Source organism: Helicobacter pylori, assembly GCF_003636935.1.
In the GTDB taxonomy this organism is placed as follows: domain Bacteria; phylum Campylobacterota; class Campylobacteria; order Campylobacterales; family Helicobacteraceae; genus Helicobacter; species Helicobacter pylori_CH.
Window position 1 is genome coordinate 1 of the sequence record NZ_MVVH01000003.1, and the last position, 57,671, is coordinate 57,671.

General features: G+C 39.4%; 56 protein-coding genes, 1 tRNA gene and 3 pseudogenes (1 of these 60 running past the window's edge). 30 read left to right on the forward strand and 30 right to left on the reverse strand.

Annotated features, from left to right (window positions below; all coding sequences use genetic code 11):
• The coding region (locus EAL87_RS02725; protein ID WP_120912884.1) for an anaerobic C4-dicarboxylate transporter at positions 1 to 1,265 on the forward strand (1,265 nt) is incomplete at its 5' end.
• 70 nt (positions 1,266 to 1,335) lie between these two features.
• On the opposite strand, the pseudogene sabA reads toward EAL87_RS02725, so the two are convergent.
• The 11 genes and pseudogenes from sabA to EAL87_RS02780 form a co-directional block, all read right to left on the reverse strand.
• A pseudogene (sabA, locus tag EAL87_RS02730) lies at positions 1,336 to 3,299 on the reverse strand (Hop family adhesin SabA/HopD).
• 219 nt (positions 3,300 to 3,518) lie between these two features.
• Complete coding sequence (locus tag EAL87_RS02735; RefSeq protein ID WP_120912886.1) at positions 3,519 to 4,436, reverse strand: outer membrane beta-barrel protein; 918 nt, start codon at positions 4,434 to 4,436, stop codon at positions 3,519 to 3,521.
• The gene (locus EAL87_RS02740; protein WP_120912887.1) at positions 4,406 to 5,392 is read right to left on the reverse strand and encodes a tRNA dihydrouridine synthase; all 987 of its coding nucleotides are present in this window, start codon (positions 5,390 to 5,392) and stop codon (positions 4,406 to 4,408) included. The genes EAL87_RS02735 and EAL87_RS02740 overlap by 31 nt, the downstream gene beginning before the upstream one ends.
• 89 nt (positions 5,393 to 5,481) lie before the next feature.
• Positions 5,482 to 6,498 carry a tRNA lysidine(34) synthetase TilS gene (gene tilS, locus EAL87_RS02745; RefSeq protein ID WP_120912888.1) on the reverse strand — a complete coding sequence of 339 codons (1,017 nt, stop codon included), beginning with the start codon at positions 6,496 to 6,498 and terminating at the stop codon, positions 5,482 to 5,484.
• Positions 6,499 to 6,533: 35 nt separating this feature from the next.
• Positions 6,534 to 7,602: pseudogene (locus tag EAL87_RS02750) on the reverse strand (HP0729 family protein).
• Positions 7,603 to 7,610: 8 nt separating this feature from the next.
• Positions 7,611 to 7,916, reverse strand: coding sequence for a hypothetical protein (locus EAL87_RS02755; protein ID WP_120912889.1), 306 nt, complete (start codon positions 7,914 to 7,916; stop codon positions 7,611 to 7,613).
• Between the two features lie 98 nt (positions 7,917 to 8,014).
• Positions 8,015 to 8,350: pseudogene (locus EAL87_RS02760) on the reverse strand (LeoA/HP0731 family dynamin-like GTPase); the annotation flags it as partial.
• Between the two features lie 147 nt (positions 8,351 to 8,497).
• Entirely contained in the window at positions 8,498 to 8,848 is a 351-nt protein-coding gene (locus EAL87_RS02765) for a hypothetical protein (protein ID WP_120912890.1), read from the reverse strand.
• Between the two features lie 99 nt (positions 8,849 to 8,947).
• Positions 8,948 to 10,267 carry a 30S ribosomal protein S12 methylthiotransferase RimO gene (rimO, locus tag EAL87_RS02770; protein ID WP_120912891.1) on the reverse strand — a complete coding sequence of 440 codons (1,320 nt, stop codon included), beginning with the start codon at positions 10,265 to 10,267 and terminating at the stop codon, positions 8,948 to 8,950.
• Between the two features lies 1 nt (position 10,268).
• Positions 10,269 to 10,730 (reverse strand): phosphoribosyltransferase, encoded by a 462-nt coding sequence (locus EAL87_RS02775; RefSeq protein ID WP_120912892.1) that lies wholly within the window; start codon positions 10,728 to 10,730, stop codon positions 10,269 to 10,271.
• 8 nt (positions 10,731 to 10,738) lie between these two features.
• Positions 10,739 to 11,848, reverse strand: coding sequence for a pyridoxal-phosphate-dependent aminotransferase family protein (locus tag EAL87_RS02780; protein ID WP_120912893.1), 1,110 nt, complete (start codon positions 11,846 to 11,848; stop codon positions 10,739 to 10,741).
• A 149-nt stretch (positions 11,849 to 11,997) separates the two neighbouring features.
• Here EAL87_RS02780 and EAL87_RS02785 point away from each other — a divergent pair, with 149 nt between their 5' ends.
• From EAL87_RS02785 to EAL87_RS02810, 6 genes are all read left to right on the forward strand, one after another.
• The gene (locus EAL87_RS02785; RefSeq protein WP_120912894.1) at positions 11,998 to 12,474 is read left to right on the forward strand and encodes a phosphatidylglycerophosphatase A family protein; all 477 of its coding nucleotides are present in this window, start codon (positions 11,998 to 12,000) and stop codon (positions 12,472 to 12,474) included.
• A 78-nt stretch (positions 12,475 to 12,552) separates the two neighbouring features.
• Complete coding sequence (locus EAL87_RS02790) at positions 12,553 to 13,596, forward strand: D-alanine--D-alanine ligase (RefSeq protein ID WP_120912895.1); 1,044 nt, start codon at positions 12,553 to 12,555, stop codon at positions 13,594 to 13,596.
• On the forward strand, positions 13,597 to 14,322 hold the full coding sequence (gene estV / locus EAL87_RS02795) for a lipase EstV (protein ID WP_120912896.1): 726 nt from the start codon (positions 13,597 to 13,599) through the stop codon (positions 14,320 to 14,322).
• Positions 14,309 to 15,790, forward strand: a complete 1,482-nt coding sequence (locus tag EAL87_RS02800; RefSeq protein ID WP_120912897.1) for a Mur ligase family protein — start codon at positions 14,309 to 14,311, stop codon at positions 15,788 to 15,790. The genes estV and EAL87_RS02800 overlap by 14 nt, the downstream gene beginning before the upstream one ends.
• 9 nt (positions 15,791 to 15,799) lie before the next feature.
• The gene (locus tag EAL87_RS02805; protein ID WP_120912898.1) at positions 15,800 to 16,285 is read left to right on the forward strand and encodes an HIT family protein; all 486 of its coding nucleotides are present in this window, start codon (positions 15,800 to 15,802) and stop codon (positions 16,283 to 16,285) included.
• A 64-nt stretch (positions 16,286 to 16,349) separates the two neighbouring features.
• Positions 16,350 to 17,306 (forward strand): ribose-phosphate pyrophosphokinase, encoded by a 957-nt coding sequence (locus tag EAL87_RS02810; protein ID WP_120912899.1) that lies wholly within the window; start codon positions 16,350 to 16,352, stop codon positions 17,304 to 17,306.
• 24 nt (positions 17,307 to 17,330) lie between these two features.
• Here EAL87_RS02810 and EAL87_RS02815 read toward each other — a convergent pair.
• From EAL87_RS02815 to EAL87_RS02830, 4 genes are all read right to left on the reverse strand, one after another.
• Positions 17,331 to 17,407, reverse strand: a tRNA-Ile gene (locus EAL87_RS02815).
• The gene (locus EAL87_RS02820; RefSeq protein WP_014658452.1) at positions 17,369 to 18,514 is read right to left on the reverse strand and encodes an FtsW/RodA/SpoVE family cell cycle protein; all 1,146 of its coding nucleotides are present in this window, start codon (positions 18,512 to 18,514) and stop codon (positions 17,369 to 17,371) included. Before EAL87_RS02820 ends, EAL87_RS02815 begins: the two co-directional genes overlap by 39 nt.
• Before the next feature lie 22 nt (positions 18,515 to 18,536).
• Positions 18,537 to 19,166: a hypothetical protein gene (locus EAL87_RS02825; protein WP_240444225.1), complete on the reverse strand. Its 630-nt coding sequence runs from the start codon at positions 19,164 to 19,166 to the stop codon at positions 18,537 to 18,539.
• 138 nt (positions 19,167 to 19,304) lie between these two features.
• Positions 19,305 to 19,757: a GTPase gene (locus EAL87_RS02830; protein WP_120912900.1), complete on the reverse strand. Its 453-nt coding sequence runs from the start codon at positions 19,755 to 19,757 to the stop codon at positions 19,305 to 19,307.
• 134 nt (positions 19,758 to 19,891) lie between these two features.
• Between EAL87_RS02830 and EAL87_RS02835 the strand changes: the two genes are divergently transcribed.
• The 15 genes from EAL87_RS02835 (at position 19,892) to EAL87_RS02905 (ending at position 33,617) form a co-directional block, all read left to right on the forward strand.
• The gene (locus EAL87_RS02835) at positions 19,892 to 20,875 is read left to right on the forward strand and encodes an RluA family pseudouridine synthase (protein WP_120912901.1); all 984 of its coding nucleotides are present in this window, start codon (positions 19,892 to 19,894) and stop codon (positions 20,873 to 20,875) included.
• On the forward strand, positions 20,838 to 22,085 hold the full coding sequence (locus EAL87_RS02840) for a fibronectin type III domain-containing protein (protein WP_162972574.1): 1,248 nt from the start codon (positions 20,838 to 20,840) through the stop codon (positions 22,083 to 22,085). Before EAL87_RS02835 ends, EAL87_RS02840 begins: the two co-directional genes overlap by 38 nt.
• A 10-nt stretch (positions 22,086 to 22,095) precedes the next feature.
• Complete coding sequence (trmB, locus tag EAL87_RS02845) at positions 22,096 to 23,271, forward strand: tRNA (guanosine(46)-N7)-methyltransferase TrmB (protein WP_120912903.1); 1,176 nt, start codon at positions 22,096 to 22,098, stop codon at positions 23,269 to 23,271.
• Positions 23,268 to 23,939, forward strand: coding sequence for an ABC transporter ATP-binding protein (locus EAL87_RS02850; RefSeq protein ID WP_079307166.1), 672 nt, complete (start codon positions 23,268 to 23,270; stop codon positions 23,937 to 23,939). Before trmB ends, EAL87_RS02850 begins: the two co-directional genes overlap by 4 nt.
• Complete coding sequence (locus EAL87_RS02855) at positions 23,926 to 24,732, forward strand: FtsX-like permease family protein (protein ID WP_120912904.1); 807 nt, start codon at positions 23,926 to 23,928, stop codon at positions 24,730 to 24,732. Before EAL87_RS02850 ends, EAL87_RS02855 begins: the two co-directional genes overlap by 14 nt.
• Positions 24,725 to 25,927, forward strand: a complete 1,203-nt coding sequence (locus EAL87_RS02860; RefSeq protein ID WP_120912905.1) for a murein hydrolase activator EnvC family protein — start codon at positions 24,725 to 24,727, stop codon at positions 25,925 to 25,927. Before EAL87_RS02855 ends, EAL87_RS02860 begins: the two co-directional genes overlap by 8 nt.
• 85 nt (positions 25,928 to 26,012) lie before the next feature.
• Positions 26,013 to 26,369, forward strand: coding sequence for a flagella length regulator FlaG (flaG, locus tag EAL87_RS02865; RefSeq protein WP_120912906.1), 357 nt, complete (start codon positions 26,013 to 26,015; stop codon positions 26,367 to 26,369).
• A 16-nt stretch (positions 26,370 to 26,385) separates the two neighbouring features.
• Positions 26,386 to 28,443 carry a flagellar filament capping protein FliD gene (gene fliD / locus EAL87_RS02870; RefSeq protein ID WP_162972561.1) on the forward strand — a complete coding sequence of 686 codons (2,058 nt, stop codon included), beginning with the start codon at positions 26,386 to 26,388 and terminating at the stop codon, positions 28,441 to 28,443.
• 44 nt (positions 28,444 to 28,487) lie between these two features.
• Positions 28,488 to 28,868 carry a flagellar export chaperone FliS gene (fliS, locus tag EAL87_RS02875; RefSeq protein WP_001199081.1) on the forward strand — a complete coding sequence of 127 codons (381 nt, stop codon included), beginning with the start codon at positions 28,488 to 28,490 and terminating at the stop codon, positions 28,866 to 28,868.
• Positions 28,855 to 29,094, forward strand: a complete 240-nt coding sequence (locus tag EAL87_RS02880) for a hypothetical protein (protein WP_120912907.1) — start codon at positions 28,855 to 28,857, stop codon at positions 29,092 to 29,094. Before fliS ends, EAL87_RS02880 begins: the two co-directional genes overlap by 14 nt.
• Positions 29,095 to 29,146: 52 nt before the next feature.
• Positions 29,147 to 29,806, forward strand: a complete 660-nt coding sequence (locus EAL87_RS02885) for a tRNA threonylcarbamoyladenosine dehydratase (protein ID WP_162972563.1) — start codon at positions 29,147 to 29,149, stop codon at positions 29,804 to 29,806.
• A 25-nt stretch (positions 29,807 to 29,831) separates the two neighbouring features.
• Positions 29,832 to 29,978 (forward strand): hypothetical protein, encoded by a 147-nt coding sequence (locus EAL87_RS02890; protein ID WP_000656201.1) that lies wholly within the window; start codon positions 29,832 to 29,834, stop codon positions 29,976 to 29,978.
• A 3-nt stretch (positions 29,979 to 29,981) separates the two neighbouring features.
• Positions 29,982 to 30,860 carry a carbon-nitrogen hydrolase gene (locus EAL87_RS02895; RefSeq protein WP_120912908.1) on the forward strand — a complete coding sequence of 293 codons (879 nt, stop codon included), beginning with the start codon at positions 29,982 to 29,984 and terminating at the stop codon, positions 30,858 to 30,860.
• 127 nt (positions 30,861 to 30,987) lie between these two features.
• The gene (locus EAL87_RS02900) at positions 30,988 to 32,301 is read left to right on the forward strand and encodes a Na+/H+ antiporter family protein (RefSeq protein ID WP_120912909.1); all 1,314 of its coding nucleotides are present in this window, start codon (positions 30,988 to 30,990) and stop codon (positions 32,299 to 32,301) included.
• Positions 32,301 to 33,617: an MATE family efflux transporter gene (locus EAL87_RS02905; RefSeq protein ID WP_240444228.1), complete on the forward strand. Its 1,317-nt coding sequence runs from the start codon at positions 32,301 to 32,303 to the stop codon at positions 33,615 to 33,617. Before EAL87_RS02900 ends, EAL87_RS02905 begins: the two co-directional genes overlap by 1 nt.
• A gap of 6 nt (positions 33,618 to 33,623) precedes the next feature.
• Here EAL87_RS02905 and rny read toward each other — a convergent pair whose 3' ends face one another.
• A complete protein-coding gene (gene rny, locus EAL87_RS02910; protein WP_240444229.1) occupies positions 33,624 to 35,135 on the reverse strand; it encodes a ribonuclease Y in 1,512 nt (503 codons plus the stop codon).
• Positions 35,113 to 35,781, reverse strand: coding sequence for a 5-formyltetrahydrofolate cyclo-ligase (locus EAL87_RS02915; protein ID WP_120912912.1), 669 nt, complete (start codon positions 35,779 to 35,781; stop codon positions 35,113 to 35,115). Before EAL87_RS02915 ends, rny begins: the two co-directional genes overlap by 23 nt.
• Positions 35,782 to 35,878: 97 nt before the next feature.
• Here EAL87_RS02915 and EAL87_RS02920 point away from each other — a divergent pair, with 97 nt between their 5' ends.
• Positions 35,879 to 36,436, forward strand: coding sequence for a hypothetical protein (locus tag EAL87_RS02920; RefSeq protein WP_120912913.1), 558 nt, complete (start codon positions 35,879 to 35,881; stop codon positions 36,434 to 36,436).
• A 5-nt stretch (positions 36,437 to 36,441) separates the two neighbouring features.
• Positions 36,442 to 37,323 carry a signal recognition particle-docking protein FtsY gene (gene ftsY, locus EAL87_RS02925; protein WP_120912914.1) on the forward strand — a complete coding sequence of 294 codons (882 nt, stop codon included), beginning with the start codon at positions 36,442 to 36,444 and terminating at the stop codon, positions 37,321 to 37,323.
• Positions 37,324 to 37,602: 279 nt separating this feature from the next.
• Here ftsY and EAL87_RS02930 read toward each other — a convergent pair whose 3' ends face one another.
• From EAL87_RS02930 to moaA, 5 genes are all read right to left on the reverse strand, one after another.
• Positions 37,603 to 37,917: a YkgJ family cysteine cluster protein gene (locus EAL87_RS02930; RefSeq protein WP_120912915.1), complete on the reverse strand. Its 315-nt coding sequence runs from the start codon at positions 37,915 to 37,917 to the stop codon at positions 37,603 to 37,605.
• 42 nt (positions 37,918 to 37,959) lie between these two features.
• Positions 37,960 to 38,931, reverse strand: a complete 972-nt coding sequence (locus EAL87_RS02935; RefSeq protein ID WP_120912916.1) for a sortase — start codon at positions 38,929 to 38,931, stop codon at positions 37,960 to 37,962.
• Positions 38,932 to 38,941: 10 nt separating this feature from the next.
• Positions 38,942 to 39,250: a hypothetical protein gene (locus EAL87_RS02940; RefSeq protein WP_120912917.1), complete on the reverse strand. Its 309-nt coding sequence runs from the start codon at positions 39,248 to 39,250 to the stop codon at positions 38,942 to 38,944.
• 10 nt (positions 39,251 to 39,260) lie between these two features.
• A complete protein-coding gene (locus tag EAL87_RS02945) occupies positions 39,261 to 40,805 on the reverse strand; it encodes a hypothetical protein (protein WP_120912918.1) in 1,545 nt (514 codons plus the stop codon).
• 250 nt (positions 40,806 to 41,055) lie between these two features.
• A complete protein-coding gene (gene moaA / locus EAL87_RS02955) occupies positions 41,056 to 42,021 on the reverse strand; it encodes a GTP 3',8-cyclase MoaA (RefSeq protein WP_120912919.1) in 966 nt (321 codons plus the stop codon).
• A gap of 86 nt (positions 42,022 to 42,107) precedes the next feature.
• Here moaA and mobA point away from each other — a divergent pair, with 86 nt between their 5' ends.
• Both mobA and flhB read left to right on the forward strand, forming a co-directional pair.
• Complete coding sequence (gene mobA / locus EAL87_RS02960; RefSeq protein WP_120912920.1) at positions 42,108 to 42,713, forward strand: molybdenum cofactor guanylyltransferase MobA; 606 nt, start codon at positions 42,108 to 42,110, stop codon at positions 42,711 to 42,713.
• Positions 42,706 to 43,782: a flagellar biosynthesis protein FlhB gene (flhB, locus tag EAL87_RS02965; RefSeq protein WP_120912921.1), complete on the forward strand. Its 1,077-nt coding sequence runs from the start codon at positions 42,706 to 42,708 to the stop codon at positions 43,780 to 43,782. Before mobA ends, flhB begins: the two co-directional genes overlap by 8 nt.
• A gap of 93 nt (positions 43,783 to 43,875) precedes the next feature.
• Here flhB and EAL87_RS02970 read toward each other — a convergent pair whose 3' ends face one another.
• From EAL87_RS02970 to EAL87_RS03005, 8 genes are all read right to left on the reverse strand, one after another.
• Positions 43,876 to 44,613 carry a hypothetical protein gene (locus tag EAL87_RS02970; RefSeq protein WP_120912922.1) on the reverse strand — a complete coding sequence of 246 codons (738 nt, stop codon included), beginning with the start codon at positions 44,611 to 44,613 and terminating at the stop codon, positions 43,876 to 43,878.
• Positions 44,614 to 44,631: 18 nt separating this feature from the next.
• Positions 44,632 to 45,993 (reverse strand): N-acetylmuramoyl-L-alanine amidase family protein, encoded by a 1,362-nt coding sequence (locus EAL87_RS02975; protein ID WP_120912923.1) that lies wholly within the window; start codon positions 45,991 to 45,993, stop codon positions 44,632 to 44,634.
• A 6-nt stretch (positions 45,994 to 45,999) separates the two neighbouring features.
• Positions 46,000 to 47,091, reverse strand: coding sequence for a decanoate oxidase/trans-2-decenoyl-[acyl-carrier protein] isomerase FabX (gene fabX, locus EAL87_RS02980; RefSeq protein WP_120886388.1), 1,092 nt, complete (start codon positions 47,089 to 47,091; stop codon positions 46,000 to 46,002).
• A gap of 16 nt (positions 47,092 to 47,107) precedes the next feature.
• Positions 47,108 to 48,316, reverse strand: coding sequence for a tyrosine--tRNA ligase (tyrS, locus tag EAL87_RS02985; RefSeq protein WP_120912924.1), 1,209 nt, complete (start codon positions 48,314 to 48,316; stop codon positions 47,108 to 47,110).
• A gap of 11 nt (positions 48,317 to 48,327) precedes the next feature.
• Complete coding sequence (locus tag EAL87_RS02990; protein ID WP_120912925.1) at positions 48,328 to 50,655, reverse strand: RelA/SpoT family protein; 2,328 nt, start codon at positions 50,653 to 50,655, stop codon at positions 48,328 to 48,330.
• Positions 50,642 to 50,866, reverse strand: coding sequence for a DNA-directed RNA polymerase subunit omega (locus EAL87_RS02995; RefSeq protein ID WP_000712202.1), 225 nt, complete (start codon positions 50,864 to 50,866; stop codon positions 50,642 to 50,644). The genes EAL87_RS02990 and EAL87_RS02995 overlap by 14 nt, the downstream gene beginning before the upstream one ends.
• Positions 50,867 to 50,908: 42 nt before the next feature.
• Entirely contained in the window at positions 50,909 to 51,631 is a 723-nt protein-coding gene (gene pyrH / locus EAL87_RS03000; protein WP_001148061.1) for a UMP kinase, read from the reverse strand.
• Positions 51,632 to 51,739: 108 nt separating this feature from the next.
• Positions 51,740 to 52,423: an MqnA/MqnD/SBP family protein gene (locus EAL87_RS03005; protein ID WP_120912926.1), complete on the reverse strand. Its 684-nt coding sequence runs from the start codon at positions 52,421 to 52,423 to the stop codon at positions 51,740 to 51,742.
• Positions 52,424 to 52,552: 129 nt separating this feature from the next.
• Here EAL87_RS03005 and acnB point away from each other — a divergent pair, with 129 nt between their 5' ends.
• The 4 genes from acnB to hofE all read left to right on the forward strand — a co-directional run.
• Entirely contained in the window at positions 52,553 to 55,111 is a 2,559-nt protein-coding gene (gene acnB / locus EAL87_RS03010) for a bifunctional aconitate hydratase 2/2-methylisocitrate dehydratase (RefSeq protein WP_162972564.1), read from the forward strand.
• A 79-nt stretch (positions 55,112 to 55,190) separates the two neighbouring features.
• A complete protein-coding gene (locus EAL87_RS03015) occupies positions 55,191 to 55,457 on the forward strand; it encodes a hypothetical protein (RefSeq protein ID WP_162972566.1) in 267 nt (88 codons plus the stop codon).
• Positions 55,458 to 55,719: 262 nt separating this feature from the next.
• Positions 55,720 to 57,018: an IS701 family transposase gene (locus EAL87_RS03025; protein WP_120912930.1), complete on the forward strand. Its 1,299-nt coding sequence runs from the start codon at positions 55,720 to 55,722 to the stop codon at positions 57,016 to 57,018.
• A gap of 93 nt (positions 57,019 to 57,111) precedes the next feature.
• Positions 57,112 to 57,671: the 5' portion of an outer membrane beta-barrel protein HofE gene (gene hofE / locus EAL87_RS03030; RefSeq protein WP_120912931.1), read on the forward strand. It continues 808 nt past the right edge of the window; 560 of the gene's 1,368 nt are visible here — the first part of the coding sequence; it begins with the start codon at positions 57,112 to 57,114; its stop codon lies beyond the right edge, outside the window.

The window sequence follows — 57,671 nt, forward strand, 5'->3', positions numbered from 1 at the left end:
GCTTGGGGGTGGGCTATGCGGGGGGCTTGGGCGTGCTTGTTTTGTGCTTGTTTTTAGGGCTAAATCCGGGCAAAATCCCTTTTGATGTGATTTTAATCATCATGGCAGTCATTAGCGCTATTAGCGCCATGCAAAAGGCTGGGGGCTTAGATTACTTGGTCAAAATCGCTGAAAGGATTTTAAGGAAACACCCCAAGCAAATCAATTACCTCGCGCCAAGCGTGGCGTATTTTTTAACGATACTAGCCGGCACCGGGCATACGGTTTTTTCTTTAATTCCGGTGATTGTGGAAGTGAGCCAGAGCCAAAACATCAAACCCAAAGCGCCCTTAAGCTTAGCGGTCGTCTCCAGCCAAGTCGCTATTACTGCAAGCCCGGTGAGTGCGGCGGTGGTGTTTATGAGCGGTATTTTAGAGCCTTTAGGAGCAAATTACCTCACCCTTTTAATGGTTTGGATCCCTACAACTTTTTTAGCATGCATGCTCACGGCGTTTATGATGGGTTTTACTGATTTAAAGTTAGATAGTGATCCGCATTATTTAGAGCGTTTGAAAGTGGGCAAAATCTCACCCCCTAAAATCAAAGAAGAAAAAGAAATCTCAAAAAGCGCGAAATTATCGTTATGGATTTTTATCGGTGGGGTTGTAGCGATCGTTTTTTATGCGAGCGCGATTTCTAAAAATATCGCTTTGATTAGCCCGGTGGTTTTAGGCAGAGATTATGCGATTGTGTCTTTCATGTTGAGCGTGGCGACTCTCATTGTGATTTTTTGCAAAATCAACGCTAATGAAATCGCGCATTCAAGCGTGTTTAAATCCGGCATGCAAGCGTGCGTGTGCGTGTTAGGCGTGGCGTGGCTAGGCGATACTTTTGTGAGCAATCATATAGATGAAATCAAGCGATACGCTTCTTTTTTGATCGCTGATTACCCGTTTTTATTAGCCGTAGCGCTTTTTTTGGCTTCCATGCTTTTGTATTCGCAAGCTGCCACCTCTAAAGCGCTCATCCCAAGCGTGATCACAGCCTTAGGCATTAGTGCTCATCACACCGAGCATTTGTATATTATCGTGGCTTCTTTTGCGAGCGTTTCGGCGTTGTTTGTGTTACCCACTTACCCTACTTTACTAGGAGCGATCGCTATGGATAACACCGGCACCACTAAAATGGGCCGTTATGTGTTTGATCATGCGTTTTTGATCCCTGGAGTTTTAGTCGTGTTTTTGAGCGTAGCGTTAGGGTTTGTTGTCGCGCCGTTGGTTTTGTAGATTTTATCACCAACGATAAAAAGCTTGACGATTTTTCTAAACCCCCCTTAAAAAAGAGGGTTTAAAGCATTCAGTAAGCGAACACATAATTGAGGTACACGCTATAGAGCCTTCGGTATTTTAGTTGAGTGCCTAAAAAAGAATAGTAATTGGTGTTAATGGTGGGGATTTTAACGCCTAATTCCATGCCATGTTGCGCGGAATGTTCGCTGTCTTTTTTCTTTTTCATAGCGAGATTGGTTCTCAAGCCGAGATTGAACAAGAATTGGAAATTGGAAGCATTGACTTTCGTGCTGTAAGGGTTATTGAACGCTGTTAAATTCACGTATTGGGAATTAAGCCATGTAGTCCCTGCCAGTTGGATGCCTCCAAAAAGACCCACAGAGAGCTTGTTGTTCTTTTTAGTGGCTTTATCGTTGAGAAAGTTAAACAACAAATCGCTCCCACCGCCATAAGTCCATACATCAGAAGACGAATTGAAAAAGCTAGATTTGATATAGCCGTGGTTGTAATCAAAAAAGCCATAATACCTTAACCCCCATCTTTTCTTTTCCCCAAAGAATTGCTTATAGCCCACTTGCACGCCAAGCCCATTCATTGCGCCGTTGTTGTTTTGAGAACTGATCATGCCCACTTTTTTAAAGGGGTTATTGCTCATCGCCGCTAAAGCTTGAGAGAGTTGGGATTGCTGCTCTGGGTTGATTTGGTAGTTGTATTGGCCTGCTGCTGGGGCGTTTTTATCGTAAGGTAGCGTAACGATGTCGTTTGTATTGACTTGATTGTGCGGGAGTTTAGAAATCTCTTGGCTCAAATTCCTAGCGTTGTTATAAGTGGTTACGATTTCTGCTTCATTGGATTTTAGGTTATAAACATCTCTAGCCACGCTTAAAGCCGCATCCACCCGATTGCCGTAATAACTCACGTTGTTTTGGATCGTCTGAACTTCTTGGTTCAAATTCACCTCCTGTCTGTAAGGGTTAGTGGGCGTTGAACCCGCATTGGGTATTTTCAAGTAGGCTTTCTCTAGATACTTATACTGCTCTGCAGGGATAGAACTAAAGAGGTTGAAAATGTCTTGAGCGTAAGAGATGATTTGCTTTTGGTTTTGAGCGAAAGCGTAGATGTCTTTAGCGAAATTAGGGTTTGTTTGAGATCCTGTAGCTTGAGCCTGCAACTGAGTGGATAGGGTGTGGTTGCTTTGAGAAAGCGTAACCGCTTGTTGCAAGATAGGTATCATCGCCTTAATGTTGTTAAACACCGCGTATTGCGTGGGGTAATTAGTGGATGTGATAGCACCGGATACGTTTGAAACGCCACTGATGACGATATTTTTCCATATCATAGCCGTCTTGGTTTCTGCGATCAAATTCATAAGCTTTTGCGCGGTTTCAAGAGCGCTGCTTACGGTTGAGTTTGGTGTGTTTGATGAGTTTGATGCTGAGTCTGTTGCAGCACACCCGGATAAAGCGCAAAGATTGTTGCCTTTAGTGGTAGCGTTTTGTTGGGCTGCTTGGAGGCTTTCAGCGAGTTTTTTCATCTCGTCGTAAGTGGTTTGATTCATCGCGCAGTTTTCAAGTCCTGAGCAGTTTTTTACAATCGTTTCAAAAGGAGGGTTACCCTGGACATTAGCGGGTTTTTGATTATTCTTATTGCCCACAAAAAAAGTGAGGTAATTCCCCGCATAAAGACTCCAAAAACCCAATACCGAAGTGATAACGGCTTGCACGGCGTTAAAGATGGGTGATTGGGTGGTGCTGTTGTAGTTGTTGTTGGTAAAGCTTTTTAAAAAGTTTAAAGAGCTATTGACCAGCTCAATGTTGTTGGCGTTTTGAATGCTTTGCTTCAATGAAGCCACTTGGTTTAAATACTGGCTTAATTGCTCGTATTTTTCGTTCAAGTTTTTCAATTCACCGGTGTTTTTGACCATTTGCACCGCTTCGCCGATTTGATAGCCCGCGCCCACAAAAAAGCCGTTGTCTTCAGCGTGGAGCGATGAAGCGAGAGAGAGAGAGAGAGTAAAAATCGTTTTTTCATAAAAGTGTTCCTTAAAGTAATTTTTTGTTGCAAAAATATTCTAAAATGGTAATAGATTTACAATGAATTTAATTTTACAATAAATTTATTGGATTTCAAAAAAAAAAAAAAAAAGGATTTGGGGTATTTTAACTTTTTTATCTTTGAAGCGTTGATTTTTGTAACGATAAAATCATCTTTTGAATCTTATCATCAGTATTTAATAAGAACGAAGCCAATCTAAAACAAAAACGCGTAGCTCACAAAAACTTCTTTATTCCTAAAAACGCTGAAGTTTTGTCGGATCGTTTGTTGCTGCCACACATTGCTAACGCCAAAGTTTTTCCAACTTTGCGCGCTCAAGCTGTAATAAGGGATTTTTAGCCCCACATTGAAGCGGTTGTGTTTGCCTATATACAAAGAGCCTCCAAAATTCACAAAAAACCCCCCACCTGCGGCAAAAAATTTATTCTCTTGATTGGTGTTTTGATTTTTATATTGAGAACTCCACAATATGGCGTATTCCACCCCACCCCCACCAAACACGCCTATTTTAAAAAACAGCATTTTTTCCGTTTTTAAAGCGAGTTTTAAAAGGGTGTCTATAGGGAGATTAACAAACACATTCACATTCAAACCAAACGCCATGAAATGCCCGTTATCAAAAAGGAAGTTTTGGGGGTTTGGGGTTTTTTGCAAATTTAAAGAGCCTTGAGCGTTTGAAGCAGGATCGTAGGTTTTAATCGCGCTTGGGTTATAATTCGCTTGGGATAAAAGGGTATTACCCCCCACTTTTTGACCTAATTGCGCTTTAGCGTATTCTACATCCCCCCACACCCTTAAGCCTAAAATATGGTATTTATCAAAAGCTATTTCATCGCCTATTTGCCCGGTATAAGATAAGTTTTTACCTCCCTTATAATAGGCTTCTAATTTCTCGCCATAACACACGCTATTAGGGCAAGTGGGGTTGTCTTTATAGGCTTGTTGCCACATGCTTGTGCGCATATTAGCCCCTGTGCCTAGCCTAAAACCCAAATAAATGTGGTTTTTCGTTTTAAAAAAAGGCGTTTTTTCAGCGGCATTGCCCCACAAAACCCCCAAACTCGCTAAAAAAATGAACGCTTTCAAACGCTTTTTTGATTCAATTCTACCCATAATGGCACTTCACTTTGTAACATCTCTTGATTAAAAAATTCCTCTATGCCCTCTCGCATGCTCTTTATTTCTGTAAGGGTATTGACGCAATTACGAAACGCGCTCGCTTGCATTTCGCCCTTAGCGTAAGCATGCAAATTTTTCCTGAACATGATTACCCCCCTATCCCCATAAAACTCCACCATTTTATCAAAATGTTCTAAAACCAAATCTTTTTTCACGACTGCGGGCAATTCGGTGGTGTTGTTTCTGATTTGCCAAAATATCCATGGGGCTCTTAAGGCCGCTCGCCCTATCATTAGCCCATCCGCTTGCGTGATTTGCAAGACTTCAAAGGCTTTTTTCACGCTGTCAATTTCGCCATTGGCTATCACAGGCTTTTTTAAAATCTTTTTCATTAAAGCGATGCTTTCATAATCTATTTTGTCTTTTTGGTATTTGTCGCTTCGTGTCCTCCCATGCACCACCACATAATCCACCGGCGCATCATTTAGGGCATGAGCGATTTCTTTAGGGATTTTCTTTTCAAAGCCTAAACGCACTTTCACGCTTGTGATCTTTTTATTGGTGTTTTCTCTAATCACTTTTAAAAGCTTCACTAAGTGGTTTAAATCATTCAATAGCCCGCTCCCGTTACCATGATTAGCCACTTTAGGGGCAGGACAACCGCAATTAAAATCAATCCCACTCACATGATCTAAAGCGTTGATTTTTTCAACCGCTTCTTTGACTACGCTTTCTTTAGAGCCTGAAATTTGCACCATGAAATGATCTTCTAAAGGGGATTTTTCCAACATTTTAGAAGTTTTATCAAACGCATACACTAACGAATGCGAGCTCACCATTTCGCTTATGGTAACATCCACGCCAAATTTTTTCACCACGCTTCTAAAAGGCAAATCCGTATAGCCTGCTAGAGGAGCTAGAAAAAGCCATTTTTTATTCTTAAAGTCCATCCGCTCTCATATCAAAGTTTTTTGCTGTATTTTGACACAATCAAGGTTAAAAAGCGCTTTAAAACTTATCGCTTGATTAAAATTAACTTTTACAGATCCATTAAACTCTGTTTAAAACGGGTTAAAAAATCATGCGTTGGCTGTTTTAAAAATTCTGCGTATAAAACAGGTCGTAAGCGTTTAGGGATATTCAACCGCCTAGCCTTGTCTTTAAAATCCTTTGGCATGCTTAAAGTTTTTGGGGGTTTAAGAGCGATAAACGCATGCTCTTTGTCGCTTTCAATGATGAATTTTTGAGCGATTTCTAGGCTAAAAAGATTGCGTTTGATTTCTTCTTTTTGAGAAAAGCTCAACACATACCCCTTTTGCTTTAAGATTTTATCCACCATAAACAGCGCGTTTTGCGAATACTTAAAAAAAGTGATCCCATGCCTTTGTGAAACGGGCGTCAAAGAATAAAGCCGCTCTTTTTCTTGATCCAAAAATTTAAAACTTTGGATAATGCCCTTAGAATAGTGTTGCATCAAGGAATTAGCGTAATGTTTCCTGAAAAAATTGCGTTTGAATTTTAAAGAAGAATTAGAATCGTCTTCAAAAAATTTCCGATCTTTAGCGAGCGTTTTAAGGGTGTCTTTAGGGGTGTAGAGCAAGGGGCGCACAATCGCATAAAACCCTCTTTTTTCATAGGCTTGAAAGCCTAAAAGCGTGTTTAGTCCGGCACCTTTACTTAATTGCATCAAAAACCATTCCAGCCTGTCATTCAAATGGTGCGCTAAAATCAAATGCTTGTAAGAATGCTCTTTGATTAGGGTTTCAAAAAAATCATAACGGATCTTTCTCGCTTGCATTTCAAAATTGCACACGATTTTTTGAGCGTAATGGATGTAGCATTTTTTATGGTGTGTTTTTGCGAGTTTTTGAGCGTGTTGGATGATTTCAAGGCGTTGTTTTTGCGTGTTATAATCCACTAAAGCGATGTCAAAAGCGATATTTTCTCCAACTAAAAGATGAAACAAGCAAGTGGAATCCAACCCACCTGAAAAACCCAATAAATTTTTCCCCTCCCTTAAAGGCTCTAAATAGGGTTTAAAATCTCGTGCTGTCAAATCGGTATTAAACGCATGCTGAATGGGTTGCGCTTTTATGAAGTTTCCTTGTGGGTTAAAACGCCTTTGAGTAAGCTTGCGCCTTCTATGCCTAAAATTTCATTCCTGAGTTTTTCCACTTCATTCAAACCTGGAGCTTTTTGATGAACGGCTTCGTTGCGGATGTTTTGAATAAGGCTTAGGCTTCTTGAAAAAGGATAATTGATGAATCTTTTTAAGTTTTCTTCTAAATGGCATTGGATTTTTTCGTGTCTGAGTAAAAATTTAACGCTCCCAAGATTAGGCTTTTGAGTGAAAAAATCTTCAAGTGTAAAAGATTTTCCTTGGACTTTATAAACTAAATCATAAAGGTTGGGATCTTTTTTGCAAGCCTTTAAAAGAACTTGTTTAGCAAAAGTATAAATTTCGTATTCTAAGGTTTTGGAGTATTTGATGATGATGCTGGTAAAATCATTCAAAAGATCGTTTTCGCTTTCTAAAAGCTCTAATTCGGCATGGATGATGTTATTGATGCTGTCAGGGTGTAAGAGATAAAAAAGCCTTTTGCCAAAAACAAAACGCATGAAATTTTCTTGCATCATTAAATATTCTTTGCTTTTATACACGCTCAGATAATGCTTTTCATCGCCTAAAAAGTAAGAACGCTCTTCTTTTAACTTAAACCGGCAAAGGATAGACATAATTATTCCCATAAATAGCGTAAGTGTGGTTGTTTGGGGCGATAAAATTGGCTAAAAATCGATCCCTTAAAAGGCTAAAATCTTCCCTGACTAATTCCCTTAAATCGCTAATAACAAAAAAGTCTTCCACTTCCAGATTTTTTTCTTTATAATAGCTAGGGATCAAACTCTCATCAATCTCTTTAGAAACCTTTACCACCTTAGCGGCAAATAAATTAGCGTAATCGGTCAAAAAAAGCTGCAAAAAATTTTTTTCATTGGTGGCTTTGTAAATCTCTTCTAAGGAGTCTTGCTTTTCTTGATCATTAAGCTTTGATCGGATCTTACCAAAGCCCACTTGGGATTTTTCCTGCAAAACGCTTAAATGTTGTTGGATAACATCTTGTTGATAGTAAGGGTTATAAAGGATTAAAAGGTGGTTCATGCCCTATCTTATTTTAGGATTTCTTTGAGGTTTTGTTTGATCTCATCAGGATTTTGTTCGTATTCTTGGATGAGATCTTTTAAGATTTCAAACAATTCGTTAAAATCTTGCGGGTATTCTTTCTTAAAACCCACGATCAAATCCAAAGTCTTGCTCGCCTTGTTTGATGGATCGTTTTCGCCCTCAAGAGCGTTTTTTATATCCAAAACCATATTGGCAATGCGAGCGCTTTGCATGGGGCTTGAAATGCGTTTGAATAAAAAACCCTTAAGCGCATTGGCGAGCTTAAAAGATGAGCAAATTTTAGAAAACATCGCCTTTCCTTATTGAAATATTTAAAATACCGCTTACTAGCCAAAAACTAGTAAGCGTTCTAGCGTTGGTGCATTCGGTATTTTAACATAAATTCAGTTCATTCCTCTTCAGGCTCAACATCTATGAAATCTTCGCCCTTGATAAAATCTTCGCCAGCTTGAATCCATTTTTCAAGACCTCGAGCGCACTCTTGCGTTTTTTTAACATTTTCTTCGCATTCTTGAATGCATTTTTCTAGTTCAAACACGCTTGGGAAACATGTTTGTTTGAATCTGGTTTCATCGTTGATGAGGGCTAAGATTTCTTGTTTTTGTCCGTCAAAATTAGATTTCATTTCTTCTTTAGCTTTTTCAAGTTTTTCTATTTTTTGGCTTTCTTTCCAAGAATCCCACATTTCAAAAGCAAGACCGATAAGCGGTAAACCTTTTTTTTCGCTGCCTTCTATCCCTGGCACATCCAGCAAAGTAAAGTTTTGATGGTTGTATTGGAAAGGATAAGATCGTGTTTTTAAAGTGAAATCGCTCCTCCCATCGCCTATGATCGCTCCATCTTGCAATGAATGGAGTTCGTTTAAAATATTTTATTTTTTGCGTTCATCATTTTGATAGTTGTTTTGGTAATTGGAATAAAGCCGCTTGAATCGTTCTTGTTGAACTACTTTACTTTGTTCTTTAAAAAACAGCCTCAAACATTCAATAAGGGTTGATTTCCCCGCACCGGTTTCCCCATAAAAGGCAATGGTAAAATTTTCCCACTCTTCATTATTTTTCAAGCTTTCAAGCTCTTTTAAACTTTCACGCTCTAATTTTTGAAACACCTCCAACGCTTCTTGGTTGAATTTCTTTAGTCTTTCATTTTCATTATCAGTGTTCTTAAAAATATTTTGAAGATTTTCAATACTGGCTTTCACATCAAGATAAATGTTTTTCATTTTTGCCCTCATGTTCGGATTTTTCTGACGCATTTTAACAAAAAAAAAAAAACGCAAACCCCCACGCTCTAGCCGCACTTTTAGCCTTATGGCTAACCTTTAAAAAGGGCTTAAAACCTTAGCGAGTAAGATATTGTCTTTAAAGGCGCTAGGCACAATCGTGTAATGCCCGGGTTGTAAAGGGGTGGTTAAGGCGCTGTCATTGATTAAAATTTCCCCATCCACTTCAGGCGCCCATCTCAAATCCCTTGCTTTGTAAAAATACTCGCCCTCTTTATGTTCCACTAACGCCTTAATGGGCTTATTCAACAAAGCCTTAAAAGAATGGTTTTGGTGTTTTAAAGCGATTTTATTCAAGGCTTTAATGCGGGCGTTGATGGTTTTTTTAGGCACTTTCTCTAAAGAATAGGCATGCGTGTTTTCTTCCGCGCTGAAAGCAAAAATATTCAATCTGTCAAACCGGAACTCGTCTAAAAACGCGCTCAATTCTTCAAATTCGCCCTCATTTTCTTCCGGATGCCCTACAATGATCGTGCTTCTGATAAAGCTTTCTTTAACCTGCTTCATGGCATCTAAAAGCTTTAAATGGTGCGCTTGGCTGGAGTTGCGCCGCATCTTTTTGAGCATGGAGTCGCTGATATGCTGGATGGGCATGTCAAAATAATTTTGAAAAATGGGCGAGTTTTCAATCGCACCAATCAACTCTAAAGTGGTGCTAGAGGGGTAGAGGTATAAAATACGCGCGCTCTTTAAGGCTTGTTGCTTGTCAATCGCTCTAATGAGTTGGATCAAGCCGTCTTTTTGCCCCTTATCGTATAAAAATGAGCTAGAGTCTTGAGCGATAAAAGTCATATCCTTATAGCCTTTAAGAGCCAGATTTTCCACTTCTTTTAAAATGGAGTCCAATTCCCTGCTTTGTAATTTCCCCTTAAAGCTAGGGATAGCGCAAAAAGAGCATTTTTGGTTACAACCCTCAGAAATTTTAACATAAGCATGCACGCTCGATCCCGTGATGATGCGCGCGTTATAATGCTCGCTTAAAAACACTTGCTCGCTGAATTGGTTTTGTTTTTTAGCGATCAAAATATCAATTTTGTCATAATCCCCAACGCCGGTGAAAATATCCACTTCAGGGATCAGCTCTTTGATTTCATCTTTATAGCGCTCGCTCAAGCACCCGCTCGCAATTAAAATCGCTCCCTCTTTTTTGTCTTTAGCGGCGTTGAGAATGGTTTGGATACTCTCTTGTTTAGCGCTTTCAATAAACCCGCAAGTGTTAATAAGGATCACATCGGCTTTTTTAGCGTCATCAGTGAGCGTGTAGTTATAAAGCTTGCCTAGCATCACTTCTGAATCCACCAAATTTTTAGAGCAACCTAATGAGATTAGGCAAAGTTGTTTGTTCTCTTTAACCTGCATGTTAATGGCTTTTTAAGTTTTTCAAATCCACTTCCCAAAAGAAATCAATCCATTCAGGAGCGTCTTTTAAAAACGCATCGGCTTTGTATTTCGCGCTTGTTTTTTGGAACAAACTCGCGCTATAAAACTTTTTATCAGGGTGTTTGTCTTGCAACACTTTAAGCACCGCTTCTAAAGAATTGCCGCTATCTACGATTTCATCTACCACCAAAATGGTTTTTAAATGCTCTTTGATCGTGGGGATATTTTCAATTTTTAGGGCGTTTTGTCGGTGGGTGGTGTCATAAGAAATCGCATTGATGCTATAAACTTCCCTTAAATTCCAGTGCAAACTCAAAAAATGCGCTAAAGTCATGCCCCCTCGCATCACACACACAAGAGCTTCTGGGATACCGCAAAGGCGCTCCACTTGTTTCACTAATTCCAAGCTGTCTTTCAAAAAGGTTTCATAAGAATAATGCATTGTGATCCTTAAATTTCATGATATTGCTTCAAAAAGGTTGTATTCGCCGTGCCGTCAAACTCCCTTAAATCCAAATCGTTTAAGGCTAATTCTAGGGCGTTTAAAGCGTAGGCGCTTTTATAAACAGGAATGATCCCCATGTGGTTGATGCGAATGAGCGCGTCTTTATAAGGCTCTTGCCCGCCCGCAAATTGCACTTGGTATTTTTCTTTTAAAAGGTTTCGCAATTCTTTGGCATGCTCGCTGACAATCGTTGTCATGCTCAAGCTCGGGCTTTTAGGGAAAAGCTTCAAACCGAGCGCTAAAACGGCTTTTTGAGTGGCTAAAGCAACTCTTTTAGTCTCCTTATAGAGCGCTTCAAAGCCCCCTAAATTTTGCACCAATTCAAAATAGCGCTGCAACCCTAAAGTGTGTAAAATAGGAGCGGTGTAGCTTGTGGTGTTATTCCTTTGGTTTTTCAATTCGCTCTTCAAATTGAAATAAAACCCCACATTGCGTTCTTCTATGCGATCAATCGCTTTTTGGCTCAATGCGATTAAGCTCATCGCAGGAGGCAGCATGAACGCTTTTTGACTCCCTCCAATGAGCGCATCCACATGCGTTATTTCTAAAGGCTCAACCCCTAAAGCGGTGATCGCATCTACTATTACAAAAACATTGGGGTTAGTTTCTTTGATCGCTTGAGCGATTTTTTCTGCAGGGTGTCGTAACCCCCCACTAGACTCGCATGCTTGGATGCAAAACGCATCAATGTTAGGGTTGGCTTTAAGCGCGTTTAATATTTCATCTACTTTGGCGGGTGTGTCCCATTCATAAACTAATTCATGGGCTTTGATAAAATGGGCTTTAGCGATCTTGCCAAACCTTTCGCCAAACTTGCCCGCATTAACAAAAAGCAACTCTTTTTGACACAAGGAAATCACGCTCGCTTCCATAGCCCCCGTCCCGCTGCTGCTTAAAAGCAAAACTTCTTCTAAACCGGTCATTTTTTTTAAATTTTCTCGCACGCTTTGGAAAATCTTTTCAAAATCTTTGGTGCGGTGGTGGGGCATTGGCTGAGAAAAGCTTGTGCGCATCTCTTCATTAATGGCTACAGGGCCTGGAGTGAAAAGCAACATTTTAAAATTAACCTTTAATTTTTAAAGAGAATTTAAAAGTTATCATACTAAAACGCGCTTAAAATTAAGCCTTATTGTTTAAGAAAATCGCTTTTTAATGCAAATAAAATGCTAAAATGCCATGATTTAAAGAGAATTTAAGGCAATGATTGAACAAATTTAGTCTTCGTGCGTGTTTTTTAACCCTTTTTTTTAGCGGGTATTCTAAAAAAGCTCCAGGAACGATAGGGAGTTTAGTAGCGTTGTTACTGGGCTTACCCATTTTAATTTTTTCGGCTAACACTTTGTTTTTAGGGGCGGTTTTCATTGGGCTTATCGCTATCGCTCAAATAGATAAGGAAGAAGAAGAGACTAAGAGGCATGACAGCTCTTATATTGTGATAGACGAATTAGTGGGCATGTGGTTGGCGATGGCGGTTAGCGGGTTATCGTTAGCGGGTGTGGTTTTGAGTTTTATCTTTTTTAGGATCTATGATATTACTAAGCCCTCACTCATTGGCAAGATAGACAAAGAAGTTAAAGGGGGTTTAGGGGTGGTGGCTGATGACGCTTTAGCGGGTGTTTTAGCCGGATTGAGCGCGTTATTAGTCATCCATATTTTGGGATTTTTTAACATTAAACTTTGATTTTAAGAAAATTCAAAAGCCTTTTTTTAGGTAAATATAGATAGACTTTAATTGCAATCGTTTTTAGGGAGTTTGATCGTGGAGTTTTGCGTTTTATTTGGTGGGGCGAGTTTTGAGCATGAAATCAGCATTGTGAGCGCGATTGCGCTTAAAGGAGTGTTAAAGGATAGGATTAAATATTTTATTTTTTTAGATGAAAACCACCATTTTTATTTGATTGAAGAATCCAACATGCATTCAAAATACTTCGCTCAAATCAAAGAAAAAAAATTACCCCCCCTAACCCTCACACACAATGGCTTGCTTAAAAACTCATTCTTAGGCACTAAGATAATAGAATTGCCATTAGTGATCAATCTCGTGCATGGGGGCGATGGCGAAGACGGGAAATTAGCGAGCTTGTTGGAATTTTATCGCATCGCTTTTATAGGCCCTAGGGTTGAAGCGAGCGTGCTGAGTTATAACAAATATTTAACCAAGCTTTACGCTAAAGATTTAGGAATAAAGACTTTAGATCATATTCTTTTGAATGAAAAAAACCGCGCTAACGCCTTGGATTTGATCAATTTTAATTTCCCTTTCATAATCAAGCCTAATAGCGCCGGGAGCTCTTTAGGGGTGAATGTTGCGAAAGAAGAAAAAGAATTAATTTACGCTTTAGATAGCGCGTTTGAATATTCTAAAGAAGTCTTAATAGAACCTTTCATTCAGGGCGTGAAAGAATACAATTTAGCCGGTTGCAAGATCAAAAAGGATTTGTGTTTTTCCTATGTGGAAGAGCCTAACAAACAGGAATTTTTAGATTTCAAACAAAAATATTTGGATTTTTCACGCAATAAAGCCCCTAAAGCGAATCTTTCTAACGCCCTAGAAGAACAATTAAAAGAAAATTTTAAAAAACTCTATAACGATTTGTTTGATGGCGCGATCATCCGTTGCGATTTTTTTGTCATAGAAAATGAAGTGTATCTTAATGAGATCAACCCCATTCCTGGCAGTTTGGCCCATTATTTGTTTGATGATTTTAAAACAACGCTAGAAAATTTAGCGCAATCATTACCCAAACCCCCTAAAATCCAAATCAAAAACTCTTATTTGTTGCAAATCCAAAAGAATAAATAAATGGCCAAACGCAGTATCGTTTATTTGGATAGCGTTTTTGACATTTCCTACACTTTTATAGACCACCATAGCCCTTTAAACGCCTTGTTTTTGCATGGCTGGGGGAGTTCTAAAGAAGTGATGCAACAAGCGTTTCAGGGCTGTTTTTTAAATTACAATCATTTGTATGTGGATTTGCCCGGCTTCAATCAAAGCCCTAACGATGAAAAAGTCTTAGAGACTAAAGATTATGCTAATATCATCAATTTGTTCTTAAAAAGCGTGGGTAAAAAAGCGCATGTCGTTTTTGGGCATAGCTTTGGAGGGAAAGTAGCGATTTTGTGTGAAAACGAACGGATGGTTTTATTGAGCAGCGCAGGGATATTAGAGCCAAAACCCTTAAAAGTGCGTTGTAAAATCCTTTTAGCTAAAATCTTTAAAAAACTAGGCTTGAATTTAGGGTTTTTGAGGAGTAAGGACGCTATGGGACTTAATCAAGTCATGTATGAAACCTTTAAAAAAGTAATTAGCGAAGACTTTAGCGATCATTTCAAACGATGCGAGAAGGAAGTTTTATTATTTTGGGGTAAAGATGATAAAGCAACCCCCTTAAGCTCCGCTCAAAAAATGCAAACCTTATTGAAAAGAAGTGCGTTATTCGTTTTAGAAGGGGATCATTTCTTTTTTTTAAACCAAGCAAAAGAGATTGAAAAACTAGTGGAGAATCATTATCATGCAAAGTCTTAGTTGGCTGAATTTGGCGTTTCGTTGGCTCTTTATAACAGGGCTTGGCTATTACATAATGACTTTATTGCAGTGGTATCATTACAGCGTGTTTAGGATTTTAACTAAGCATCATAAAATGCGTTGGCATGGGATTTATTTTGTATTGCCTTTAGGGGTGTTTATTTTATCGTATGCTTTCAAAATGCCGTTTGTTTTTGATTTCTTTTGCGGCGTTGTTCAAATGCCCATGCTCATTATTTGGGCCAAACGCAACGACAAGCCTTTAGTTTTCACGCCAAGGGTGAAGCGCTTTTTCATTTTCTTATTACTCTTTTTAATCTTGCATGAAATCTTAAATATAGAATTAGTCCCTTTGAACGGGATTTCGCTCGCGCTTGGCTATTTGTGTTTATTTATATTCGTTTTAAGCGCTTCTTTAATCTTTGAAAAAGTCCTATCCAAGCGGTATTTGCAAACCGCTAAAGACAAAATCGCCTCTTTAAAAAATCTAAAAGTCATCGCCATTACCGGAAGCTTTGGGAAAACCAGCACCAAAAATTTCTTGCTTCAAATCTTACAAACCACATTCAACGCGCATGCAAGCCCCAAAAGCGTCAACACCCTTTTAGGCATTGCGAACGATATTAACCAGAATTTAGATGATAGGAGTGAAATCTATATCGCTGAAGCTGGGGCAAGGAATAAGGGCGATATTAAAGAAATCACCCATCTCATTGAACCGCACCTTGCCGTGGTCGCAGAAGTGGGCGAACAGCATTTAGAATATTTTAAAACTTTAGAAAATATTTGCGAGACTAAAGCGGAATTATTGGATTCCAAACGCTTAGAAAAAGCCTTTTGTTATTCTGTAGAAAAAATCAAACCTTATGCCCCTAAAGATAGCCCTTTAATAGATGTTTCTAGCCTGGTTAAAAACATCCAATCCACTTTAAAAGGCACTTCTTTTGAAATGCTTTTAGATAGCGTTTGGGAAAGCTTTGAAACAAAGGTTTTAGGCACATTTAACGCTTATAATATCGCTTCAGCGATTTTAATCGCTAAGCATTTAGGATTAGAGACAGAAAGGATCAAACGGCTTGTTTTGGAACTCAACCCTATCGCCCATCGTTTGCAACTTTTGGAAGTGAATCAAAAAATCATTATAGACGATAGCTTTAATGGGAATTTAAAGGGCATGATAGAGGGCATTCGTTTAGCGAGTTTGCACAAAGGGCGTAAAGTCATCGTAACACCGGGCTTAGTGGAAAGCAATACAGAAAGTAATGAGGCTTTAGCGCAAAAAATAGACGGGGTTTTTGATGTCGCTATCATCACAGGGGAGTTGAATTCCAAAACGATTGCCTCCAAATTAAAAACCCCCCAAAAAATCTTACTCAAGGATAAGGCGCAATTGGAAAATATCTTACAAGCCACCACGATTCAAGGCGATTTGATTTTATTCGCTAATGACGCCCCTAATTACATTTAGGAAATGAACATGCAACATTTATACGCTCCTTGGCGCGAAAATTATTTGAAAGAAAAAATTAAGAGTTGTGTCTTTTGCGGGATTTCTCAAAACCCCACAAAAGATCCAGAAAACAGAGTGCTTTATAGAAATAGCGATCTCTTTGTGGTGATGAACGCCTACCCTTATAACCCAGGGCATTTGTTGATCGTTCCTCATGCGCATCAAGCGAGCGTGGAACTTTTAGATCTGAATACTTGGCTGAACATGAATAAATTAGTGCCTAAAATTTTAAAAGCGTTGTATGCTTATGGTGCTCAAGGGATCAATGTAGGTTTGAATTTGCACAGAAACGCCGGAGCAGGGATCCCTGAGCATTTGCACATGCATTTAGTGCCTAGGTTTTTAGGCGATAGCAATTTTATGAGCGTTATCGCTCAAACCAGGGTGTGCGGGATGGATCTTAATGAAACCTATCTTGCGTTAAAAAACTTATTAGAAAAGGAGCTTGGTTGAAAATTAACGCTTTTAGTTTGGGTGCGCTACAATTATTTTTAATTCATTTTAGGGAGTGTCAGCGATGAAGGCGCGTGGGTTTAAGACAAAGATGCGTGGGTTTAAGATTTTTTCAGGGAGCGCTCACCCTGCATTTGGCAAAGAAGTGTCAAAGCATTTAGGCATTCCCTTATCCAAAGCGGTGATAGGCAAATTCAGCGATGGTGAAATCAATATCCAAATCAGCGAATCGGTGCGCGGTAAGGATATTTTTATTATCCAGCCCACTTGCGTGCCTGTCAATGACAATTTAATGGAATTGTTAGTCATGGTAGATGCTTTAAGGCGCAGTTCGGCTAATTCTATCACAGCGGTGTTGCCGTATTTTGGCTATGCCAGACAGGACAGAAAAGCGGCTCCACGAGTGCCTATCACGGCTAAAATGGTCGCTAATTTGATGCAAGAAGTGGGGATTGAAAGGATCATCACGATGGATTTGCATGCCGGGCAAATCCAAGGCTTTTTTGATGTGCCGGTGGATAATTTATACGGATCTATCGTTTTTAGAGACTATATCCGCTCTAAAGCGTTAAAAAACCCTGTGATCGCTAGCCCTGATGTGGGTGGGGTTACAAGAGCCAGGTATTTCGCTAATCAAATGGGGTTGGATTTAATCATCGTGGATAAGCGCCGTGAAAAAGCTAATGAAAGCGAAGTGATGAATATTATCGGCTCAGCCAAGGAACGCGATGTGATTTTAGTGGATGACATGATTGATACCGCAGGCACGATCTGTAAAGCCGCTTTGGCCTTAAAAGAACAAGGGGCAACTTCTGTCATGGCGTTAGGCACGCATGCGGTTTTGAGCGGGAATGCGATCAAGTGCGTTAAAGAAAGCGCGTTAGATGAAGTGGTGGTAACGAACTCTATCCCTTTAGTTCAAAAATGCGATAGAATCACCACTTTAAGCGTAGCGCCCTTATTTGCGGAAGTGATCAGAAGGATTTATCATAACGAAAGCGTCCAATCGCTTTTCACTTAAAAAGGGGAATAAAAAAAGTGGGAGTGGTGGATTCTGTAGGACTTGAACCTACGACCAATCGGTTATGAGCCGAGCGCTCTGACCAGCTGAGCTAAGAATCCAAAATTCCCAAAGGATGGTTTGCTATTGTATCCAAAAATATAGCGAAAAGCAAGCAGGTTTTCTAGGATTGCAAACAGGATCATAAAAGTGATAAAACTGCTCCCCCCATAGCTGAATAAGGGTAAGGGAATCCCCACCACAGGGGCTAACCCTAAAGTCATGGCGATATTCACGCTGGAATAAACAAAGATTAAAATAGAAATCCCAAGCGCTACAATCTTTAAAAACCAATCGCTGTTGCTCTCAAACAGATAAAAAAATAGATGCAAACTCAAGCCTATATAAATCGCAAAAAGCAACATAGCCCCTAAAAACCCAAAACGCTCCACGAAGTAAGCAAAGATAAAATCGCTCGTTGCAATAGGCAAGAATTTGAATTTGGTTTGTGTGGAGGCTTCTTTAGATTTGCCTAAAAACCCGCCTGAACCTATAGCGATAATGGATTGCATGACATGGTAATTGGGCTTTTCAGAAAGAAAGTCTGCGATGCGCTTTTTTTGGTAATCATGCAAAAAATGATAAGCGATAGGCGAAGCCACTAATAGAGCGATAAAAAGAGGGAGCCACACCCTAGTCCTTAAACCCACGATCAATAAAATCCCAAAACCCATAATCAGCACAATAAGAGCCGTGCCTAAATCAGGCTGTTTTAAAATCAAAGCCGCCGGTAAGCAAATGTAAAAACTAAGCTTTAAAAACATGCCCCAATCATAGCCTTTAAAAGGGGGTGGGTTGATTTTAATCAAATGCGCTAATAGCAAAAGGATAGCGATTTTCACGGGTTCGCTGGGCTGTAAGGTGATAGAAGTAAAGGGAATGACTAGCCATCGCTGCGCCCCAAGCTTGCTCGATCCCATAAAATCCACTAACGCTAATAGAATCACGCACGCCCAATAAAACACAAACAGCCACCGATCGAGCTTCCTGAAAGGGATAAAAAACACGATCCAAAAGAGAAGAAACCCTATCGCATAATAAACCCCTTGCTTCAAGCTCAAAACCGCACTGCTCTCAAAAATCAATAAAAAAGAAACCACCAACAAGGGGATGATAAACACAAAAGGCAAAAGATCAAAATGCATCCAAATCCTTTTGTCTAATGCCATGCGTTTTTCATAACCCCTAATCTTATGGTTTTAATTTTTTGATTGTATCCAAATTGAGATAATTCTCCTTAAAGAGAGAAGTTATCATGCCAACTTCATCAGGCAAATTCACTTCGCCCGTCTCATCGTTGAAGCACTTTTCTAGCACTTTCAAATACGCAAACCCAAGAGCTTCTGTGATAACAACAGCGGTTATGCCAGAAATTGCACCCCCTACAACACTCCCCAAACCAGGAACAAATTTGATCATATTAACAAACGCTCTCGCTCCTTGCCCAATAGCGGTTACGCCTAAAATCCCTGTTATAAATGTTGGGGCTACAAATTTACGCAAACTCACTTCAAAAGCGTCATTCATTTTATAAATCATCCCTGCTTGAATGGGTGCAATAGCGAGCGCATCGCTAAAAGGTATGGGGATAAGCCCAGCCGCTCCTGCAGCACCGGATGCAACATGGATAATGGTTTTACATTCCTCTATCATGGCTTGTTTTCTCGCTTGGATATTAGCCTTTTGAATACTCAAAAAATGCCTTCTCTTATTTTCTTTAGCGTCTGAAAGACATTTTTCTGTTTCAGCTACCAACTCTTCTAAACCTTCAACAGGGACTTTCAACCCCCTAAATGAAAAGGCAACGGAATTGACCCTCACATAAGCTCTGACAAAACCTTTAAACCCCCCATTCTTCGTCTATGATCTCTTTAGTTTTTTTAACAAAGGCATCGCCGGCTTCGGCTTGAGTGTTTGTGAAAACGACAATCGTTGGGATATTCCAATTTTTAGCGAAGCTTAATAACTCTCTCTCTCTTGAATCCTACCAAAAGTCTCTTTAACGCACAAATACGCCACATCAATGGCTTCTTTTTCATTAAGCGTTTTAAAAGAATCTTCCATTTCTTTTTTAACGCTTTGCATGGTGTCGTGGTAATCTTTATCTTCAATGCCTTTAGTGTCCCACAAAATCAAGCCCTTCTGTTCATCAATGTATTTTTCAAGATGCTGAGTGATAGGCTTTCCTACGCCTGCTTTAGCGATTTCTTCACCAAATAGAGCGTTAATGAGCGAGCTTTTACCCACCCCAGTAGCTCCCATAAGCAAAACATTCATCTTTGGTTTTTCCTTTTTGATGACTTCGTGCAATTTTTCCATATTCAATCCTCCCTCTTTCCCATCAAGCGTGAATGAGTCGCCTAAAAAGCCACGCAAAACGCCGTTCAGTTTATCATGCCCATTATGTTCCATTAGAACCCCTTTTTTAAAATGATTTGAGCCACACAATGTTGTCGCACCGATTATAGCGTATTAAAATAATGAAATAGGATTTTTTTAAGGTTTTGAGTAGAATAATGGTTTTTAAAAATGCAAAAAGAGTTTGAATGCAAAAAGTTTTCATCGCCCCAACTAACCACAAACGCCTTGATGAATTTTTAGCCAAAGAATTGCAAATTTCTAAAAGCCAGGTATTGAATTTGATTAAAGAGGGGCTGGTGTTTTGTCAAAAAAAGGAGGTCAAAAAAGGCGGGCTAGCCTTAAAAGAGGGCGATAAAATCACGCTTTTAACGCCCAAAATCGCACCCAAACCCTTAAAAAAAGAGCTTGATTTAGAAATAGAAGTCATTTTTGAAGATGAAGACTTGTTGGTGTTGAACAAGCCCCCTAATCTAGTCGTCCATAAAGCCCCAAGCGTGAAAGAGCCTACTTTAGTGGATTGGTTAAAATCTCAAAATTACGAGCTTTCTAATCTTGGCTTAAAAGAGCGCTATGGGATTGTGCATCGTTTGGATAAGGATACGAGCGGAGGGATTGTCATCGCTAAAAACAATTTTACCCATGTCCATTTGAGCGAGCAACTCAAAACTAAAACAATGGGGCGCTACTATATCGCCTTGCTTTCAACGCCCTTAAAAGAAGAAAAAATGAGCGTGGAATGCTATTTGACAAGAAACCCTAATAACCGCTTAAAAATGATAGCGCTCAAAGCGGCTAAAAAAGAAAAAAGCCGCTATTCTAAAAGCGCATTTACTAGCTTGCTGACTTCTCAAAATGGCATGGATTTGATAGGGGCTAAACTATTCACCGGGCGCACGCACCAGATCAGAGCGCATTTAGAATATTTGAACAGACACATCATAGGCGATAATCTTTATGGGCTTAATCAAGTGCTTCCTAAAGAAGACATAAGAATCATGCTGCATGCCTATTTGATAGAGTTCAAACACCCTAGAAGCGAGCAAAAACTGCGCTTTAAAGTTCCCCTATTAAAGGATATGTTAGAATATCTTAAAAAAGTTTTTGACAAGGAGAATTTAGATGAGGTCTTGGATGAAGAAAAAATACTTCACGCTTTTATTACAAAGTAGTGTGGTATTAGCGGTTTTTATAGGGTGTTCTTCTACCAGGAATCATACTTTTTCAGCCCTTAACAATAAAGAAAATACAGACACTAAGCTTCCGGTAGTCCATTCTGTTAAAACCATTAACGATGTGAGTTCAGTAGGCTTTGAATGGCCTAAGATCGCTGACACTTACGATATTGATGGGTTTATTTTGTATCGTTTGAAAAAAGACTCCCAACTCAAAAGAATCGCCACGATTAAAAACCCTTATGCGACCCATTATTATGATGAGGGGCTAGAAACGGAGAGTTCTTACACTTATCAAATCGCTACTTACAAGGGCGATAAAATCTCTAAACTTTCAGAACCCGTTTTAATCAAAACCTCTTTTATCAATCCCGTAGAAAGCGTGTTTGCAAGTCTTGAATACCCTAAAAGCGTGAAAGTCTTTTGGAGCCCGCACCCTAACCCTAGCGTTTCTAAATACATCATTCAAAGACAGGATAAAGACGGCAAATTTTTAAATGTAGGGGCTGTGAAAAACCGCTTGTTTGTGGAGTATTTTGATAAAGATTTAGAAGATGGGAAAAAATACCGCTACCAAGTTATTGCGGAAAATTTCATGGGGGATAAGTCTAGACCCAGCATCATAGTGGAGGGAAAAACCAAAGATTTACCTAAAGAAATCACCAATGTTAGAGTGAGTCAAAACCTCACACGACAAATTGAATTGAGCTGGGATAAATCCACCCAAGAAGATGTGGTGGCTTATCGCATTTACGCTTCCAATAACCGCAACGATAAATACAAATTCATCGCTCAAACCACCAACACTTCCTATGTGGATAAGATAGAAAAAGACAATCTCGCTCGTTATTATAAAGTCGTCGCCCTTGATAAAACGCATCTTGAAGGGGCTTTACCCAAAGATCCTGCAATGGGCGAGACCGCTGACAGACCCGAAGCCCCTATCATCACTAAAGGGACTATTCAAGACTCTTCAGCCCTAATCCAGTGGGAAAATAACCCAAGCGCTAAAATAGCCACCTATGCAGTGTATCGTTTTGAAGCCAATTCTAAAACCCCTTTGCGTTTTGGGAATATCACCAAAAACCAATTCGTGGATAAGGACATGAAAGTGGGCGTGGCTTACCGCTATCAAGTGGTGAGCGTGGATAAAGATGGTTTAGAATCGCACCCCAGCAAAGAAGTGCGTTTGTTTTTAGAGCGCTAAAAGAGTTTGAATGCCCCATTTTTTAGCCAAGTTAGATTCCAAACCTTTAGAATACCCAATAACAAATGGGGATTTTTGTTTTTACAGGGAATTTTCAAGCTTAAAACACCCCACTAAAAGCTGTGTGTATGCGAGTTTTAAAGACCATGTTTTTTTATTGCAAAAAATCCAACGAGCGAATGATTTTTTAATCAAAAGCGAAAAAGCAACGCCCTTAAAAAGAGAGGTTTTAAAACAAGCTTTAAGGATTTATTCGCAATCTTTTGAAGTCATTTCGCATAATTTGCAAGAAAATTCTAAACATGCGAGCGGGAAAAAAGCCCTTGATTTAGAGGCTTTTGAAGACTTTATCCAAAAAAATCAAGCCCCTATTTTAGCCGAAATTGGTTTTGGGAGTGGGCGGCATTTGATAGAATTAGCCAAAAACAACCCCACTAAAACATGTTTAGGGATAGAGATTCACACCCCCTCTATCGCGCAAATATTGAAACAAATAGAATTATGGGATTTAAAAAATCTGCACATCTTGCAAGGCGATGGCCGTTTAATTTTAGAGAGCATGCCAAATTATAAGTGCGAAAAAATTTTTGTGCATTTCCCTGTGCCATGGAATGAGAAAAAACACCGCCGGGTGCTAAGCGAAAGATTTTTAAATGAAGCTTTAAGGGTTTTAAAACCTAGAGGGTTTTTGGAATTACGCACCGATGACGCTCTTTATTTTGAAGACAGCTTAAAATTAGCCTTAAAAAACTTTCAATGCGAGATAGAAATCAAAAAAAACGCTCAAATACCGGTGGTCAGCAAGTATGAGGCGCGTTGGAATAAACTCAAAAAAGATATTTATGATTTAAGAATTTATTCTTTAGAATCGAATGAAACCCCTTTTGATAACCATGCATTTGATTTTTCTTTTGATACAATAACAATGAGTAAAAAGAGCGTTAAAACGATTTTAAAAACCAAAAAAATCATCCAAGAGGGGTATTTTGTGCATGTTTGTAATATTTATGAGAATAAGGGGGATTTTTTAGTGGAATTGAGTATGGGGGATTTTGATTGGCCTGTGCGTTTGTTTGTTTTATTGGCAGAAAATCAGATTTTTTACCTCAATAAAAGCCCCTTAAAAACTTTAAACAACCACAAAGCGCATCTTTTGCTTCAAAATATCCTAAAGGAATTTGATTGAGTATAATCATCGCAGCGAACAATCTATGCTTACAATACCAGCAAAACGAACCGGTCATTAAGCATGCTAATTTACGCATCAAACGGAAAGATTTTGTGTTCATTTCAGGGCCTAGTGGGAGCGGTAAAAGCACGCTTTTGCGATCGTTTTATGGGGATTTAAAACTTTTTAGCGGTAAATTAGAAGTTTGCAATATCAACATGAACAACGCTTCAAAAGCAACGATTTTAGACTTGCGTAAAAATATTGGCGTGGTTTTCCAAGATTATAAATTGATCCAAGATTATACGATTGAGCAAAACATCAAATTACCGATGGTAATTTGTGGCGTTAAAAAAGAAGAATGCCACTTGCAGCTAGAAAAACTTTTAGGGCATATTGATTTACGCCATAAGGCTAACCGCTACCCCAAAGAACTCAGCGGAGGCGAACAACAGCGAGTAGCTATGGCTAGAGCTATGGCGAACTGCCCTGAACTCATTTTAGCCGATGAGCCTACCGGGAATTTAGACGATTATTCTAGCGATAAAATCTGGAGCTTATTAAGGGGTATGAACACGCAATTAAACGCTACAATCGTGGTGGTTACGCACAAATTCCCTAAAAATTTTAGCGCTTATCACCGAAAATTTTACATAGAAGATGGGGAAGTTTATGAATACTCTTAAAAAGCATTTAGCCTTTATCATTCCCCTAGTAGCGTTATTGTTTAGCTTGGAGTGCGTGTTGTTTATCAATCAAGCGATCGAACAGAAAGAAAAAAAATTGATTGAAGATTATTCGGTCGTGTTGGCCAGCACGCAAAAATTAGGCTTGGAATTGTTGCGTCAAAATTTTAACGAAATCATAGCGTTAAAAGAAATTGATCCTAATTATTCTTTAGAGCCTCTTCAAAAAACTTTAGGCACAGACGGACTTAAGGAATTAAGAAAAAATTTACCCTTTTTTTATTCTTTACAACTTTCCCAATTCCCCACTCAAGAGCGTTTAGAAAGCATTAAAGAAAAATTGCTCAAAATCCCTGGCGTTCAAAAAGTTGAAGTCTTTGCCAAAACTTACATGCAAGTGTATGATCTCTTGAGTTTTATTAAAACAGCGGTCTATATCTTTGCGTTAGTGGTCTTTGTCTTATCGGTTTTATTGATGTTCAAACAAGTCCGCATCTGGATCTATCAATACCATGAGAGATTAGAGATCATGGATTTATTAGGGGCTTCAGTGTCTTTTAAAAACGGGTTTTTGTATAAAATAGCTTTAATGGATTCTGTAATCGCTAGTTTTTTAGCCCCCATGCTCATGCTCTATGCCACTTCGCAAAAAGGTTTTGAAAAAACGATGGATACTTTGGGTATTATAGGAGGCGCGTTTGTTTTAAACCATTTTTTATGGGGACTGCTTTTTAGCCTTGTGGTCTCATTTGTTTCTGTTTTACTTGTAGCTTGGAGGACTAGGCATGTATAAATTAGGGGTGTTTTTGTTAGCCACCTTACTATCAGCTAACACGCAAAAAGTGAGCGATATTGCTAAAGATATTCAACATAAAGAAACCCTTTTGAAAAAAACCCATGAAGAAAAAAACCAACTAAACAGCCGTTTGAGTTCTTTAGGCGAAGCGATCCGCTCCAAAGAGCTTCAAAAAGTGGAGATGGAGCGCCAAATGGCCGTCTTAAAAAAGAGTCTTGAAAAAAATCGTAACGAAAGTTTGGCACAAGAAAAAGTTTTAACTAATTACCGCAAGTCTTTAGATCATTTGCAAAAACAGCGATCGTTTTTACAAAAAAGGGTTTTTGATACGCTTTTACAGGATTTTCTTTTTTCACAAGCCCTAAAGGGGCAGAATTTAGCCTCTTCTAATGATGTGATTTTACAAGTGGCGTTTGAAAACTTGCACCAAAGCACTCTGTCTAAAATGTCGCAACTAAGCCAAGAAGAAAAGGATCTCAATGTGCAAGCTTTAAAAGTCAAAAGCAGTATTCAAAAAATCTCCTCTGTTATAGATGAGCAAAAAACTCGTGAAGTAACCTTAAAATCCTTGCAAACCGAACAAAATAAGCTCATTTTAAGCATGCAAAAAGACTATGCGATCTATAACCAACGGCTAACCCTTTTAGAAAAAGAGCGCCAGAATTTAAACGCTCTTTTAAAACGCTTGAATATCATCAAACAAACTAGAGAAAATGAAGAAAAAGTCAGCTTGAAAAAATCTTCTCAAGCCTTAGAAGTCAAACAGGTAGCGAACTCTTATCAAAATATCAACACCACGAGCTATAACGGGCCAAAAACGATCGCTCCTTTGAACGATTATGAAGTGGTGCAAAAATTTGGCCCCTATATTGACCCGGTTTATAATTTAAAAATTTTTAGCGAGTCTATCACGCTGGTGTCAAAAACCCCAAACGCTTTGGTACGTAATGTTTTAGACGGAAAAATCGTGTTCGCCAAAGAAATCAACATGCTTAAAAAAGTCGTTATCATTGAGCATAAAAACGGCATCCGCACGATTTATTCCCAACTAGATAAAATCGCCCCCACCATTAAAAGCGGCATGCGGATTCAAAAGGGCTATGTTTTAGGGCGCATTGAGCAACGCTTGGGCTTTGAAGTTACCATGAGAGAAAAACACATCAACCCCTTAGAACTCATCGCACGCAATTAAACAAATCGTCTTTATTGCCGATATTTTCTGTAAAATTGAGCAAAAAATAGCCATGCGTGTGAGCATGCGAAATCTGGAGGTTTTTATGATCAATGAAGTTCAAGGGAGCAATCGTGCGTTTTCAGCATCTCACATAAACGCTCAAGCAACCCCCATCAAAGAAGTGAGTCGTGCCAACATTATAGATGAATCTAAAACAACGATAGACCCTGAGCAATACAAACCCAAACTAGAATTATTGAGCGAGCGTTTGAATGAAGAAATGAAACGCATTGGCACGGATATTGATTTCAGCTATAACGATGAGATTAAGGGGTTAGTGGTTTCAGTCAAAGACGCTAATGGGGATAAGGTGATAAGAGAAATACCCTCTAAAGAAGCCGTGGAGCTTATGCAAAGAATGCGCGATGTGATAGGCATTATCTTTGATAAGAGAGGCTAAACATTAGAGGTAAAACATGGCAATAGGTTCATTAAGCTCATTAGGGCTTGGCAGTAAGGTTTTGAATTACGATGTGATTGACAAGCTTAAGGACGCTGATGAAAAAGCTTTAATCGCCCCCCTAGACAAGAAAATGGAGCAAAATGTTGAAAAACAAAAGGCCCTTGTAGAAATCAAAACGCTCCTTTCATCTCTAAAAGGCCCGGTTAAAACGCTTTCAGATTATTCCACTTATATCAGCCGAAAAAGCAATGTTACAGGCGATGCGTTGAGCGCGAGCGTGGAGGCTGGCGTGCCTATCCAAGACATTAAAGTGGATGTGCAAAATTTAGCGCAAGGCGATATTAATGAACTAGGGGCGAAATTTTCTTCAAGAGACGATATTTTTAGCCAAGTGGATACCACGCTCAAATTTTACACGCAAAACAAGGACTACGCTATTGATATTAAAGCAGGAATGACTTTAGGCGATGTGGCTCAAAGCATCACAGACGCTACCAATGGCGAAGTGATGGGCATTGTGATGAAAACAGGAGGGAATGACCCCTACCAATTAATGGTGAATACTAAAAACACTGGCGAAGACAACCGCATCTATTTTGGCTCACACCTCCAATCCACGCTCACTAACAAAAACGCCCTTTCTTTAGGACTTGATGGAAACGGAAAAAGCGAATTGAGTTTGAATTTAAAGGGGGCTGATGGGAACATGCATGAAGTCCCCATCATGCTAGAACTCCCTGAAAGCGCTTCTATCAAACAAAAAAACACCGCAATCCAAAAAGCGATGGAGCAGGCTTTAGAAAACGACCCTAATTTTAAAGATTTGATCGCTAATGGGGATATTTCCATAGACACTCTTCATGGAGGGGAATCTTTAATCATTAATGACAGGCGTGGGGGAAACATTGAAATTAAAGGGAGCAAGGCTAAAGAGCTTGGGTTTTTGCAAACCACCACCCAAGAAAGCGATTTGTTAAAAAGCTCTCGCACCATAAAAGAGGGTAAATTAGAAGGGGTAATTAGCTTGAATGGCCAAAAATTGGATTTAAAAGCCTTAACCAAAGAGGGTAACACTAGCGAAGAAAACACAGACGCTATCATTCAAGCGATCAACGCTAAAGAAGGCTTGAATGCGTTTAAAAACGCCGAAGGCAAGCTTGTGATCAATTCTAAAACCGGAATGCTAACGATTAAGGGCGAGGACGCTTTAGGTAAGAATAGTTTGAAGGATTTGGGTTTGAGCGCTGGCATGGTGCAATCTTACGAAGCTTCACAAGACACGCTTTTTAAATCCAAAAATTTACAAAAAGCGAGCGATTCGCAATTCACTTATAATGGGGTGAGCATCACGCGCCCCACTAATGAGGTCAATGATGTGATCAGTGGGGTTAATATCACTTTAGAGCAAACCACAGAGCCTAATAAACCTGCCATTATCAGCGTGAGCAGAGACAATCAAGCCATTATAGACAGCCTTAAAGAATTTGTCAAAGCCTATAACGAGCTTATCCCTAAACTAGACGAAGACACGCGCTATGACGCTGACACTAAAATCGCCGGGATTTTTAACGGCGTGGGCGATATTCGCACCATTAGATCCTCTCTTAATAACGTGTTTTCTTATAGCGTGCATACGGATAATGGGGTAGAAAGCTTGATGAAATACGGGCTTAGTTTAGACGATAAGGGCGTGATGAGTTTAGATGAAGCTAAATTATCAAGCGCACTAAATTCTAACCCTAAAGCGACTCAAGATTTTTTCTATGGGAGCGATAGCAAGGATATGGGGGGCAGAGAAATCCACCAAGAGGGCATTTTTTCTAAATTCAATCAAGTCATCGCCAATCTCATAGACGGAGGGAACGCTAAATTAAAGATTTATGAAGATTCTCTAGACAGAGACGCTAAAAGCCTGACCAAAGACAAAGAAAACGCTCAAGAGCTTTTAAAAACCCGCTACAACATCATGGCGGAGCGTTTTGCCGCTTATGATAGTCAAATCTCTAAAGCCAATCAAAAATTCAATTCCGTGCAAATGATGATCGATCAGGCAGCGGCTAAAAAGAATTAACAATAAAAGAGCGATTAAATTTTAAAGGATAAAGGATTAAACCCATGCAATACGCTAACGCTTATCAAGCTTATCAGCATAACCGAGTGAGTGTGGAATCCCCGGCAAAACTCATTGAAATGCTTTATGAAGGGATTTTAAGATTTTCCTCGCAAGCCAAACGCTGTATTGAAAATGAAGACATTGAAAAAAAGATTTATTATATTAATAGGGTTACGGATATTTTCACGGAATTGTTGAATATTTTAGATTACGAGAAAGGGGGGGAAGTGGCGGTGTATCTTACAGGCTTATACACCCATCAAATCAAAGTTTTAACGCAAGCCAATGTGGAAAATGATGCGAGTAAGATTGATTTGGTGTTGAATGTGGCTAGGGGGTTGTTAGAAGCTTGGAGGGAAATCCATTCAGATGAACTCGCCTAATGCGTTATTAGATTCCTTTAAAATCGCTCTTGTTAAAAAAGATTCTAAACTCGCCTTTTCATTGATAGAGCGCCTTTCTTTAGAGCAAATAAAAAGCTTGGATCTAGAAGTGCTTTTAAGCCTTAAGGAAATGATAGCCCAAAGCATTGAATTGTTAGAAAAAGAAAAAGAAGAACTGCAATCGCAAATGCATAAGGCTAAGAAGATTCAAAAATTTTTGTCTTAGATTTTTTAAACTACGATACAATAAAAGCACTATTTTTATTGAAGGCTAAAGATTGTCTGAACCCATAGATAGATTCACGCGCATAAGGTGGTTGTTTAAAAACGATTTTGAAAAAATCCGCCAACAAAGGGTTTTAATCTGTGGTGTGGGGGGCGTTGGGGGCTTTGCGCTAGACGCTTTGTATCGTGTGGGGATAGGGCAAATCACTATCATTGATAAAGATGTGTTTGATGTTACCAATCAAAACCGCCAGATTGGATCAGAAAGGATAGGAGAATCTAAAGTGTTGGTGTTGCAAGATCTCTATAAGGGCATTCAAGCTTTGAATTATCGCATAGATGAAGCGTTTTTAAATTCATTTAATTTTAGAGATTATGATTACATTTTAGACTGCATGGACGATTTGCCTGTTAAAACGAGTTTGGCGATAGAATGCCAGAATTTCGCTTACGGGAAATTTATCAGCTCTATGGGGAGCGCGAAACGCTTGAACCCTAAACACATCCAAGTGGGGAGCGTGTGGGAAAGTCATGGCGATAAATTTGGGCGTAAATTCAGGGATTTTTTAAAAAAACGCCGTTTTAAAGGGGATTTTAAAGTGGTTTTTAGCCCTGAAATTCCGCATTGCATAGAGCTTGGGAGTTTTAATGCGGTTACGGCGAGTTTTGGCTTGCAAATAGCGAGTGAAGTCGTGCAAGATATTATCAAATAAGATATTAACAACGAAAGGCAGTGGAATGAAAGATTACGAAGACGAATTGGAAGATTTTGAAGAAGAAGAATTAGAGGGCTTTGAAGAAGAAGATGAAGAGTATGGGGATTATAAGAATGTCTATGATGATGACGATTATGAAGACTATAACTCTGATTATGAAGAAGAGTGAAAAATGATTTATGCAGGCATCCTCCAGCATGCTTATTGCGGCTCTAGAAAAAAAACCATAGAGCATACAGCGAACTTGCTTGAACAAGCACTAAAAAAACACCCTAAAACCAATTTAGTGGTGTTGCAAGAATTAAACCCTTATAGTTATTTTTGCCAGAGCGAAAACCCTAAATTTTTTGATTTGGGCGAGTATTTTGAAGAAGATAAGGCTTTTTTTAGCGCTTTAGCTCAAAAATTTCAAGTGGTGCTTATCGCTTCTTTATTTGAAAAACGCGCTAAAGGGTTGTATCACAACAGCGCGGTTGTGTTTGAAAAAGACGGATCAATCGCTGGAGTGTATCGCAAAATGCACATTCCTGATGACCCGGGGTTTTATGAAAAATTTTATTTCACGCCGGGGGATTTGGGCTTTGAGCCTATTCTTACAAGCGTGGGTAAATTAGGGCTTATGGTGTGTTGGGATCAGTGGTATCCTGAAGCAGCAAGGATCATGGCTTTAAAAGGGGCAGAAATTTTAATCTATCCTAGCGCGATAGGGTTTTTAGAAGAAGATTCTAACGAAGAAAAAAAGCGTCAGCAAAACGCATGGGAGACGATTCAAAGAGGGCATGCGATCGCTAATGGCTTGCCTTTGATTGCGACTAACAGAGTGGGCGTGGAGTTAGATCCTAGTGGCGCGATTAAGGGGGGTATCACTTTTTTTGGCTCTAGTTTTGTGGTGGGGGCTTTGGGCGAATTTTTAGCTAAAGCGAGCGATAAAGAAGAGATTTTGTATGCGGAAATTGATTTAGAACGCACCGAAGAAGTGCGCCGAATGTGGCCGTTTCTAAGAGACAGACGCATTGATTTTTATAACGATTTGTTGAAACGCTATATTTAATCAGTCAATTAATTTAAGATTTAAGGTTAGAAAGGATTAAAACATGGTAGGTGTAATTTTTTGCGCTAAACAAGCGCAAAAATTCTATCATTTTTGCGCGGTATTTTCATTTTAACAAGGAGCAAAAATGCTAGAAAATAGCTCTATATGGAGCAATCCTGCCTTTGTGGCCATCATTTGCATGTGCGTTCTTAGCCTTTTAAGGCTCAATGTCATGCTTTCTATGATTAGCGCGACTCTCATAGCAGGGATTATGGGAGGGCTTGGATTGACAGAGAGTTTTAATGTGATGATAGACGGCATGAAAGGCAATTTAAACATCGCTTTAAGCTACATCCTTTTAGGGGCTTTGGCGGTAGCGATCGCTAAAAGCAACCTCATTAAAGTCGCTTTGAGTAAATTAATAGGTTTAATGAATTACAAGCGATCCACTTTTTGCTTTTTGATCGCTTTCATCGCATGTTTTTCGCAAAATTTAGTGCCGGTGCATATCGCTTTTATCCCTATTTTAATCCCCCCTCTTTTGCATTTAATGAACCGGCTAGAACTGGATAGAAGAGCGGTCGCTTGCGCTTTAACCTTTGGCTTGCAAGCCCCCTACTTGGTGCTTCCTGTAGGGTTTGGCTTGATCTTTCAAACCACCATTTTAGAGCAATTAAAAGCTAATGGCGTGAGCACCACCATAGCGCAAATCACAGGAGTGATGTGGATAGCGGGGTTAGCGATGGTTGCTGGGCTGCTTTTAGCGGTATTAACACTATACAAAAAACCCAGGCGCTACAAAGAAAAATCTTTTGATATAGAAAATTACGCCTCGCTTAAATTAAACTACCATGACTACTTGACTTTTATAGGGATTGTCGTGGCGTTTGTGATCCAATTAGCCACCGATTCAATGCCCTTAGCCGCCTTTTTAGCGTTAGCGATCATCTTACTAGGGCGTGGCATTAAGTTTAAAGAAACAGACTCGCTTATGGATGATAGCGTGAAAATGATGGCGTTTATCGCTTTTGTGATGCTAGTGGCTAGCGGATTTGGAGAAGTGTTGCAAAAAGTGCATGCGATAGATGGCTTAGTGAATGCGATCACAAGCATAATCCAAGGGAAGCTTTTAGGGGCTTTTTTAATGCTTGTTGTAGGGCTTTTTATCACTATGGGGATAGGGACTTCTTTTGGCACTATCCCTATCATCGCTGTGTTTTATGTCCCTTTATGCACGAAATTAGGATTCAGCACAGAATCTACGATTTTGCTCATTGGCATAGCCGCAGCTTTAGGCGATGCAGGCTCACCGGCTAGCGATAGCACCATGGGACCCACTTGCGGGCTTAACGCAGACAACCAACACAATCATATCTATGACACATGCGTGCCGACTTTTTTAGTCTATAACCTCCCTTTGATTGTTTTTGGAGTGGTTGGAGCGTTACTATTAGGCTAATCTATCAAGTTAAGAAAATCTTTTCTTTAGCCTTACCCTCTGGGGTTAATGCTTTTTTAGATGTGTTGGTGGTCGCGCTCTCGGTTTTTTTTGTGGGCAAGATTTCGCACCATCACATTGTGGCTTTAGGGGTGGGTTTGCAATTTTTGATGCTTTTTTATGGCATCAATACGATTTTATACACCGGCACTAACGCCATTCTTTCTAGGCTTGTGGGGGCTAGGGATTTTACTCAAATCAATCGCGCTTTTTCCAGTATTTTCATTGGGGCGTTTGTGATTTGTTTGGGCGTGCTGTTTGTTTCTTATTTTTTGATTGAGCCTTTTTTAAATTGGATGCAATTACAAGATCCTTCGCACCAATTGACGCAAGATTATTTAGAAGTCTTAGTCATCGCACTACCGAGTATTTTTTTAAAAAATGTTTTAGTTTCAGCGCTCGCTAGCTTTTCAGACACTCTAACCCCCTTTATCGTTAAGATTATCATGGTTATAGCATGCATTTTTTTGAATCAAGCCTTGATTTTTGGGGATTTTGGTTTTAAAGAAATGGGGATTGTAGGCTCTGCTTTAGCGAATGTGGTTGTCTCTTATTTGGAATTACTCGCGCTTGGCGTTTGGATACAAATCAAAAAAATCCCTTTAAAATTCAAAATAACCTTTCGTTTTTCTTTTTTAAAAACCATGTTTAGAGTGGGTTGGCCGGCCGGGTTTGAGCGTTTATTGAGCTTGTTTTCTTTAATCCTCTTATCCAAATTTGTAGCGAGCTATGGGGATAAAGTGTTAGCGGGCATGCAAATAGGTATTAGGGTTGAAACCTTTTCGTTCATGCCAGGATTTGGGTTTATGATCGCTGCCATGGTTTTAACAGGGCAAAATTTAGGGGCGAACAAGCCAAAGATCGCCACACAATACGCGCATTTGATTTTAAAAATCTCTATGGGTTTAATGGGGGTTTTAGGGGTCGCTTTAATCTTATTTGCCAAAGAATTCGCGAGCCTTTTTTCTCAAGATGAAGAAGTTTTGGAAGTGGCGCGCTCTTATTTGATCGCTGTGGGCCTCTCTCAAGCCCCCTTAATTGGGTATTTTGTGCTAGACGGAGTTTTTAGAGGAGCTGGCATTTCTAAAGTCTCACTATATATTAACACCCTAAGCTTATGGGGGTTAAGGATCATGCCTATTTACTTGCTTTTGACTTATCATTTTAAGGTGGAATTTATTTTTGCAGTGATCGCGCTAGAGACTTTTTTGCGCTCATTCATCTACTATAAAGTTTTTTCTAAAGGCATTTGGAAAAGGTGCGGGAAAAAGGCTTAAAAATACTTATTGCTTGAGTGTGGCTGTCGTTTTGAAACGATTTTCTCGCACCACTTGCACGCCCACTTCGCCCACATACTGAGCGCTCTCTTCTATCTTTTTAGCGATCTTTCTGGCAATAATTGGCACTTGATTGTCCCTAACTTGGTTGGATTTGACAATCACTCTTAATTCTCGCCCGCTCTCCATTGCATACGCCTTTTCCACCCCATCAAATTCTAGCGCGATCTCTTCTAAAGCTTGCATGCGTTTAGCGTATTCTTCATCGCTCTTTCTTCTAGCCCCAGGACGCCCCGCAGAAAGCGCATCAGCCGCGCACACGCTCGCGCACTCCACGCTCATGATCTCTTCATGCCCATGGTGGGCATAAATCGCATTGATCACAACCGGGTCTTCTTTATGGCGCTTGCACACCTCAACCCCTAAATTCACATGGTCTCTCCCAAGCTCTTGGGTGAGTGCTTTACCAATATCATGCAAAATACCGGCTCTTCTGGCGAGCTTTTTATCCCCCCCAAGCTGCTCTGCAATCAAGCCGGCTAAAAGAGCGACTTCTTTAGAATGCTGCAAAGCGTTTTGCCCAAAACTAGAGCGGTAACGCATTTTGCCTATTAAAATTTTAAGCTCATCTTCCATAGCCCCAAGCTCCAATTCTAGCACCACGCTCTCCCCTTCAGAAAGCAATTCTTTTTCTAGGTTGCGCGCGACTCTATTATAAACCTCTTCAATCCTGTTAGGCTGGATACGGCCGTCTTCTATTAAAATTTTAAGCGTCTCGCTCGCTACTTCACGCCGATAAAGATTGAAACTAGACAAACACAATTCGCTGCTGTCTTCGCTAAATTCTATATCCACCCCGCTGACCTTTTTAAACGCTTCAATATTTTTCCCGTCTTTGCCTATCACACGACCGATATAATCTGAGCAAGGCAAAGCGATACGGCTTGTTAAATTCTCTGTCGCATAATTACCCGCAAAACGGGCTGTCGCTTCCGCTAAAATGGCATACGATTTTTTCTTGCCCTCTTCTTTGGCTTCTTTTTCATAACGCCTGATTAAGGCGCTTTTTTGCACTTCTAATTCTTCTTCTAATTGCTCTAAGATCATGCTTTTAATTTCATCTTTAGTGTAAGCCATGTAATTGAGCATCGCGTCTAGTGCTTTATCTTGAGCTTCTTTACAAACAGCACGCTGTTTTTTAAAATTTTCTTTTTCTTGTTCTAAAATCTGGCGTTCTTTTTCAAGCTCTTTTTTTTCCTTTTCCAAATAGCGTTTTTCATCTCTTACAAATTCTTTGTGTTGCGCTTCTAAATGCTTCAGATGCGCTTCTTTTTTGTCAAAATGGGTTTGGAGCTGCAAATTCTTGTTTTCATATTGTTGTTGCAACTTGGATTCTTGGCTTTTCATGCGCATTTCTTCAGCTTCCACAAAAGATTTCGCTTGAAACTCCATCAATTTGGCTTTAGCTGAAGCGCTTTTTAAAATGGCTTGCCCTCTAGCATAATAGATCTTTTTCATCACATAATACATGATTAGAGCGGTAATCAAACACGCTACCAAGACTTCTAATGAAATGTAAATTAACCCGCTGCTCATAATGTTTCCTCTTATTATTCTTCATAACGATACGAGCATTCATGTAAAGATCCGCTTCAATGTCATAGACGTCTGTAAGAATACCATTAGCCAGCGCTAACTCCCTACTTACAAATATGACTAAGGGGCGTTTTAGTTGCTTTTTGAGCAATTGGGGCAAACTCCTATCATACATGCCTAGCCCAAAACCCACGCGCCTAAAGCTTGTATCCATTCCTAAAATCGGCACGACAATACAATCTAATTCCCGCTTATAATAGCGCGATAAACTCGGCTCATCAAACCACCCCAAACGCCTTAAGGGCAACCTAAAGGGCGCGATAGTAAAACCCTCTTTAGAAAAATGAGCGCCTTTTTTGATGCTTTTAGGCAACCACACGTGCTTATTTTTTTGTCTTAACTTCAAAATCAAAGGCCTAATGTCAAGCTCATGCCCTAACGGGCTATACAATAAAATATTTTGATAATCTTTGAGTTTCCAAAACAAAAGCTTGCAAGCCAATTTATCCCTGACTTTATTTTTTGCTTTAGCCCTTTTCAAGCGTTCTTTACAAAAATCTCTAAAAATCGTTTTAATGGTTATAATCCTTAAATTTTAGACTTACATTATAGTATAATTTTAGGTTATTAGTTACCATTTTATTATTCTTAAGGATGTATTTATAATGAGAATTAAGGCTTATTTTTTGCGTTTTATCGCGCTGGTTTTTATCGTTTTGTTGGGTTTTAGCGCTTGTAAAAATTCCCAAAAACCTCAAGATTCTCAAAACAATACCACCCAAAAAGATAGCCCTAAAACCTACACCGCTATGGATTTGAATAACCAAGAATACACGATTACAGGCGATTTAGATTCCCTAAACATTAGTCCGGATTCTAACGCCCCTACCCTATTGATTTTAAGCGCTTTAGACGATTTTTTAAAAAATTACGCTCCCACCTTTAACATCTTAAAAAAAACTTTTAAAGATCGTTTGAGGGTGCTTATTTTACTCAACAAACCCTATTCAAGCGATGCAATCAAAGACTTTATTGCACCCTTTCAAGCTGATTTGATAGTTTTAAACCCTAAAGATACCGCTCTTTTTGATCATTTAAACCATAACACTTTAAAAAATTCTTTGAGCATGCTCTTATATCACAAACACCAATTGATTAAAATATATCAGGGGATCGTGCCAGCAGAAATGCTCCAATTTGATATTTCCAATTTAAAGGATTAAAAACCATGTTTAATTTTTTCAAAAAAATTGTCAATAAATTTAAGGGTGAAGAGGTTAAAGGAAAAAAGCGTGAAAATATTCCTAAAGAGGAATTAGAAGAAATTTTGATTGGCTTTGACATCCAATACGATTTGATAGAGAGCTTGTTAAAGCATTTAGGCGATTTAGTTACGCCCAAGCAATTAGAAGTCGCTTTGTTGCGTTTTGTGCGTGGGGAAAGCTATTATGATAAAACCCGCCTAAAGACTATCACCACAAAGCCCTTAGTGCATTTGATCGTGGGGGTTAATGGGGCGGGTAAAACCACAACGATCGCTAAATTAGCCAAGCTTTCTTTAAAACAGCATAAAAAAGTGCTTTTAGGAGCCGGCGATACCTTTAGAGCGGCCGCAGTCAAACAGCTCCAATTATGGGGCGAAAAACTTAACATTCAAGTCATCAGCGCTAAAGAAGGGAGCGATCCAAGCTCTCTAGCTTACAACACCATAGAAAGCGCGATCGCTAAAAATATAGATGAAGTTTTTATAGACACCGCTGGGCGCTTGCACAACCAGACCAACCTTAAAAACGAACTTTCTAAGATCGCGCGCACCTGCTCTAAAGTTTTAAAAGACGCCCCCTTTTATAAATTCCTTATTTTAGACGGCACGCAAGGGAGTTCTGGGCTAACGCAAGCGAAAATTTTCCATGAGACTTTGGCGCTAGATGGCGTGATCATGACTAAACTTGATGGCACTTCTAAAGGCGGAGCGATTTTAAGCGTGCTGTATGAGTTGAAATTACCCATTCTTTATTTAGGAATGGGTGAAAAAGAAGACGATTTGATCGCTTTTGATGAAGAACGCTTTATAGAAGACTTGGTTGATGCGGTGTTTGTGGAACAATAAATTAAAAACCCCTAACCCCACTAACTCCAAAAGACCGCTTTTTTAAAAGCTACCGCTTGTTTTTTCAAGCTTTTTTATTATTGATTATAAAAAACGGCTTTTTAGTATTTTTATAAGGGGTAATTCGCTTAATTTTTGGCTCAAAATTGGGGGTTAAAATGGTTAATTTAGCTTTATTTTCTCATTTTTAACTAATTTTAAAAATGTAACTCAACTCATTCTTTTTCAGATATTTTTGCGAGCCATAGCGATCAATTAGCTAAATTTCTAAAAACTATGCTATTCCGTAATAATAACCCTAAAACTCACATCCATGTGGTTTGCTTCTTGCAAGGCGTTACAAATTTCTGCGTTTTTGGCATAAAACTCCTTAAGCGGGATGTGGGAATAAAGCTTTTTGTGCGCTTCATCAATCCTGCAAATTAACGGGCGCGATTCATAAATCTTGCACAGATTCGTTTCTAAATCCAAAAACTTGCACACACCATTGCCAGCATCAAACTCAATAAGCTCAATAATCCCGGTGATATTTTTACAGCAAAGCCCACAAGAGGTGCAAGGGAAACGATCAAGTTTTTCTTTTGATCCTTTCATCTTTTTATCCCTTTATCTTTCAAGCCCCCAAGCGATCCCTTTTCACAAGTTTTCAAGACCTTTTCGCTTGGATTGGATCATCGCCACATTATAATGCCCGCTTTCTAGGGCATTCATCTGACCTTTCATGAGATTAAGGGCTTTTTGCACTTTTTCGTTAAGCTTTTGGTGTTCGTCCATGATAGAGACTTTCAAAAAAGCGCTCAAACTAAAGAGCGTTGAAACGGTAACGCTGAGTTGATCTTTTTCTTTTTGATTGTAGCGAGAGGTATCGTAGTGATGCTTTTTCATCGTGGCGATGGCGTCTTGAGCAAGCGAGAAAAACAGTGCATCAAACTTTGTGATTTGCCTGGTGAAAAGATCTGCCATTTTCCTAACAGCTTGAAGATTATCAATCATCACATCGGCTTTTTTAACAGCTGCTTTAACTTGAGAGTAATAAGCCTTGGCTTCTTCTAACTTTTCTTCCATGTCATCAGCTCTCACAGCTCCCAAGATAGCGAGTGCAGGTCCGGCTATAAGCCCTCCAAATACTGCCATACCTGCAAGACCACTCGCAGCGAGCCCTCCACCCAAAATAGCACCAGTAGTAAAACTAGAAACACCTAAACTACCATAACCTATAAACATTTTCTCTATAATACTCTCATCAGTCATACCATTGGTATTAAGTTGGCTAAATAAATTTTGTGCATTTGAGACTTGTTTGCAGAGATCCTGCATGTCGGTAACTTTGACAACAAACTCACGACCTTTCAATTGATTGAACTCTTTTACAAAACTTGACATGCTATAACTTTGGACATGGAATTTCTTCTTACCCAATCTCATAAGAGCATTTTTACAATCAGACTCCGCAGACTCAGCCTTTTTAGTTGCTTCCTCTTTTAAATCATTGGCTTTTTCGATAACTTTATTGATTTCATCAGCAGTGTCGCTTGCATCAATACTTTTTTTAAACCCATATCCTGCTGCCGCTAGGGCTAGCCCTCCTAAAATAAATGGTAATGGCATGTTTTCTCCTTTAAATGTTTATGATTTTTTTTAAAACTTCTAGATTTTCATCAATGCTTTTTTGGAGCTCAGCGCGCACGGCTTTCTTCTGTTCTCTTAGCAAATCGCTTGCATCAATAAGATCTTCATGGCGGTAGATAAGGCTGAGCGTTTGACCAATATCAATCACTTCTTCAATAACGCTGTCTTCAATCCCATGCGTTCTAGCGACTTGTGCGAATTTCTCACGATCTCTTTGACTGAAAGAACCACCATTTTCTAACGACTTCAGCACTTTGGTTAAGATCACACTTTGACCCATATCTTTTTGTTCTTCCATGATTTCTCCTTTAAATTTCTGTTCTTCCACGGCTAGTTATGAAATCCCAACCCTCTTTGGAATTATCAAATAACGCCTTTTGGCCTCGTTTTTCTTGGATCTTGTTATTGATTCCTATACCTGAATCCGCATCCCCTGTATAACTTGCTCTCAAAAGTGCATCAAAACTCTGATTGAAAAACTTGGTAGTTTCATGAAAATACCGCTCAAACACCTCCTTAAATTGATTTTGATAAATCTCTAACAGCTTGATGAATTCATGGCATTCTCTTTCAATCTCAATACGCCTTTGGCGCGCCAATTCAACCTTTTTAGAATTTAAGATGCTAAAACAAGTTTCACTCAGAATCGCACCTACAAAACCCCCAACCAACGCCCCAACCACAGGAATGGGTATGAGTGCTTGGCCAGCAACTGCCATCGCCCCACTACTTACAAGAGTGGTGTTGGCTTTCACAAGTTGTTTAAGAAGCTCTGCCTCATCAATCTTTCCAGAAAAATAGCGAGTTAAAGCCGTAGCACTTGCCACACAAACACCCACAATCATTGCAGGCACTGAACCCTTGCCAAGGCTTTGGATGATTCTATTAGCGCTGCTTTGCATCCAACCTCCCAAAGATACGCTCGCAAACGCACTGCCATAACTAAGCACTCCACCCTTTGCGGTAGCAATGGCGGTGTGCTTGAGTGCTTTTATAGGATCCTTGCCATTTGCGAAACATTCATAAACATTCGTTATGAGTGAGAACCCACCACTTATCCACGCACCGGTTTGTGCGGCGTTCATTCCTGCTTGATGCGAAACTCTGGTAACATCTTTGGCAGTGGAGAGATTTGGGTTCAATCTGGATTCAATTGCCTCTGCTTTAGTGGCGCTCGCAGGTCTTGTATGGGCTTTGATGGTTTTGCATTTTTGGAGTTTTTCCTCTAAATGAGCGGCTTTTTGAAAATCGCCAAGCCCCTTTTGTTTCGCGATTTGAGATTCTAGGCTCTTGATTTTAGCATCAGCGGCTTTTTGAATATCCCTAAAAGAATCCTTAGGGACATTTATCTTCACGCCATTTTCCAAGTATTTTTCATAGTCTTTAGATAAGAATTTTTCAAAACACTCCTTACCATTTCTGCCCACAAATTTACTTTGCGTGAGCGTGCTAGGAATGATATTCCCCTTTTCATCCACACTGACATAATCCACGATTTCGTGGTTCTTACTGGGCGTGGCATAGTTTGGACGAAGATTCTTAACCTGAGCCTTTTGCTCACTAGAAAGATCATCATACTGCACTATCCTTTCTCTTTTTCCTGCAAGGATATTACGCACATTAACACGGGCTTGCTCTTTGATTTCAGCAGAATACCCCGCCTGTTGGTTGATATTTTGTTTAATATAGTTAGGGTTTATTTTCCTTTTTGAGATCTCTTCTAATCTATCCCAGGCAGAAAAATGCTCTCTATTGGCACTAGCATGAAGCACACTTTCTTCGCTAGTTGAACCCACGATGGTTGCGTCTGTAATGTTGCTGTATTTTTGTTTTTTTTCTCGATCTTTTTTCATGACCTAACTCCAAAAAAGAGAGATTTAAAAAAAGCGAGAGATTTTGGGGATTTTAAAAGATTTAGGGTAGGCTTATAAGTAACCCCCCCCCCCGAAAGACCGGAAACTAAAAAAGCCGGAAATAAAAAACGCTAGGAATTTTTCCATAGGACACTCCTTATTGTTTGATTCTAGCCACTATAGCCAAAAATCCTAAACAAACCGCCTTATTTTTAATAAAAAGGTTTAAAATAATAAATATTTTACGCCCCTACCCCCCTGTGTAGTAAAACGCCCTTGTGGGAGTGTCGCTGTTTTTATCATTCCACATGTTTTTTTCTGGTTTATTGATGATGGATTGCTTCAAAAGCCTTTTTATATTTTTTGTATCCTTATTGATGATCGCCTCTTTAGCGTCTATGGCGTCTTGATAGTATAAACATGGGCAAATTTTGCCATCAGAAGCCAAACGGATACGATTGCAAGATTGACAAAAGTCATCGCTATGCGGAGCGATAATGCCAAATTGATAGCCATTTTCTAGCGTGTAGATTTTAGAAGACCCTTGTTTGGGTTTTTCCATGCCCATAATCTTATATTTTTGAGCGATCAAATCTAAAATTTCTTCCTCTTTCAAGCCTTTGACAAAGCTCTTAGCATGCGTGTTTTCCATAAATTCAATGTAGCGGATTTGTATGCACTTATTTTTTGCGTATTCTAAAAGATCTAAAATTTCATCATCATTAACGCTTTTCATCACAACCGTGTTTAATTTGATTTTTAAACCCGCTTTCAAGGACTCTTCAATCCCTTCTAAAGTATTTTTAAGAGCGTCTTTTTGAGAGATTTTTAAAACTCTATCGCTTTTTAAAGAATCTAATGAAACATTCACTTGCACTAACCCGGCCTTTTTTAAATCCTTAGCCATTTTTTTGAGTAAAAAACCATTAGTGCTTAAAACTAACGCCACTTCCTTATTGTAAGCATGCAATTTAGCGATAAATTCGTCTAAACCCTTGCGTAATAGTGGCTCCCCACCCGTGATTCTAATTTTTTTAACGCCCTCATCAATAGCGATTTTAAGAAATTCTAAAACATTATCCAAAGGCAATAATTCTTCATCATCAAAAAAATTTAATGGCGTAGCAGGCATGCAATACTGACACCTGAAATTGCATTGTTTGGTTACAGAAACCCTAATATAGTCAATAACCCTATTAAAACTATCTACTAACACTCCCTTTATTCCTCATGCCCTTTATTTAAGCTTTTAGTGTAACATAATAAACCATAACTTAACAACATCAAACATGGATAGATCTTTTGAAAAACCCTGTCATTGATAACATTCCTTGCGTTGTACTGGCTGGGGGCAAAAGCTCTCGTTTTATCATTAATGGCGTTCAAATCAATAAGGCTCTTGCGCCTTTTGAATCGTATCCTAGCCTTTTAGAATACCAATACTCACGCCTTTTAAAACTTTTCAAAAAAGTCATTATCAGCGCTAAAAAATCGCATGAATTAAACGCTCCCTATCTTTTAGAAAAAGAGAGCGATCTTTTTTCACCCCTTGTTGGCATTCATAACGCTTTTTTAACGCTGCAAACCCCTTATATTTTTTTTATCCCTATAGATACGCCTTTAGTCTCCTTTGAGAGCATTAAGGCTCTTTGTCAAATCCAAAACTTTAGCGTAGTCTATGCTAAAAGCCCTGCAAAAGAACATTATTTGATTTCTTTGTGGCATCAAAATACCCTTAACGCCCTTTTTTACGCTCTTAAAACACACAATTATCGCCTGAGCGATCTTGTGAAAAATGCCTCTTCTGTCGCTATCCATTTTAATCAAGAAGAAGAATTTTTAAACCTAAACACCCTAAAAGACTATGAATTAGCCGTTCAAATTTTAAAAGAGAGATCAAATGGCTGAAGAAGAAAAAACCGAACTCCCTAGCGCGAAAAAAATCCAAAAAGCCAGAGAAGAAGGCAATGTGCCTAAGAGCATGGAAGTGGTGGGGTTTTTGGGGTTATTAGCCGGGCTAATTGGTATTTTTGTTTTTTTTATATGGTGGGTGGATGGCTTTAGTGAGATGTATCGCCATGTGTTGAAAGATTTTTCCCTAGATTTCAGTAAAGAAAGCGTTCAAGAGCTGTTTAATCAGCTGGCTAAAGACACTTTTTTATTGCTTTTACCGATTTTAATCATTTTAGTGGTGGTGGCGTTTTTATCTAATGTCTTGCAATTTGGCTGGCTCTTTGCCCCTAAAGTCATTGAGCCTAAATTTTCTAAAATCAACCCTATCAATGGCGTCAAAAACCTTTTTTCTTTAAAGAAGCTCCTTGATGGGAGTTTGATCACTTTAAAAGTTTTTTTAGCTTTTTTTCTGGGGTTTTTCATCTTTTCCTTATTTTTAGGGGAATTAAACCATGCGGCTCTTTTGAATTTGCAAGGCCAGTTATTGTGGTTTAAAAATAAGGTGTTATGGCTCATTTCTTCGCTTTTATTTTTATTTTTTGTCTTGGCTTTTGTGGATTTAGTCATCAAACGCCGCCAATACACTAACTCTTTAAAAATGACGAAACAAGAAGTTAAAGACGAATACAAACAGCAAGAAGGAAACCCAGAAATCAAAGCCAAAATCCGCCAAATGATGGTAAAAAACGCCACGAATAAAATGATGCAAGAAATCCCTAAAGCCAATGTCGTGGTGACTAACCCTACCCATTACGCCGTCGCTCTTCAATTTGATGAAGAACACCCTGTGCCTGTGGTAATCGCTAAAGGCACAGATCATTTAGCTATTAGGATTAAGGGTATCGCTAGAGAGCATGATATAGAAATTATAGAAAATAAAACGCTCGCTAGAGAGCTTTATAGAGACGTGAAATTAAACGCTACCATACCAGAAGAATTGTTTGAAGCGGTAGCGATTGTCTTCGCTCAAGTGGCTAAATTAGAGCAAGAACGCCAAAAACAAAAGATCATCAAACCTCTTTAAGATTTTATAAACCCGCTTTTAAGCCCTAAAAAGACACTCAATCAAAGACACTCAAAAAACTTTAGCTATCCCTATTGAATAAGAGCCAAGCCTTTAAATCTTATGCTCCAAACGCCTTAAAGTGTTATGGATGTATTCTAAAAGCCACCCCAACAAGCCTAAAAAATAAAAACCCAACCGCATGCCATAGTATTCTTTAGTTTGAATGAACATGCTAGAGCATAGCACCACCACGCTAAGCCCCACGATCAAAATAAGTGTGTTAGCGTATTCATACAACCCAAAAAGGCGTTTGTGGTAGATTAAAACCAGTATCAATAAAATAAGAGCGAGTGTAAAAAGGGAAAAATCCACGCAATCAGACACGCTTAAAAATCTAAAACTCTGTAAAGAAGAAGCAAAAACCCACACGATGCAAATATTCATAGAGGGCAAGAAAGATTGCTTCATGCTAGCCCCTAAAAAACGCCACAATAAAGTCGTTAACAGCGCAAAATAGAAAACATAAAGCACGATTAAAGAATCTTTGATAGGAAAATTCCAAGCGTAGAAAGAAAGGCATAATATCCCTACGCAAGCGCATTTTTGGCGCGTGAGGGTGAAAGGCTTTAGGATAAGCACAAGCAGATAAATTAAAGAAACGCCTATTAGCCCCAAGTAATCTAATTTGACAATGAAATCATAAACATGGTTTTCAAACAAAAAAAACAATTGCGAAAAATCATCGCTGAAATGCGAAAGCAACAAAGTTTCCACATTGAACAAAAACAACAAAAAAAACAATGAAGAAAAAACGACTTTATGCGTGTATATTTTTTGATAAAAATTCATCTACAACCTAATCATTGCCTAATCATTCTTGCTGAAGAAACTATCAATGCCATCAGCAATGCCCTTAGCCAAGATCTTTTGATACGGTTTGCTTTGGATGCGTTTAGATTCTATCGCATGGGAATTATAACCAATTTCTATTAAAATTGAAGGCATTAAAGCCCCAGCTAACACCCAAAAAGGCCCCTCCCTCACGCCCCCATCCACCACATCAGGGTAATTTTTGCGGATACTTTGGAGCATGCCGTATTGCACATCAATCGCTAATTTGTTAGAAACAATCAGTCGCTGCGTGTTGAGTGAATTTAAAAGCAAACTTTTAGAAAAATAATCCATCAAATTCACATCGTCTTTATTTTCTTGCTCAGCCACTTTCCTAGCCCTTTCACTCCTTGCTGTGGATAAAAAATAAGTCTCTATGCCATGAGCGTTAGAGGTGGAATGCTTGGGGATGGAATTGGCATGCACTGAGATGAATAAATCCGCGCTTTTTTTATTGGCTAATTCCGTGCGAGCCACTAAATCAATATAAATGTCCTTATCCCTTGTCAATAAAACGCTATAGCCTCTTTTTTTAAGCTCTTTATGCAAAAACTTCACCACTTCTAAAACAATGTCTTTTTCACACACTAAATTCGCGCTCATCGCCCCACAATCTTTCCCCCCATGCCCAGCGTCTAAAACGATCTTTTTGTGTTTTTTGCGTTTGGTTTTGATGAAAGTATCATTTTTTTCTGTTATAAAGATTTGGTTCTTACTCTCATTTTCCGCTTCTTTTTTAGGAATTTCTTTTTTAGGAATTTCTTTTTTAGGAATTTCTTTTTTAGGAATTTCTTTTTTAGCGCTCCTTTCGTTCAATGGAGAGTGTGCATGTTTTGAGTGCGCATGCTTAGTTGGCGTTTTTTCTTTAGCCTCTTTAGACTTTTTGGCCTCTTTTTTAATGGGCTTAGGGGTGGGTTTTGGCGTTGTGTGTTTGAGTGCATGGTGTTTGGGTGGTTTTAGCGCCATTTGATGCCTAATTAAGGGCTTTTTCTCCACGATAGAAACATAGAGCTTGTTTTTAAGGATTTTAATCTCATAAGTCATCTTAGGAGCATAGCCGATAACCACTCGTGCTAATTTAGGGCTGAATTGTGCGATCGTGATGGACGATTGCTTGGAAAATTGGTAATGCTTTTTAGGAATGGTTAAAATGGCTTCTAATTCCAAATAACTCTTGAAATTTTTGAGCGGAACTTCTTTGAATTTCTTAATTTCTTGATTAAACACCATTTTAACGCTGCTAGAGCCAAAAGGCACAATGTTAGTAATTTTAAGGGTTGTAGCGTAAGCAAAATGCAACCACAAAAGACATGCAACAACCCCTAACCTCACAAGCACTACAAATTAACCCTCTGTAAGCTCTTTGATCAATTCATGCACGCTGATAATCTTATCCACTCTATAGCCATTAGCCCCGGTAAAATAAAGCCCCTCTTCTCTGTTTCCTAAATAACCGCGCCCCAAACCATCAGCGATACAATAGCCCACCTTTTTAGCCTCTTCACCCCTGTTGCAAGGTGCTACACAATTGCTCACGCATGCGATTTTGGGCGCGTTACCCTCTTCAATGCGTTTGATCACCCCAGTGTTAATAGCCCTAGCCGGATAGCCTACAGGCGATTTAATGAGTAAAATATCTTCTTTTTTGAGCGTGGGCAAAAGATCGGCATACACTTTAGCGTCGCATTCTTTCGTGCCTAAAAAACGAGTCGCCATCTGCACCCCACTCGCTCCAAGACTTAACATGGTGTCTATATCTTTCCTATCCCAAATCCCCCCAGCTGCAATAATAGGGATATTCCCCCATTCTTTAGAAGCTTCCACGACTTTAGGCACTAAGTTTTCTAATCGGAATTCTTCTTTAAAACAATCTTCGTATTTAAAGCCCTGATGCCCCCCACTCAAAGGCCCTTCCACAATGAATGCGTCCGGGATTCTTTTATAGCGATCGCTCCATCTTTTACAAAGGATTTTTAAAGCTTTCGCTGAAGAAATAATAGGGATGAGCGCCACATCGCTAAAATCCTTAGCGAATTCAGGCATGTTCGTGGGCAAACCAGCCCCTGTAATAATGATGTTCGCTCCTGCTTCACAAGAGTCCCTTAAAACACGGCCATAGTCATTGATAGCGTATAAAATATTCGCTCCTAAAGGGTTGTTCCCGCAAATCTTCCTAGCGTTTGCAAAAATCTCATTCAACGCTTTTTTGGAGTAAAAATTCAAGGCTTCAAAGGGTTTTTTAGCCACAATCCTTTCTACAAAACGCATGTTTTTATAATAACCAGTCCCTACGGCTGAAATCACTCCTAAAGCCCCTTCTTTGGCAACATTTCCAGCCAGTTCATCCCAGCTAATCCCCACACCCATTCCCCCTTGAAAGATGGGGAATTTTATGGTGTGCTTACCGATTTTTAGCGGTTTGAGTGTTGATACCATAGCTCTTTCCTTAATATTAGTTAATATTTAATTTCATAAATCTTTTCTTACCAAGCTGTATAACATAATTTCCTTTAACAAAACGATAACTCTCATTTTTTATCACTTCTTGATTAATCTTTACCCCTCCCCCTTGAATATCGCGCCTGGCTTGTGAAGTGGATGGGCAAAAGCCAATCTGTTTTAAAACATCTAAAACCCCAACCCCCTCATCAAAATCGCTTTCTAATAAAATTTCAGGCAAAAGGTTTGCGCTAAACACTTTAGAAAATTGCTCTTTAGCCTTAAATGCTTGATCATTGTCATAATAACGAGCCACGATTTCACCAGCGAGATCTTCTTTAACGGCTTTAGGGTGCAGGGTTTGGTTTAAAATACCATGTTTTAAGTCTTCAATTTCTTCTAAAGTCTTAGCGCTCAAAAGGGTGTAATAGCGCCACATGAGATCATCGCTCACGCTCATGATCTTCCCAAACATCGCATTAGGCTCTTCAGTGATCCCCACATAATTCCCCAAGCTTTTACTCATTTTTTGCACCCCATCAAGCCCCTCTAATAAAGGCATGGTAATGATAGACTGCTCTTTATTCAAACCGTAAGCTCGTTGCAAAAAACGCCCCACCAGCAAATTAAACTTTTGATCATTGCCCCCAAGCTCAATATCCGCACCCATCGCCACTGAATCATAGCCTTGCAGCAAAGGGTATAAAAATTCCACGATGCTAATGGGGCGGTTTTCTTTGTAGCGTTTAGCAAAATCGTCCCTTTCTAGCATTCTAGCGACTGAAAACTTCGCGCACAATTCTATCATGCCCTTTGCACCTAAAGTATCCAACCAAGTGGAATTAAAGCACACTTCGGTGTGTTGTTGATCTAAAATTTTATAAATTTGCTCTTCATAAGTTTTAGCGTTTTCTAAGACTTGCTCCCGGTTTAAGGGTTTTCTGGTTTCATTTTTCCCTGTAGGATCGCCTATCATAGCGGTAAAATCCCCAATCAAAAACTTAACCCTAGCCCCATATTGCTGCAATAAAGCTAGTTTTTGGATCAATACCGTATGCCCTAAATGCAAATCGGGAGCGGTAGGATCAAACCCAGCTTTAACGATAAAGCGTTCATTGGTTTCATAATATTTCCTCACCAGCTTTTCAATGTATTCTAACCCAATGACTTCATTAGCGCCTCTAGCGATCTCTTTTAAGGCGGTACTGATTTTTTGTTCCATGTTTATTCCTTTTATGACTCATAAGCGTCATCTAGACTGGATAATTCTACAATCCTATCCTGATATTTGCGATTGATTAAGGCTCTGATCCAATCCGCCTTATCCGTGGCTATTTCAAAACTCACTTCGCAATGGCTAGAATACTTGTCTTTATAGCCCAAGTAAGACACGCCCACAATATTGCATTCATTCCTGTTTAAAAAAGTTAATAAACCCGCTAAAACCGACTTTTTTTCGCCCAAATAAAACATCATTTTATAAATCGTTCGATCGCGCTTGTGCCATTCTATATAAACCATAGGCGCTTTAGCGTCCACTTCCGCTATCGCTTTTTTGCAAAATTTATGGTGTGCAACCGCCTTTGGATCTTTTAAATCCGTTACAATCGCAATGATTTCATCGCCGTATTTAGGATAACAACAATCATTCAACAACACCTGTTTGATTTCTAAAGCGTTGCTTGAACAAACGCTGAAATGTTCTAATTCCTTACACTGCCACTGCCGGTTTGGGGCTAAAAAATTCAAAACGCTGGTTTTAAAACCCAAATACCTTAAACCCCGAGTCCATAAACTCATCTCTTGGTATTCTAAAATCGCATCTTCTTTTAAAGAAAACACCTTATTTTCAATTTCTTCAGTGAGTTTGGCTAAATTTTCAAAGCTTTTCATCGCTTCTGTTAAGGTGGTCTCCACCCCACAATCTGTCAATTTTTCTTCAAAGTTTTTATAATCCTTTAAATCCACATCTTCAAAAACAGAGCGCCCAAAAAAAGTCGCTAAGATATTAATCATGCTCTTAGTGTCAATTTCTTTCAAGCGGTTTCTTCTTTGGATGCGTAAGTGGTTTTTAGCCTTAGAAGTTTTAAGCTGATCCATCCAAATGAAACGAGGTATTATTTTATCGCCTTTAATGATTTTAACCACATCCCCGCTTCTTAATTCCTGGTTGAGTAAGGCTTTTTTACTATTGATATAAGCGTCCGTGGCTTTATCGCCCAAATCGCTATGCACCATGTAAGCAAAATCTAAAGCAATCGCTCCCACCGGTAAGGTGTAAGTGTCCCCATGGGGCGAAAAAACGACAATATCTTCACGATACAAATCGTTCTTAGCGAGTTCGTAAAATTCCTTAGGGTCGTTTTTCAAATCGCTGTCATGGTATTTAAAATTTTGCAACCACCTCATGCCCTCATGGTGATCTTCATTATCCACGCCCCCGGCTTTATACTTCCAGTGGGCTGAATTACCATACTCCGCCCCCATATGCATATCAAAGGTGCGGATCTGCACTTCATAAACAGAAGATTCATCAAAAATGGTCGTGTGTATCGTCTTATAGCCATTTTCTTTGGGCAAAGCGATGTAATCTTTAAAACGAGAGACAATGGGTTTGAAATTCAAATGGATGATCCCTAAAACTTTATAGCAATCAATCGGGTTTTTCAATAAAATCCTAATGGCTAACAAGTCCAAAATTTCATCAATATTGACCGCCCCTTTTCGTTGCATCTTAAGATAGATAGAATAAGGGCGTTTCACCCTTGTAACGAGTTTAAAATCCGAATGGCTAAACCCGCTGTCAAAAAGTTTTTTTTCTAACTTGCTCGCAAAAGCGTTGAGTTTTAAGAGTAAAGATTGCTTGTTTTTGTGCAAATATTCCTTGATATTTTTATATTCTTCCGGATAAATATAATAAAAGCTCTTGTCTTCTAATTCATTTTTAATTGAAGACATGCCCAATCGGCTCGCTATGGGAGCATACACCGCTAGAGTTTCTTTAGAAATACGCACTTGCTTGTCATGAGGCAAGGCGTCTAAGGTGAGCATGTTGTGCAACCTGTCGCTAATCTTTACCACTAAGGCTCTTGGATCTTGTATCGCACTAATTAAAATCTTTCTAAAAGTGAGCGCTGAAACCACCATTCTGGGATCTTGAGAGCTCACTCCTAACTCTTCTTTCCTGATTTCAGTGATTTTGGTGAGTGCATCCACTAAATTAGCCACATCTTGCCCAAATTCTCGCTCAATCGTTTCAATCTTGCAAGGCGTGTCTTCTACCACATCATGCAAAAGTGCAGCGCACACCATCGCCTCATCGCCCCCACAAAACGCCACCACGCTCGCCACACAAATAGGATGGACAATATAAGGCTCACCGCTTTTTCTGTATTGCCCCTTATGGCTTTTAGTCGCTAAATTTAGGGCGTTTTCAATTTTGGGCGTGAAATCAATTAAAGTCCTTAAGATTTCAATGCCACCCTTTGGGGTCGTAACTTTTTTGATAACATCCAAAATCCGTAAGAATCCGATATCAACGGATTTATCAATTTCGTTCATCTATCCTGTCTATATCAATTTTCCCTTCAGCGATTTCTCTGATGGCAATATCCACTAATTTATGACGCTTGGGGTCCATGTTCACTAAAGTTTTGGCTCCAGCGTTTAATTGTTTCACCCGAGCGAAAACTAAATTATCTAGCATGTAGCGGTCGTTCCCAATATTTTTTAAGGCTTGAGCGACTAAACTCTCTGTTCTCTCTTTTTTCAAACTGATCCTTCTTATTTTGAGTTCTATCCAATTTTAAAGGGCTTATTTTACCATAGAAAACACGCCTTGTTGGTGCTTAATCACCTGCAACAAATTCCCTTTTTTGAACATGTTACACACCACAATAGGGAGCTTATTGTCTTTAGCTAAAGAAATAGCGGTATCGTCCATCACTTCAATATCCCCTATCAAGGCATCGTTATAGCTTAAAGTGTCTAATTTTTTAGCGTCTTTAAACTTGTTAGGGTCTTTGTCATAAATGCCATCCACTTTAGTCGCTTTAATGATTAGATCCGATCCAATTTCAATCGCTCTTAAAGTGGCCGCCGTATCCGTAGTGAAAAACGGGTTTCCCGTGCCAGCGCCAAAAATCACCACCCTACCCTTTTCTAAATGCCTGATCGCTTTCCTGTAAATATAACTTTCACAAATTTCTTTAATTTCAATCGCGCTCTGCACCCTTGTGTCTAAGCCGATATGCTCTAAAGCTTCTTGCATCGCTACCGCATTAATCACGGTGGCTAACATGCCCATATAATCCCCACTGGTGCGCCTGATAATCCCCCCTTGAGCCGCGCTAACCCCCCTAATGATATTGCCTCCACCTATCACAATACCCACTTCAATATTGTTTTCCACTAAGCTTTTGATCTCTTTAGCGATGTGATCTAACACATGGATGTCAATCCCAAACTGGTTGTCCCCAGCTAACGCTTCCCCAGAAAATTTCACCAAAACCCGTTTGTTTTTTATCTTTGCTTGCATGATCCCTTCTTAATTAATTAATAAAATTTTAATAAAACTTGTGATTGTAACCTAATCTTGCTTAAAAACACTTTCTGGGTTTTTTAAGCCCCTGTTTTCAGTGAATCACTAAAAACGCTTGGGTTTTTGGATGCGTTTGAATAACAATTCACGATAGAACGCTTTAAGGCCTGATTGTTCCTTTTTGCCTAAAGTGTAGTAAATTTTTTGCAAGTAGTTTAGAATGTCTTGGCGTTTCAAGTTGGTTTTTAAAGCGGCTTCTTTAAGGATGTAGTAAGGGATTTTTGTTTTTTGATGTTTGAAAGCTAAAGACAAGCGCTTGTAAAAATCCTTGTTTTTATGGTAACACAAACGCCCAAAAACAAACGGCAAGCGTTTTTTTTCATACCAAAGAGCGGCTAAATCTATAAAATCTTTTTTAGGGTTGGAATAATAAAACTGCAGCGCTTTATTGCCGATTAACACTTCGCCTTTTAACCCTAGAACTTGAGAGAGGGCGTTTGAAGAAGCGCTTTCTTTGTCAAAAGCGTTTTTTGTATCCACAACCAACACGCTTAAAACTTCCTTATAAGCGACAATGCCTAGAGAATAGGAATGGAGAGCGAATGAATAGCCGGCGATAGAAGAAATAAACCCCGCATCAATACGCCTGAACAAAAAACTCCTATTAAGCTTGGAAGGGTAGGTTTTTTTAAGCCGTAAAAATTGTTTGAAATAACAAGGGGTGGGGTAGGATTTGATAAACACATCAAAAGGGAGCATGTTCAAATAATCAATTTTACCAAAACGCACTTAAAATCCTTTTTTGTATCGCATGGTAGCTAAAGTTTCTTACAACTTAACTAAAAGTAAAAAGAGTTTTGTTATCATGGAGTAGTTTGTAATGCATTAGTGAGTAATACTATTTAAAAAGGAGAAATGATGAAAGATTTTTTAGAAGATTACAAAAAAAGCGTTTCAGAAAGAGAAAGTGAGGGTATCCCGCCACTCCCCTTAAGCGCTAAACAAGTGGAAGCGGTTGTTGAGATTTTGATGAAAGATCCCACAAACGCCGCTTTTGCTAAAGAATTACTCATTCATAGAGTAAGTCCTGGGGTTGATGAGGGGGCGAAAGTCAAAGCAGAATTTTTAGCCAAATTGTCCCAAAAAAAACTAGAATGCACGCACATTAGCGCTTTAGAAGCGACCACTCTTTTAGGCACGATGCTTGGAGGCTATAATGTAGAGCCTTTGATTGTGGGCTTAGAGAGTCAAGACAAAAACATCGCTAAAGAGAGCGCGAAAGCTTTAAAAACCACTCTTTTAGTCTATGGATCGTTTGATAAAATCGCTGCAATGAGTAAAACTAACGCTTTGGCTAAAGAAGTGCTAGAGTCTTGGGCGAATGCAGAATGGTTTTTGAATAAAGAGCCTTTGAATGAATGCATTGAAGCGTGCGTGCTTAAAATTGATGGCGAAACCAATACCGATGATTTAAGCCCAGCGAGCGATGCTTTCACACGAAGCGATATTCCTTTGCATGCCAAAGCCATGCTAAAAAACCGGATTGAAAATTACGAACAACGCATTGAAGCTATTAAAACTAAAGGCGTTCCTGTAGCGTATGTGGGCGATGTGGTAGGCACAGGAAGCTCTAGAAAAAGCGCGACAAACTCTATCATGTGGCATTTTGGTAAGGACATTCCTTTTGTGCCTAATAAAAGGAGTGGGGGCATTGTGATTGGGGGGGTGATCGCTCCGATTTTCTTTGCGACTTGTGAAGATAGTGGGGCGTTACCCATTGTGGCCGATGTTAAGGATTTAAAAGAGGGCGACACCATTAAAATTTACCCTTATAAAGGTGAAATCACGCTCAATGATAAGGTGGTTAGCACCTTTAAACTAGAGCCTGAAACTTTATTAGATGAAGTTAGGGCTTCTGGGCGTATCCCTTTAATCATTGGTAGGGGTTTGACGAATAAAGCGCGTAAATTCTTAGGGCTAGGCGAATCTGAAGCGTTTAAAAAGCCAGCCGCTCCTAAAAGCGACGCTAAAGGCTACACTTTAGCCCAAAAAATTGTAGGCCATGCTTGTGGGGTAAAAGGGATCTTGCCTGGGACTTATTGTGAGCCAAAGGTTACCACCGTGGGCAGTCAAGACACCACAGGGGCGATGACCAGAGATGAGGTTAAAGAATTAGCGAGTTTGAAATTTGATGCGCCTTTTGTGTTGCAGAGTTTTTGCCATACCGCCGCTTACCCAAAACCTAGCGATGTGAGTTTGCATGCGACCTTGCCTAGCTTTATCACCCAAAGAGGGGGCGTGGCGTTGCACCCGGGCGATGGCGTGATCCATACATGGCTGAACCGCATGGGATTGCCTGACACTTTAGGCACAGGGGGGGATAGCCACACTCGTTTCCCTTTAGGCATTAGTTTCCCGGCAGGGAGCGGGTTAGTCGCTTTTGCAGCCGTTACAGGCACGATGCCATTGAACATGCCAGAATCCGTGTTGGTGCGTTTTAAAGGGGAAATGAATCCTGGGATCACCTTAAGGGATTTAGTGAATGCGATCCCTTATTATGCGATTAAAAAAGGACTACTCACGGTGGAGAAAAAGGGTAAAATCAATGTCTTTAACGGGCGTATTTTAGAGATTGAAGGCTTGCCTGATATTAAAATGGAGCAGGCTTTTGAATTAAGCGATGCAAGTGCTGAAAGGAGTGCGGCTGCTTGCGTGGTGCGTTTGAATAAAGAGCCGATGATTGAATACTTGAAATCCAATATCAAGCTGATTGATGAGATGATTGCAAGCGGTTATGAAGACAAAGAGACTTTGAAAAAACGCAGAGATGCGATGCAAGCTTGGGTGGATAATCCGGTTCTCTTAGAGCCAGATAGTAACGCTCAATACGCCGCTATCATTGAAATTGATGTGGCAGAAATCACTGAGCCTATTTTGGCATGCCCTAATGACCCTGATGATGTCGCTACTTTGAGCGAAGTTTTAGCGGATACGACCGGCAAAAGACCGCACGCTATTGATGAAGTGTTTATTGGATCTTGCATGACGAATATCGGGCATTTTAGAGCCTTTGGCGAAATCGTTAAAAACGCTCCTCCCAGTCAAGCACGCCTTTGGGTAGTGCCACCCAGTAAAATGGACGAACAAGAGCTGATTAATGAGGGCTATTATGCGATTTTTGGGGCTGCCGGGGCAAGGACTGAAGTCCCAGGCTGTAGCTTGTGCATGGGCAATCAAGCGAGAGTTAGGGATAATGCGGTTGTCTTTTCCACTTCCACGCGCAATTTTGATAATCGTATGGGCAGAGGGGCTAAAGTGTATTTAGGCAGCGCGGAGCTTGGGGCGGCGTGCGCTTTACTAGGGAGAATCCCCACTAAAGAAGAATACATGAATTTAGTGAGCGAAAAGCTAGAAAGCCAAAAAGACAAGATCTATCGCTACATGAACTTTAACTTAATGGAGAATTTTAGGCTCTAGTTTTATTTCCATTAAAAGGGGTGATCCCTTTTATTGAGCTATGACTGAGTGTTGAGAGAGGATAAAAAGGAGAGTGGCGATGAAAAAAATCGTTGTGAGTTGGTGTGTAGCGTTGGCTTTTTTAAACGCGGATCCAGTGCAAGCCAATAAAGCGATCAGCAATGCGGATTTGATTAAAGAGATAAGGGACTTGAAAAAAATCATCAGCACGCAAAACACTGAGATCAACAATTTAAGAAGAGTGCAAGAAGTCTTATCTGGGCAATTAGGGGACATGCGTAAGGATATATTAAGCACTAGAGATTATTGCATTAGCTTAAGGCCTTATATCTATAATTGGCGCTAGGGGATCATCAAAGCATGAAAGCATGCACCATTCAATGATGCAATCCTTTAATGGTTGAAAATTAAAGTTGGTGGGGGTTTGGTTTTCGCTTTGTGTCTTTGTAATGGGGATTTTACAGAGTTTGAGCGTCCAAGCGTGTTTATTCTCGCATGCTTTAGAAAAATCCTCTCAAGTTTTGTAGGGGTAAAATCAGTCCCCTTGTTAGGGTTAATTATCCTATAATAATAAAATTTTAGGAAATTCATTTTAAAGATATTAAAAAATGCCATACGCCTTAAGAAAAAGATTTTTCAAACGCCTTGCGCTGATTGTTTCCACTTTTTGCGCGATAAGCTTGAACGCTAAAAGCTATCTGTTTTCCCCTTTGCCCCCAGCGCACCAGCAAATCATTAAGACAGAGCCTTGCTCTTTGGAGTGCTTGAAAGACTTGATGCTGCAAAATCAAATTTTTTCTTTTGTGTCTCAATACGATGACAATAACCATGATGAGAGTCTAAAAACTTATTACAAGGACATCTTAAACAAACTCAACCCTGCATTCATCGCTTCTCAAACTCCAGCTAAAGAAAGCTATGAGCCTAAGATTGAATTAGCGATTTTACTGCCTAAAAAGGTGGTGGGCCGTTATGCCATTTCGGTGATGAACACCCTTTTAGCGTATTTGAACACCAGAAACAACGATTTTAATATCCAAGTCTTTGACAGCGACGAAGAGAGTCCTGAAAAATTAGAACAAACCTATAAAGAAATTGAAAAAGAAAAATTCCCTTTTGTGATAGCCTTATTGACTAAAGAGGGCGTGGAGAATTTGCTCCAAAACACGACGATTAGCACCCCTACTTATGTGCCTACGGTGAATAAAACGCAATTAGAAAATCATACCGATAATACCGAGCGTTCTTTAAACGAGCGTTTGTATTTTGGTGGGATTGATTATAAAGAACAATTAAGCATGCTCACGGCTTTCATTAGCCCTAATTCGCCCGTGATTGAATACGATGATGATGGCTTGATAGGCGAACGCTTGAGGCAAATCACGGAGTCTTTAAACATTGAAGTCAAACACCAAGAAAATATCTCTTACAAGCAAGCCACGAGCTTTTCTAAAAATTTTAGAAAAAACGATGCGTTTTTTAAAAATTCTATTTTGATTTTAAACACCCCCACCACTAAAAGCGGCCTGATCCTTTCTCAAATAGGGCTTTTAGAATATAAGCCCTTTAAAATCCTTTCCACGCAAATCAATTTCAACCCTTCCTTGCTCTTACTCACCCAGCCTAAAGACAGAAAAGATTTATTCATTGTCAATGCCTTGCAAAATAGCGATGAAACGCTTATAGAATACGCCTCCTTATTGGAGAGCGATTTAAGGCATGACTGGGTGAATTATTCTAGTGCAATAGGGCTAGAGGTGTTTTTAAACACGCTAGATCCGCATTTTAAAAAGTCTTTTCAAGAAAGTTTAGAAGACAATCAAGTCCGTTACCACAATCAAATCTATCAGGCTTTAGGGTATTCTTTTGAGCCGATAAAAAATGAAAGCGGAACAAAAAAAGAATAATATTTAGATAATTATTTGAATACTTTCATTTTTAATCGGTTTTTTAATAAAATTGGAATATGATACGAGCGAAAATTAAACAAAGGTTATTCTGTGTTAAAATTTCAAAAATTATCTCTATTGTTTGTTTCCATTCTTTACAATCAAAGCCCTTTATTGGCTTTTGATTATAAGTTTAGCGGGGTAGCGGAATCTTTTTCTAAAGTGGGGTTTAACCATTCCAAACTCAATTCCAAAGAAGGGATTTTCCCCACAGCCACTTTTGTAACCGCCACGATCAAGCTTCAAGTGGATTCCAATCTGCTCCCTAAAAACATTGAAAAACACAGCTTAAAAATAGGCGTTGGCGGGATTTTAGGAGCGCTCGCTTACGATTCTACCAAAACGCTCATAGACCAAGCGACTCATCAAGTCTATGGCTCAGAACTTTTTTTCTTCATAGGGCGTTGGTGGGGGTATTTAGGCGACGCTCCTTGGAAAGACTCCCGCATAGAATCTGACGCTCACACTCGTAATTATGTGCTGTATAATTCCTATTTGTTTTATTCTTATGGCGATAAATTCCACATCAAACTGGGGCGTTACCTTTCTAACATGGATTTTATGAGCGGTTATACAGAGGGTTTTGAATTAGAATACAAAATCAAACCTAA

What these genes read in the sequence shown, in the direction of transcription:
- EAL87_RS02735 (WP_120912886.1), bottom strand. Translation starts at nt 4,436, where the DNA reads ATGGGTAGAATTGAATCAAAAAAGCGTTTGAAAGCGTTCATTTTTTTA.
- EAL87_RS02740 (WP_120912887.1), bottom strand. Translation starts at nt 5,392, where the DNA reads ATGGACTTTAAGAATAAAAAATGGCTTTTTCTAGCTCCTCTAGCAGGC.
- EAL87_RS02755 (WP_120912889.1), bottom strand. Translation starts at nt 7,916, where the DNA reads ATGTTTTCTAAAATTTGCTCATCTTTTAAGCTCGCCAATGCGCTTAAG.
- EAL87_RS02765 (WP_120912890.1), bottom strand. Translation starts at nt 8,848, where the DNA reads ATGAAAAACATTTATCTTGATGTGAAAGCCAGTATTGAAAATCTTCAA.
- rimO (WP_120912891.1), bottom strand. Translation starts at nt 10,267, where the DNA reads ATGCAGGTTAAAGAGAACAAACAACTTTGCCTAATCTCATTAGGTTGC.
- EAL87_RS02775 (WP_120912892.1), bottom strand. Translation starts at nt 10,730, where the DNA reads ATGCATTATTCTTATGAAACCTTTTTGAAAGACAGCTTGGAATTAGTG.
- EAL87_RS02780 (WP_120912893.1), bottom strand. Translation starts at nt 11,848, where the DNA reads ATGTTGCTTTTCACTCCAGGCCCTGTAGCCATTAATGAAGAGATGCGC.
- estV (WP_120912896.1), top strand. Translation starts at nt 13,597, where the DNA reads ATGGCCAAACGCAGTATCGTTTATTTGGATAGCGTTTTTGACATTTCC.
- EAL87_RS02800 (WP_120912897.1), top strand. Translation starts at nt 14,309, where the DNA reads ATGCAAAGTCTTAGTTGGCTGAATTTGGCGTTTCGTTGGCTCTTTATA.
- EAL87_RS02805 (WP_120912898.1), top strand. Translation starts at nt 15,800, where the DNA reads ATGCAACATTTATACGCTCCTTGGCGCGAAAATTATTTGAAAGAAAAA.
- EAL87_RS02810 (WP_120912899.1), top strand. Translation starts at nt 16,350, where the DNA reads ATGAAGGCGCGTGGGTTTAAGACAAAGATGCGTGGGTTTAAGATTTTT.
- EAL87_RS02820 (WP_014658452.1), bottom strand. Translation starts at nt 18,514, where the DNA reads ATGGCATTAGACAAAAGGATTTGGATGCATTTTGATCTTTTGCCTTTT.
- EAL87_RS02830 (WP_120912900.1), bottom strand. Translation starts at nt 19,757, where the DNA reads ATGGAACATAATGGGCATGATAAACTGAACGGCGTTTTGCGTGGCTTT.
- EAL87_RS02835 (WP_120912901.1), top strand. Translation starts at nt 19,892, where the DNA reads ATGCAAAAAGTTTTCATCGCCCCAACTAACCACAAACGCCTTGATGAA.
- EAL87_RS02840 (WP_162972574.1), top strand. Translation starts at nt 20,838, where the DNA reads ATGAAGAAAAAATACTTCACGCTTTTATTACAAAGTAGTGTGGTATTA.
- trmB (WP_120912903.1), top strand. Translation starts at nt 22,096, where the DNA reads ATGCCCCATTTTTTAGCCAAGTTAGATTCCAAACCTTTAGAATACCCA.
- EAL87_RS02855 (WP_120912904.1), top strand. Translation starts at nt 23,926, where the DNA reads ATGAATACTCTTAAAAAGCATTTAGCCTTTATCATTCCCCTAGTAGCG.
- EAL87_RS02860 (WP_120912905.1), top strand. Translation starts at nt 24,725, where the DNA reads ATGTATAAATTAGGGGTGTTTTTGTTAGCCACCTTACTATCAGCTAAC.
- flaG (WP_120912906.1), top strand. Translation starts at nt 26,013, where the DNA reads ATGATCAATGAAGTTCAAGGGAGCAATCGTGCGTTTTCAGCATCTCAC.
- fliD (WP_162972561.1), top strand. Translation starts at nt 26,386, where the DNA reads ATGGCAATAGGTTCATTAAGCTCATTAGGGCTTGGCAGTAAGGTTTTG.
- fliS (WP_001199081.1), top strand. Translation starts at nt 28,488, where the DNA reads ATGCAATACGCTAACGCTTATCAAGCTTATCAGCATAACCGAGTGAGT.
- EAL87_RS02880 (WP_120912907.1), top strand. Translation starts at nt 28,855, where the DNA reads ATGAACTCGCCTAATGCGTTATTAGATTCCTTTAAAATCGCTCTTGTT.
- EAL87_RS02890 (WP_000656201.1), top strand. Translation starts at nt 29,832, where the DNA reads ATGAAAGATTACGAAGACGAATTGGAAGATTTTGAAGAAGAAGAATTA.
- EAL87_RS02895 (WP_120912908.1), top strand. Translation starts at nt 29,982, where the DNA reads ATGATTTATGCAGGCATCCTCCAGCATGCTTATTGCGGCTCTAGAAAA.
- EAL87_RS02900 (WP_120912909.1), top strand. Translation starts at nt 30,988, where the DNA reads ATGCTAGAAAATAGCTCTATATGGAGCAATCCTGCCTTTGTGGCCATC.
- rny (WP_240444229.1), bottom strand. Translation starts at nt 35,135, where the DNA reads ATGAAAAAGATCTATTATGCTAGAGGGCAAGCCATTTTAAAAAGCGCT.
- EAL87_RS02920 (WP_120912913.1), top strand. Translation starts at nt 35,879, where the DNA reads ATGAGAATTAAGGCTTATTTTTTGCGTTTTATCGCGCTGGTTTTTATC.
- ftsY (WP_120912914.1), top strand. Translation starts at nt 36,442, where the DNA reads ATGTTTAATTTTTTCAAAAAAATTGTCAATAAATTTAAGGGTGAAGAG.
- EAL87_RS02930 (WP_120912915.1), bottom strand. Translation starts at nt 37,917, where the DNA reads ATGAAAGGATCAAAAGAAAAACTTGATCGTTTCCCTTGCACCTCTTGT.
- EAL87_RS02935 (WP_120912916.1), bottom strand. Translation starts at nt 38,931, where the DNA reads ATGCCATTACCATTTATTTTAGGAGGGCTAGCCCTAGCGGCAGCAGGA.
- EAL87_RS02940 (WP_120912917.1), bottom strand. Translation starts at nt 39,250, where the DNA reads ATGGAAGAACAAAAAGATATGGGTCAAAGTGTGATCTTAACCAAAGTG.
- EAL87_RS02945 (WP_120912918.1), bottom strand. Translation starts at nt 40,805, where the DNA reads ATGAAAAAAGATCGAGAAAAAAAACAAAAATACAGCAACATTACAGAC.
- flhB (WP_120912921.1), top strand. Translation starts at nt 42,706, where the DNA reads ATGGCTGAAGAAGAAAAAACCGAACTCCCTAGCGCGAAAAAAATCCAA.
- EAL87_RS02970 (WP_120912922.1), bottom strand. Translation starts at nt 44,613, where the DNA reads ATGAATTTTTATCAAAAAATATACACGCATAAAGTCGTTTTTTCTTCA.
- fabX (WP_120886388.1), bottom strand. Translation starts at nt 47,091, where the DNA reads ATGGTATCAACACTCAAACCGCTAAAAATCGGTAAGCACACCATAAAA.
- tyrS (WP_120912924.1), bottom strand. Translation starts at nt 48,316, where the DNA reads ATGGAACAAAAAATCAGTACCGCCTTAAAAGAGATCGCTAGAGGCGCT.
- EAL87_RS02990 (WP_120912925.1), bottom strand. Translation starts at nt 50,655, where the DNA reads ATGAACGAAATTGATAAATCCGTTGATATCGGATTCTTACGGATTTTG.
- pyrH (WP_001148061.1), bottom strand. Translation starts at nt 51,631, where the DNA reads ATGCAAGCAAAGATAAAAAACAAACGGGTTTTGGTGAAATTTTCTGGG.
- acnB (WP_162972564.1), top strand. Translation starts at nt 52,553, where the DNA reads ATGAAAGATTTTTTAGAAGATTACAAAAAAAGCGTTTCAGAAAGAGAA.
- EAL87_RS03015 (WP_162972566.1), top strand. Translation starts at nt 55,191, where the DNA reads ATGAAAAAAATCGTTGTGAGTTGGTGTGTAGCGTTGGCTTTTTTAAAC.
- EAL87_RS03025 (WP_120912930.1), top strand. Translation starts at nt 55,720, where the DNA reads ATGCCATACGCCTTAAGAAAAAGATTTTTCAAACGCCTTGCGCTGATT.